Raw genomic sequence first — 56855 nt, 5'->3', positions numbered from 1 at the left:
CCGCGATCGAGGCGCTGCGCGACGACGGGGATCGGCAGCTGGGGCACCTCCTGCTCTGGGCGAGCGGTGCGGACGCGCGCGCAGCCAATCGCGATCGCGCGACCGGGATCGAGCAGCTGCTGCGGCGGTCCATCTGTGACCAGCTCAAGATCGAGCTTGCAACGACGCCGAAGTCGATGCTGCAGCAGATCGCGGGCGGCGAACGCGATGGCGGCGCGGCGCAGGGCTGAGGCGATTGTGCCGCTGTCCACGGGGGATTGCATCGTTATGCGCTGCTCCGGGAACCAGGCGCGGTGTTCGCAAACAAGCTTGCCCGCCCATCGCGCCCGTGCTATTCATTGACCGAACGGTCGTTCGGATTATTATTGGCGGCCGGTGAAGGCATCCGCGCAAGCGGCCGGCGAGGGAAACGGAGCGATGAACATGATGACCGGCGTCTCGCCGTGGGAGCGTTTGATCCGGCCCGACCGGGTGCATGGATCGCTCTATACCGATCCTGAGATCTTCGAGGCCGAGCTCAAGAACATCTGGTACCGGACCTGGATCTATGTCGGGCACGAGAGCGAGGTCCCGAACACCAACGACTACGTCGTCAAGTCGATCGGTCCGCAATCCGTGATCATGACGCGCGACGAGCAGGGCAAGGTCAATCTGCTGCTCAACCGCTGCTCGCATCGCGGCAATCAGGTCTGCTCCTTTGAGCGCGGCAATGCGCGCTCGTTCACCTGTCCGTTCCACTCCTGGACCTTCGCCAATGACGGCCGGCTGGTCGGCTATGCCTTCCCCGATGGTTACGAAGGACAGGACAAGTCGCAGCTCGCGCTCGGGCGGGTGACGCGCGTCGAGTCCTACCGCGGCTTCGTGTTCGGCTCGTTCGCGGCCGATGGCCCGACGCTGAAGGAACATCTCGGCGGCGCCGCCGAGACCATCGATCGCCTGGTGCGCACCTCGCCGGAGGGCGAGGTCGAGATCACGGCGGGTTTCCTCAAGCATCGCGTCAAGGCGAACTGGAAGTTCATACTGGAGAACGAGTGCGACGGCTATCACCCGGCCTTCGTGCACACCTCGATCTTCGGCGTCGCCGACAGCATGATCGGCAAGCTCTATGGCGGTGCCTCGACCGCGCTGACGCGCGATTACGGCAACGGCCATACCGAGATCGACTTGCGGCCCGAGTTCCGCAAGCGCGATGCGCCGATGAGCTGGTTCGGCACCAGCGAGGAGCGCCTGCCGGACTATACGGCGCGGATGAAGGCCGCTTATGGCGACACCGCGGCGCGCGAAATCATGATCGACGGCACGCCGCATGTCATGATCTTCCCGAACCTGTTCATCGCCGAGATCCAGATGTTCGTGATCCAGCCGCTCGGCGTCGACGACAGCGTGCAGCACGTCACCGCGCTGCAATTCAAGGGCGCGCCCGATCTGAACCGCCGGCTGCGCCAGCAGACCATGGGCTCGGTCGGCCCAGCCGGCTTCCTGCTCGCGGATGATTCCGAGATGTACGAGCGCTGCCATCGCGGCGTGCTGGCGCGCAATCCGGAATGGATATTCCTCGGCCGCGGCGAGAAGCGCGAGCGGCAGGATGAGCTCGGCTTCACGGTCGGCCACGTCACCGACGAGGTGCCGTCGCGCGGCATCTGGACCCATTATCGCAAGCTGATGGAGCCTAACTGATGCTGTTGCGCGAGAGCAGCGCCACGTTGATGAGCGCCATCACCGCCTTTCTCTATCGCGAGGCGCGGTTGCAGGACGAGCATCAATACGAGGCCTGGGAAAAGCTCTGGACCGACGACGGCGTCTATTGGGTGCCGGCCAACGGCGCCGACATCGATCCTGAGCGGCAGATGTCGATCATCTACGACAACCGATCGCGTATCGCGCTGCGCGTCCGGCAGCTGATGACCGGCAAGCACTTCACCCAGACGCCGCAATCGAACCTGCGCCGGCTGATCTCCAACATCGAATTGATGGATGAGCAACCCGACAATGGTGACATTGCGGTCGCCAGCAACAGCCTGATCTTCGAGTCGAGCCTGCGCGACGACACGCTGTGGGCGGCGCGCAATGAATACCGGCTGCGGTATGTCGATGGCGAATTGCGGATGGCCACCAAGAAGGTCATCCTCGTCAACAACGACAAGGCGATCTACACGCTGTCATTCCTAGTTTAGGGAAGGTCTCGCCATGATCGACAAGGGTCCCGTTCTGCTCGACATCGCTGACGGCATCGCGCGGCTGCGGCTCAACCGGCCCGACGCGGCCAACGGCATGAGCGCCGAGCTGCTGAGCGCGTTGTGCGACGCCATCATGGTCTGCCACGGCCATCCGGATCTGCGCGTCGTGCTGTTGAGCGGCGAGGGCGCGAATTTCTGCGCGGGCGGCGATGTCCGCGCCTTTGCCTCCAAGGGCGAGAAGCTGCCCGACTATATCCGCCAGGCCACCGCGTACCTTCAGAATGCGGTGACCGGATTGCTGCGGCTCGAGGCGCCGGTGATCGCTTCGGTGCAGGGCTTTGCGGCGGGCGGCGGCGGCTTCGGCCTGGTCTGCGCCTCCGACATCGTGATTGCGGCGGAATCGGCAAAATTCCTCGCCGGCGCGACACGGGTGGCGATGGCGCCGGATGCCGGCGTCTCGGTCACGCTGTCGCGGCTGGTCGGTTTGCGGCGGGCGATGTCGATCCTGTTGACCAACCCGGTGATCCCTGCTGCGGAAGCCCTGCAGATGGGCATCGTCACCAAGGTCGTGCCCGATGCCGAGCTCGCCGATGCATCGCTCGCGCTGGCGCGCGAGCTCGCGGCCGGTGCGCCGAAAGCACTGGCAGCGACCAAGCGGCTGGTCTGGGCCGGTACCGGCACCAGCATCGAGCAGTGCCTGTCGGAGGAGGCGCGCACCGTTGCCGAACTCTCGGGCATGGCCGATGCCCGCGAAGGGCTCGCCGCCGTGATCGAGCGGCGCAAGCCCGTCTTCACGGGGCGCTGAGACGTGGAGGGCAGCTTGCCATTCGGGCGTCTCGATGGCCGCCGCGCCTTCGTCTCCGGCGGGGCGCGCGGCATTGGTGCCGCGATCGTCCGCAGCTTTGCCGGCGCAGGCGCCAGGGTCGTGATCGCCGATCTCGACGTCGCCACAGCCACGGAGCTCGCGCGTCAGACCGGCGCCGGTGTCGCCGGGCTCGATGTCAGCGATGCCACCGCCGTGCAGGCGGTGATGGCGCAGGACGGCCCGTTCGACATCGTCGTCAACAATGCCGGCGTCGATCAGCACGCCTTCTTCACCGACACCACGGCGGAGGACTGGGCCCGGCTCATCGCGGTCAATCTCACCTCCGTGCTGGCCTGCACGCACGCCGCGCTGCCGGCGATGCAGGCGGCGCGTTTCGGCCGCATCATCAACGTGACGTCGGAGGCGGCACGGCTCGGCTCCAAGGGCGGCGCGGTCTATTCCGCGGCGAAGGGCGGCGTGATCTCGTTCACCAGAAGCATCGCGCGCGAGAATGCGCGCTTTCGCATCACCGCGAACGCGATCGCGCCGGGACCGATCCGCACGCCGATGCTGGAGCAGGCCGTGGCAAAAGGCGGCGACAAGATCCTGCAGGCGATGACCGGCGCAACGCTGCTCGGCCGGCTCGGCGAGCCGGAGGAGGTTGCGGCCGCCGCGCTGTTTCTGGCGTCCGATCAGGCCGCCTATATCACCGGCGAGACGCTTGGCGTCTCCGGCGGCATGGGTATCGGCGGTTGAGATGGCCAGCACAGGCGACGATAGCGCCATCACGCCGGTCGATCGTGCAATCAAGCGCCTGCGTGCGATCTATCGCGGCTGGACCCGCGATACATCGGTGGCGCAGATGCGCAGCGATTGGGATGCGGCCTTTGCCGGCTGCTCGGTGCCGGTGAGGTGCGAGCCGGTTTCCGCCGACGGCATCGACGGCGAATGGCTGGTGCCATCAGACGCGCCGCGCGACAAGGCGATCCTCTACTTTCACGGCGGCGGCTTCCGGATCGGCTCGGTTGCCTCGCATCGAGATCTGGCCGCGCGGATCGCGGATGCATCCGGCTGCCGTTTGCTCTCGATCAATTATCGCCTGGCGCCGGAGCACCGGTTTCCGGCGGCGCTCGATGATGCGCTGATTGCCTATCAGTATCTCTGCGATCAGGGACTGCGTCCTGCCGACATTGCCTTCGCCGGGGACTCGGCCGGCGGCAATCTCGTGCTCGCTGCAATGCTGGCAGCGAGAGACCGCGGCCTGCCGCTCCCCGCCGCCGGCGCGCTGATGTCGCCCTGGACCGATCTCACCGCTGCCGGCGCGAGCTACGAAAGCAGGGCCGAGGTCGATCCGATCCACCAGCGCGCGATGATCCTGGCGCTCGCCAAGAACTATCTCGGCAAGGACGGCGATCCCCGTAATCCACTGGCCTCGCCGCTTCATGCCGATCTCAACGGTCTGCCGCCCCTTCTGGTTCAGGTGGGAGACCGCGAAACCGTGCGCGACGATTCAGTGGACCTTGCCGCGCGCGCCAAGGCCGCCGGCGCCGACGTCGAGCTGCAGGTCTGGGACGGCATGATCCACGTGTTCCAGATGTTCCCAGAGATTCCGCAGGCGCGAGAGGCGATCGCATCGCTCGCAGTTTTCCTGCGCAACCATCTTCACATCGGCCACGAGAGGGCGCCACAATGAACGTCATGACCTCCGACCCGCGCCAGCTTTCTGAGACCGAATTCCATTTCCCGGAGCCGCCCAATCTACCCGAGGAACTGCGCATGCTGCGTGAGCAGGTGCGCCGCTTCGTCGTGAAGGAAGTGATGCCACATGCCGAGGCGTGGGAGCGCGACGGCAAGATCCCGCGCGAGATCTATCGCCGCATGGGTGCGCTCGGCTTCCTCGGCATGCGCCATGCGGCCGATTATGGCGGCACCGACATGGGGCCGCTGGCCTCGATGGTGTTCGCCGAGGAACTCGGACGCTCGAGCTTCGGCGGCTTCACCTCGTCGATCCTGGTGCACACCGACATGTCGGCGGTGCACATCAGCCTGCGCGGCACGCCGGAGCAGAAGCAAAAATATTTGCCGGCGATCATCCGCGGCGAGACGGTCTGCTCGATCGCGGTGACCGAGCCCGATGCCGGCTCCGATGTCGCGGGCCTGAAGACGCGGGCGCGGCGCGACGGCGATCATTGGGTGATCAACGGCGCCAAGATGTTCATCACCAACGCGGTCTATGGCGACATCCTGATCGTTGCCGCCCGCACCGATCCGCATGCCAAGGGCAGCCGCGGCATCTCGCTGTTCATCGTCGAGCGCAACACGCCGGGCATCACGGCAACCAAGCTCGACAAGCATGGCTGGCTCTGCTCGGACACGGCCGAGATTTCGTTCCAGGACGTGCGCGTCCCGGCGGAAAATCTGCTCGGCGAGGAGAACAAGGGTTTCTATGGCATCATGGAGACCTTCCAGAACGAGCGCATCTGCATCGGCGGCATCTGCGCCGGCGAGTCCGCCAAGGCGATCGAGCTGACGACGAATTATGTGAAGACGCGACAGGCGTTCGGCGGGCCGCTCTGGAACCAGCAGGGCGTGCGGCTGAAGCTCGCCCAGCTCGCGGCAAAGGCGGCCGCGGCGCGCGCGCTGGCCTATCAGGCCGCCGAGCTTGCGGCGGCCGGGCAGGAGTGTCTGCGTGAAGTGTCGATGGTGAAGGCGCTGTCGCCGGAGGTGTTGCACGAGGTCGTGCATGGCTGCCTGCAGCTGCATGGCGGCTCAGGCTTCATGCGCGGCACCCCGATCGAGCGCATGGTGCGCGACGCGCGGGTGCTGACGATCGGCGGCGGCGCCACCGAGGTGATGCTGGAAGAGGTTGCCAAGCGGATGTAAGGAGGGCGGCCGTTAAGTCGCCGCCGCCTTACCCTGGCCGACCGTCTGTGCCGCGATCCCTGGCTTCAGCCGCCAGTCCTCGCCGAAATCCGCGAGCGGATGGAAGAACAGCGGTTCGGCGGTCTCGAGCTGCCGCAGCCGCTCGGCGTAGTCGTCGAGATAGCGATGCCGCGCCGCCTCGTCGACGAAGTTCACTGAATAGGACACGAAGGGCGGCAGGACCTTGCAGCCGGCATAGGCCAGCGTGCCGTTCTGGATCGGCCACAGCACCACGTCGAGGGCGCCAACCAGCCCGTCGGGCGCGCACATGCCAGGGTAGGCGGCGGTCGAGGTCACGACCATGGCGCGGCGGCCGGAAAGGCCGCCCGTGTCGTAGCGGCGGCCGGCGCCATAGATGGCACCGTTGACGAACACGCGATCGATCCAGCCCTTCATGATGGCCGGGACCGAGAACCACCACAGCGGAAACTGCAGGATCAGGAGGTCGCACCACAGCAGCTTCTCGATCTCGGCCGTGATGTCGCCGCTGAGCGTCCCCTGTTGCAGATTGTATTTCTGCTCGCGGTCATATTGCAGCCGGTCGGGAAACCGCCGCTCGCCAAAGTCTTCCGCGGTCGCCACCGGATTGAAGCGCATGGCGTAGAGGTCGGAGATCCTGACCGTATGTCCGAGCGCGGTCAGCTCGGCCACCGACCGCGCCAGCAGCGCCGCGTTGAACGACTGCGCCTCCTGATGGGCAAAGACGATCAGGACCTTCATCGGTCTAGTCCACCGGCTTGAAGCTGAGCGTCGCCGTATCGGCCTGCATGATCTGCAGCTTCTGGTTCGAGAAGCGGACGCCGGGGCCGAAGCTGATCGGCGCCATCACGCCGGTCTCGACATTCCTGGTCTTCTCCAGCTCCGCGATGGTGCAGGCCCAGGTCGGCTGCTTGCCGCAGCGCTCGATCGCCGCGATCAGGACCTTCGCGGCGGCGTATCCGGTCATGGTGTAGCGGTTGATGCCCTTGAATTCTGCCTCCGACACCAGCGGCTTGGCTTTCTCCAGGAACGCCTTGCCGGCAGCGCCGGCGAAAGGCTCGACATAGTCGACCGCATAGATGCCGTCACCGGCCGGGCCCATCAGCTTCAGCACCGGTTCGATGCGGCCGGGCCAGAAGATGCCGGTCACCGGCTTGATGCCGAGCTTCTCGAGTTCCTTCATCATCGCGATGTTCTCGGCGATAATGCCGCCGGCCAGGAACACCTCGGCGCCGGAATCCTTCAGCTGCAGCATGTCGGACGAGAAGTCCTGCTGGCCCTTCTTGTAGTTGCCGCTGTAGACAACGTTCAGCTTCTTGGCCTTGACCACGGTATCGAAGCCGTCGCGGACCGTGATGCCGTAATCGTCGTCCTGGGTGATCAGGCCCCATTTCTTGCCGGGGTTCTTGTCGGCCAGGAAATTGACGAGGTGGATGATGCCTTCCTCGTAGGATTGGCCGACCACGAATACGTTCTTGCGCGGCGGCTCCCAGAGGAATTTCACCGGCGCGACGTCGATCACGGTCGGGATGCCCGATTTCTCCAGCACCGGCATGACGGCGATCGACTGGCCCGAGCCGGAGATGCCGATCATGGCGAACACCTTGTCGACGTCGATCACCTTCTTGACGCCCTGGATGGTGCGCGCGGTGACGTAGCCGTCGTCCTCCAGCACGTATTTGATCTTGCGGCCGTTGATGCCGCCGGCGGCGTTGGCTTCGGCGATCGCGATCTTGTGGCCGATTGACGCTGCGACGCCGAGCAGCGCCGGCGGCCCGGTCAGGGGTTCGACGTCGCCGATCAGGATCTCGGTGTCGGTGATGCCGGGGTCGGCGGCGGCAACGGGACCGATGCCAAGGCAGGCCGTGGAAAGCAGCAGCGAAGCCGCCGCCAGATGTCTGATCATTGTCTCCTCCTCATGGTGTGCTTTTTTTGGTTAGTAGCGCAGCGGCCAATGCACCCAGGCCCGCTTGATATCGTGCCAGGCGCCGACCAGCCCCCTCGGCTGGAAGCGCAGGAACAGGATGATGACGAGGCCGTAGAGCATGCTCTTCAGCTCCTGCGCGCCGGTCGTGAACGTCGCGTCCATCTGCGCGCTGAACAGGCTGAAGACGATCCGGGTCGCTTCCGGCAGCAGCACGATCAGGATGGTGCCGAGCACGGCGCCGAGCGCCGAACCGAGCCCACCGACGATCAGGATCGCCAGCGCCTCGATCGAGAGCAGGAACGGAAAGCCCTCGACGCTGACGAAGGAGAGATAGATGCCGTAGAGTGCGCCGGCGAGCCCGGTGATGAAGGCCGATGTGACGAAGGCGAACAGCTTGTAGGCATGCAGGTTGATCCCCATCACGCGTGCCGCGGTGTCGTTGTCGCGGATCGCGACGAAAGCACGGCCGACCCGGCTGCGGCGGATGTTGAGGGTGGCGAATAGCGTCAAGGCTGCGATGGCGAGGCAGAGATAGGTGAAGGCGGCGTCGCTGTCGAAGCTGATGCCGAAGATCTCGGGCCGCTGCACCTGGATGCCGCGCGCGCCGTTGGTAAGCCAGCGCATCTCCAGAATCACGGTGTTGATGATAAAGGAGAAGGCGAGTGTGGTGATGGCGAGATAGAGCCCCTTCAGCCGCAGCGACGGCGCGCCGACGATCAGGCTTGCCAGCGCCGGCACCACGCCGGCCCCGAGGAAGCCGACCAGCGGCGGCATGTGGTACTTCGAGACCAACACCGCGTAGGCATAGGCGCCGGTGACGAGGAAGCCGACATGGCCGAGCGAGATCAGGCCGGTGTAGCCGGTCAGGATGTTGAGCCCGAGCGCGCCGGTCACCGTGATCAGGATGATCATCAGGAACGACAGCGCGTAGGAATTCAGCAGATAAGGTGCTGCAATCAGCGCCAGCAGCAGCACGGCCGACCATAGCCACACCGGCGGTGAATCGATCAGCGCAACCAGTTCGCCATAGCTCTGTTTGTAATCACCAGTGCGCATCACACCCTCTCGATGTCGCGTTCGCCGAAGATGCCGAACGGGCGGATCATCAGCACGACGATGATCATGGCAAAGCCCGCGACCTCCTTCATGCCGGAGCCGACATAGCCGCCGGCGAGGTTTTCCGTGATGCCGATCAGGAGGCCGCCGAGGCCAGAGCCGAGCACGGCGTCAAGCCCGCCCAGGATCGTGGCCGGAAACGCCTTCAGGCCAAGCTGGAACATCGCCGGCGACAGATCATAGGACAGCGCGAAGAACACCCCGCCGATGCCGGCGATCACGGATGAGGCGGCCCAGGCCAGCGCGTGAACCCTGGTGGCGCTGATGCCCATCAAGAGCGCGGTGCGGTCGTCGGCCGCGACCGCGCGCATCGCGACGCCGACCTTGCTGTATCGAAAGAACGCCCAGATCGCGGCGAGCAGCGAAAGCAGCGTACCGATGACGGCGATTTGCCCGGTGCGCACGCCGATGCCGCCGAGATGGACGATGCCGCGGCCCATGCCGACATCGAGGCCGTGCGGATAGGCGTCCCAGATGAAGTTGATGGCCGAGCGCAGGATCACCGCGAGCCCGATCGTGACCATCACGGTCGCGAACACGGGCTCGCCCAGCATCGGCCGCATCACGAGGCGCTCGATGATGAGGCCGAGCAGGATTGCGGCCAAGATCGCGCCCGCCGCGACGACGAACAGATTGCCGCTGACCGTGGTCGAGATCGTCCAGGCGATATAGGCGGTGATCATGGTCATCTCGCCCTGCGCGAAATTGACCAGCCCGGTGGATTTGTAGATCACGGCAAAGCCCATCGCGATCAGGCCGTAGATCGCGCCGATCGCGAGCCCCGAGATCAGGAGCTGGATGAGATACTGCATTCAGCCCTCCGACTGGTAGATGATGGCGAGCTCGCGCGCGAACTTCTTCTCGATCATGGCGCGGCGCACCTTCTGCGTGGCGGTGAGCTCGCCATCGTCATGGTCGAGCTCTTTCTCGAGGATCGCGAAACGGCGGATGTTCTCGACCCGGGCGAAGCGCTTATTGGTCTCGCCAACGATCCGCTCGACCAGCTCGTGCACTTCCGGCAGCTGCGACAGCGACTTGTAGTTGGTGTAGGCCAGCGCCCGGTCGCGCGCCCAGCGGCCGACATTGTCGTAATCGACCTGGACGATGGCGCCGAGGTATTTTTTGGCTTCACCGACCACGATCGCTTCCTTGATGAATTCGGAATCCTTCAGCGCGTTTTCGATCTCCGAGGGTGCGATGTTCTTGCCGCCGGCGGTGATGATGATCGCCTTCTTGCGGTCGACCACGGCGATCTCGCCGTTGTCGAGGACGTCGACAATGTCGCCGGTGCGCAGCCAGCCGTCTTGTTCCAGCGAAGCGGTGGAGGCCTTCTCGTCGAGGAAGTAGCCCTTGAAGACGCCGGGGTTGCGCAGCAGGATCTCGCCGTCGGTATCGAGTTTCCACTCCGTCTGCGGCAACGGCACGCCGCAGCCGCCGATCCGGTGTTGGCTTTCGGTCTGGATGAAGGCGACGCCGCCGCTCTCGGTGAGGCCGTAGCCCTGCGATACCGGCCGGCCGATGATGTCGAAGAAGCGCAATGTCTCCGGCGAGATTGACGCGCCGGCGCACAGCCTGTGCCGGCTGTAAGCGAAGCCGAGATGGCGCTGCAGATTGCGGAATATCAGGAGGTAAAGCAGTCCATAGGCGGCGTGATCGAGCCAATTGGCCTTGCCGGCTTGGCGGCGGTCGGACAGCGCGCGGCCCCAGGCGAGACAGGCCTTGGTTAAGCCCTGCCGCAGCCGGCCGCTCTCGCCGAGCCGGAACAGGAAACCCTGCTGAAGCTTTTCGTAGATGCGCGGCACGCCGACGAAGAAGGTCGGCGCGATCTCGCGGATGTTGATCGCGACGGTGTCGATCGACTCCGCAAAGGAGACCGTGCCGCCGAGCACGAGATGCGTCACCGTGCCGTAGCAGCGCTCGGCGACGTGGCAGAGCGGCAGATAGCTCACCGCTTCGAACGGCTTGTCGGCGATCCCGACGGTCTTGGCGTAGGCATAGGCGGCGTAGACGAGATTGCGATGGGTCAGCATCGCGCCCTTCGGCGGACCCGTCGTGCCCGAGGTGTAGACGAGGATGCAGACATCGTCGGGCGCGCCCTGGCTGATCAGGCGATCGAGGCTGGCGTTGGCCTCCGGGTTCGCGTCGGCATAGGCCTTGCCGCGTTCGCACAGTGCTGCGAACGACATCAGCTCGGACTGGCGATAATGCCGCAGGCCCTTCATGTCGACGCAGACGATGGCCTCCAGATCCGGCAGGCCGCCATTGTTGGCCATCGCGTCGAGCACCTTGTCGGTCTGCTCCTGATCGCCGGTGATCACGACCCGGGCGCCGGAATGCTTGACGATATATTGCAACTCGACCCAGGGATTTGTCGGATAGATGCCGACCGCGACCGCGCCGATCATTTGGGCGCCGAGATCGGCGTAAAACCATTCCGGCGCGTTCTCGCCGGCGATGGCGACGCGGTCGCCGGGCTTGATGCCGAGCGACAGCAGGCCGAGCGCGACCGCACGCGCTGTCTCGTAATAGTGCCGCCAGGAATAGGGATTCCAGATGCCGTATTCCTTCTCGCGCAGCGCCAGCGCATCGCCGTGCACGGCGGCGCGCTGCCGCAGCAATTGCGGGATGGTGATGGTGGCATCCGCAAGCGCCGCCTGCAGCGCATCGGCGCCTGCCGCAGGCTCGCTGCGCGCGACGCCGGCTTGCAGCGGCGGATGAGCGGTGCGCAGGCTGTCCATCGTCGACATCACGCGCCTGCCTTTGCCATCGTTTCAGTGCGCTGGCCGCCGAGATAGGCCTCCGCGACGGCCGGATCGCGCCTGACCTCGTCGGGCGTGCCTTCGGCGATCTTGCGGCCGAAATTCAGCACATGGATGCGATCGGAGATGTCCATCACGATGCGCATCTCGTGCTCGATCATCACGACGGTGATGCCGAGCTCGTCGCGGATGTCGAGCACGAAGCGTGCGATGTCCTCGGTCTCCTCCTGGTTCATGCCGGATACCATCTCGTCGAGCAGCAGCAGTTTCGGCTCGCAGGCGAGCGCGCGGGCGAGCTCGACGCGCTTCTGCTGGCCGTAGGACAGCGTGCCGACCACGGCATCCCTGATATGCTCGATCTCGAGGAATTCGATGATGTGCTCGACGCGCTGCCGGGCCGCGATCTCTTCCTTGCGGGTGCGGCCGAAGAACACCACGGCGTCGAGCACGGTCGAGCGCAGATGGGCATGGCGGCCTGTCAGGATGTTTTCGACCACGGTGCCGTGCTTGAACAGCGCCAGATTCTGAAATGTGCGGCCGATCCCGACGGCGGCGAACTTCCACGGCGAAATGGTCGAAAGGTCGATGCCGTCGAAGGTGATCCGGCCGCCGCTCGGTCGCAGCACGCCCGAGATCATGTTGAACAGCGTGGTCTTGCCGGCACCGTTCGGGCCGATCACGCTGCAGATCTCGCCCGCCGCGACTTCAAGGCTGACATCGGTGACCGCCTGCAGGCCGCCGAAGCTCTTGGAGAGGTTGTCGATCGCAAGCAGCGCGGTCACGACAGCCACCGCTTGCGGCGCTTGTAATGCTTGACGTCGCGCAGGCTCTTGCGGCCGGTGGAGGAGACGCCGAGGTAGAATTCCTGGACGTCCTCGTTGGCGGTGAGCCTTTCTGCCGTACCGTCGAGCACGACGCGGCCGGTCTCCAGGATGTAGCCGTAGTCGGCGATGTCGAGCGCGCGCTGCGCGTTCTGCTCCACCAGCAGCACGGTCATCTTCAGCTCGTCGCGCAGCCGGACGATCACCTCATAGATGCGGTCGATGATCAGCGGCGCGAGGCCGAGCGACGGCTCGTCGAGCGCCAGCAGCACGGGATCGGTCATCAGCGCGCGGCCGATCGCGAGCATCTGCTGCTCGCCGCCGGACATGTAGCCGGCGATCTGGTCGCGCCGCTCATAGAGCCGCGGAAACAGCGCAAATACCTTGTCGCGGCGCTCGCGCGCCTCGGGGCCGGTCCTGGTGTAGCCGCCCATCTGCAAATTCTCATCGATGGACAGGGCCGCGAAGACGCGGCGGCCCTCCGGCACCTGCACGATGCCGCGGCGCACCAGTTCATCCGGCGCGAGGTGATGCACCTCGTGATTGCGGAAGCGGATGCTGCCATTCTCGATCACGCCTTCCTCGGTGTAGAGGATGCCGGACATCGCCTTCAGCAGCGTCGACTTGCCGGCACCGTTGGAGCCGAGCAGAGCGACGATGTTGCCTTCGGGCACCGCGATCGAGACATCGCGTATCGCCTCGATGGCGTTGTCGTAGACGATGCGGATGTTGCGGAATTCGAGCAGGCACTCGCGCGCCGGCCCAGTGAGCAGCGCTGCCGATGGCGCCGGGTGCGGGACGGTCGTCGGCATCGCGTTCAGACCCGGCCAACCGACCGGCGCGGCCGCGCGGCGAAGATCGCATCGGTGACGATCTTGGCGGTCTCGGCACAAGCCTGCGTGCCGCCATTGCCGTATTGCTTCACCGCGTCGCCGACGCACCACAGGCCCTCGATGCCGGTCTCGCGCGGCAGGTCGTAACCGGCGCAGCTGCGTTGCGCCGGCCAGTCGTCGCGCATCACCCGGATCGAGAGGATTTTCGCCTGGTCGAAATTGGCGAACTGCTCGCGAAGGTCCTCGAGCGCGAGCGCGACCTCGGCATCGGAGTCGAAATCGCCGAGCGCCGGCATCGGCACCGCGTAGGCGACGTAAAGATGCCAGCCCGGCGGAGCGAGTTCCGGGCAGGTGGCGGAGAGGTTCGCCATGTTGCAGAGCCGGCGCGTCTTGCCGAAGGTGACGATGCCGGGATGGTTGATCAGCGGCTCGCGGCTGGCGACATTGATGACGATATTGGCGGCCGGGCGAAGGTCGTTCTTCACCTTGGCGATGTAATCCGCTGGAAAGGCCTCGCTGCCGGCAAGCGCGACAGTGGCCTTCGGTCCCGCGTTGCTGATGACGAGATCGGTGTCGATCCGCACCCGCTCGCCATTCCTGAGAACGGTAACGCCTTCGACGCGGCCGTTGGCGGTGTGGATCGTGGTCGCCGGCGTCCCGAGCCAGATGTCGCCATTGCGCTTGATCGCGCCGCCGAGGCTGTTCCAGACGCCGATCGTGCCTTGCGGGCAGAAGCCGAACTTCTTGAAGGCACCCTTGCTTGTGAAATAGGTGAGGAAGGCGCGGGCCGGCAGCTCGGCGGCGTTGCAGGCGAAGATCGCCGCGCAGAGATTGCGAAACAGCGCGTGCACCGTCGCGTTGCTGGTGTAGCCCTTCAGCCAGTCCTCGGTCGATTGCCGCCCGTCGGGCAGGTTGCCGGAGCGGGCGTCGGCGAATTTCTCCAGGATGCGGGAGGCCTGCTTGGTCAGTTGTCCGAGCAGCAGCGACCAGCCGCCGCGGCCGACATCGATCACCTTGCCGTCGATGAAGAACGAGCTCGCAGGCTCCGGCGCGCGGATATCGAGCGGCGCACCGACGGTGTGGAAGGTCTCCTCGAACACGCCGCCGAACTCGATCGCGATTGCGCCGATATTGACCTTGAAGCCGTCGATCTCCTCGGTCGAGGCGCGCCCCCCGAGCCGGTCCTTGTCGTCGACGACGAGGGTATGCAGCCCGCCATGGGCGAGACGCGCCGCGGCGCACAGCCCGCCGGCGCCGGCTCCGATCACGACAGCATCGACCTTATGAGCATCCACGCGCAGCCTCCCTCGATGCCGCCGGGTTGGCCCCGGCATGCGCAATCCGCTTGCTTGATGATGGTCACGATAATATAATCCGACCGGTCGTTCAAATTATTTTTTGACGCAGGTCAATGATCCCGCTGCGTCAGGGTTGATGAGTTCTGGTGGACGGTGCCCGCAAAGGGAGAGACGGAAGCCGCCCGATTCCGGCGGCGTCAGCGGTGGACGAGAGAGACGGGTATGGCGCGGACGCGCTCAGAAAACTACGACGAGATCCAGCGGGGCATTCTCACCACCGCCTGCGGCCTGTTCGCGCGTCAGGGCTACATGCGCGCCTCGATCGCGGACCTCGCGGACGCCTGCAAGCTGTCGCGCGGCGCGCTGTATCACTATTTCGACTCCAAGGAAGCGATCCTGTTCGCGATCCTCGATGCGCATATCCGCGAGATGATCGCCGATGTCGAGGCCGCGATGGCCGGCAAGGCGGCGACGCTGGAGCAGTTCCGTGCCGCGATCCAGGCCATCGTCGCACTGAATGCGCGCTCGAGCGACGAGCAGCGCGTCATCCTCAACGACCTCTCGTTCCTCGGTGAGACCGAGCAGGATGCGATCAAGGCGCTGGAGCGCCAGCTCGTCGACACGGTCTCGGAGCTTCTGGTCAAGCTCGACAAGGAAGGCAAGATCGTCAAGCGGACCAAGAAGATCTACAGCATGATGCTGTTCGGCATCCTGAACTTCAGCCACACCTGGTACGACCCGAAGGGTGGCGTCGACCCCGGCGCGTTCGCCGACATGGTGGTGGACCTGTTCCTGTACGGTTTCACCATGCCGGTGCCGGCCAAGGACGCCGCACGGCCGCTGCGTCAGCGCGCGTGAGCTGGCGCGATCACCACTGAGAGCGAACGGCTGCCGAAGCGGATCCTCTATCACGTCGCCATGGAGCTGGCGCTGACCGGGCAGTTCAAGAGCGAAGCCTACGAGAAGGTCGGCGGGTTGCTCACCGCGGCTTGAGGCTTCCGCCACCCGCCGGCCCTGCCGATCACCTCATCTGCACATCCTTGTGAAGGGCGTGACGCCCTGTTGCGCGTAACGCGCGCGGGGCGCGCTGCGTAATCCTGCCACGAACGCCGTAACCGCGGCTGATGGTGGCATCGCAGCGAGGGAAGAAACATCCGCATGAATCTGTCGTTCAACATCGCTGAACAAGGCGAGGGGTCCTATCGTCTGCTCGCGATCCTGCGCTGGGTCATGGTGGTGATCTGCGTGTCGTTCGGCATGCAGAAGTTCACGCTGCAATCGGCGCAAGGCATCGTGCAATTCATCAGCAACAGCCCGTTCGTCTCGTGGCTGTCGGTGTTCGGCCTTCGCGGCGAGGCCTATGTGCTTGGCGTCACCGAGTTCGACATCGCCGTACTGCTTGGCGCCGGGGCATTCAGCCCGATCCTGTCCGCAATCGGCGCATTGATGGGCGTGATCACCTTCGCGGTGACCTGGTCGTTCTTCTTCACGACACCCGGGGTGGCGAAATGGAGCCTGTCGACCGACCCGATGGCCTGGAACCTGGCCGGCGAGTTCCTGTTCAAGGACATCGTGCTCCTCTGCGTCTGCCTCGTGCTGCTGCTGGCGTCGTTGCCGCGGTCGATCATCCGGTCGCGAAGCGGATAGGCGCGCGCTGTGCGTTCAATAGTTAAGCCATGCTTAACCACGGCATCGCGCGCACCCTGTATCGGGAACGGGACAATCCGTCGCACGCAGCCGTGTCTTGCAAATCGAATCCCATGGGCATATGCAACCCTTGATTGACGAATTGTTGCTAGCAAGAAACCGTCCCCGGGTTGGGAGCGGAATGTGACGAAGTCAGACATATCGGCGGCGAGTCCGGCAAGCGTCGGTATTGCCTCTCCGTCGCAGCACATTTTCCGCATTTTCAAACGTCCCGCATTTTTTTGTTCCATTGCAGTTCCCGCGCCGTGGCTGGAGTGGGAGGGCGGTCGCGATCGCGGATTCCGGCAGTGACCGTCGGAACAGCGATCGGGCCGCCCGTTCCCCAGCTGGAACGAGTCACGGTGCGAGACGCGCGATCGTGAATTCGGACACGTGGGTTCCATCGCTAGGATCGCGATGTCGCCATCTCTCGATGGCTGAGCAGGTCCACCCGCGGGTCATACCGCTCCCGAATTCGTTCTACATGAGACAATGGCTCTTCGTCCGGATCGCGGCTGTCCTGCTTGCCGTTGTCGCTAACGTGCTGACGGCGGCGCGGGCTGATTCCGACATGGATGCGCAGATCAGGGACATCGTCACGACCGAACTGTCGCCGACCGCGACCGTGGCCGATCCGGGCGGCCTGGCCGCGGCGGTCTATGCCGGCGGTCGGGTCGCCTTCTTCAACTACGGCTTCGCCGACGCTGCAGCAAGGCGGCCGGTCACCTCGGACACGCTGTTCAATCTCGCCTCGCTGCGCAAGCTGTTCGAGGCGACACTGGTTGCCCTCGGCACCGAGCGCGGCGAATTGCGGCTGGACGATCCCGTCGGCAAGTATCTGCCGGAGTTGCACGGCGACTATATCAGCCGCGTCACGGTCGGCGAGCTGGTCAACCATACATCGGGGCTGCTGCTGCCGACCGATCATCCGCCCTGGCCGAACGAGACCTTCAGCCGCGATCAGTTCATCGCGATGCTCAATGCCTGGACGCCACAGAAAGGAGAGCAGCCGGGCAAGCAGCGCATCTACAGCCACGCCGGCTATGTCCTGCTGCAGCTGGTGCTGGAGCAGCGCTATCGCATGCCGATCGCGACGTTGATCGAGAGCCGTATCCTCAGGCCGCTCGGCATGACCTCGACCTTCGTTCCGGATCGTGGCGAGGACAATCGCGCGGCGATGGCGCCGGAGATCATGCAGCGCATGGTCCAGGGCTACTCCCACGACGGCACGGCGATCGGTCCACCCGGCAATCAGCAGAGCTACTACGATTTTCCCGGCACCGGCCAGATGTTCTCGTCGGCGCGCGATCTCGGCATGCTGCTGCGCGCCTGTCTCGACGGCGCGGTGATCGATCCCGAATTGCGCGCGGCATTGCAGATGACCATGCGCGAGAGTTTCCGTGTCGATGCGACGTTCGGGCAGGCGATGGCGTGGGAGCATGTGCGGCTGGACGGTGTCACCGTCATCGACAAGCCCGGCGGCCTCAACAATGCCTCGGCCTATATCGGCCTGGTGCCGGCGCGCAGGTTCGGTATCGTGCTGCTCGCCAATCGTGGCGACTATCCGCACGAGATCGCGCGCTACAGGATCCTGCCGGCACTCGCGCGACTCTGATCAAACCGAGATACCCTAGCGATACTGCGTGCCAATCCGATGACACGGCCCGTGCCACCGGGCAGGGGATGCATGCAAAAATCGTCATGGCGCGGAACCGCGATCGGCTATATAAACCGGTAGCTTCTTCTCCTGCTCGAAGAGGCTGATATGACTGATTTACAAAATTCTAATTTGCACGCTCCTGATCTGCATACTTGGCTTTCGCAGCAACCCCACGGCCTGCGGACCTACCGGACCCTCCAGGAAAAACTCGAGATATTGAGCCAGCATCAGCCTGAGCAGCGGGCGATCTGTCGGCTGCTGAGCGGTCTCGTCGGCGACTACATCGAGGCCTTCGACGAGGAGCCGCTGCCCGTCGCGGTCGCCGACCGCTCCTATGGCCGCCTGCTCGCTCTCGTCGCAAGCCTCGATCTCAAGGGTAGTTCCGACCGCCGTCTCGCCGACATCAACCGCGTCGCGTCCTGCGATTTGCTGAATTGATCGCGTTTCATGTTCGCGCGGCGGCGAGCTCGCGATAGAGCGCGGCGTAGTGGCCGGCGCGATTGTGCCAGGAGACATCGGTGGCCATGCCGGCCTGCTGCAGCCGGCGCCAGGTCACCTTGTCGTTGAACAGCAGGTTCGCTGTGCGCAAGCCATGGGCGAGCGCTTCCGAGGTCGCGGGTGCGAACTTGATGCCGGTCGCAGCACTGCCGGTGACCGCGGCTTCGTCGAAGCCCTGCACGGTGTCGGCAAGGCCGCCGACATTGGCAACGATCGGGACCGCGCCGTAGCGCAGCGCGCAGAGCTGGGTGAGGCCGCACGGCTCGAACCGCGACGGCACCGCGAGCGCATCGGAGCCTGCCTGGATCAGATGCGCCAGCGCCTCGTCATAGCCGATCACGACCGCGATCCGCCCGGGGTTGTCGCGCGCCAGCGCGGCGTAGCGATCCTGCAGATCGCGATCGCCGCTGCCGAGCAGCGCGAGCTGAATGCCTTCGCCGAGCAATGTCGGAATGTTCTCGAGCAGCAGGTCGAGCCCCTTCTGCCACGACAGCCGGCTGATGACGCCGAGAAGCATCGCATCCGGCGCCGGATCGAGACCGAACCGCCGTTGCAGCGCTGTCTTGTTGGCTGCGCGCTCCGCGATTTGCCCGGCGCTGAAGCGCGCGGCGATGTCGGGATCGGTGGCCGGATTCCACACATCGATGTCGATGCCGTTGAGGATGCCGCTCAGCACGTCGGAGCGTTCGCGCAACAGGCCGCCGAGCCCCATGCCGCCTTCGTCGCTCTGGATCTCCTGCGCATAGGTCGGCGACACCGTGGTGATGCGGTCGGCGAATTGCAGGCCGGCTTTCAAGAGACTGATGGTGCCGTAATATTCGACGCCGTGAAGGGAATAGGCCTCACCCGGAAGACCAAACGCAGCCAGCATGTCCGGCGAGAATTGCCCCTGATAGGCAAGGTTGTGCACGGTCATCACCGTGCCCGGCCGCGGCTGCCCTCCGTAGTGCAGGTAGGCCGGCGCGAGGCCGGCCTGCCAGTCATGCGCATGCACGATGTCGGGGACGAAGCCCTCGATCGCACCCCGGCCGATTTCGGCCGCCATCCGCGACAGCGCCGCAAAGCGGATGCCGTTGTCGGGCCAGTCGCGTCCGTCGGGACCGACATAGGGATTGCCGGGGCGCGCATAGAGATGCGGCGCGTCGAGCGCAACAAGATCGAGGCCGTCATGGGTGCCGCCGAGCACGCGGATCGGGCCGCCGTAAACTTCGTCCCAGTTCAGCAGCGTCTCCGCGGAGGCCAGCGCCTTGAGCACATCGGGATAGCCGGGCACCAGCGTCCGCGTCGTGACGCCGTGCTGCTTCAGCGCCGCCGGCAGCGCGCCGACCACGTCGGCGAGGCCGCCGGTCTTGACGATCGGGTAGATTTCCGAGGCGACCGCGAGGACGCGGATGGGCGTCATGTCGGGAGCCTGTCGATCATCGGTTGCGTGATCAGGGTGATCCCGTTCTCGGTGGTGCGGAATCGCTTGCCGTCGAACTCGGGATCCTCGCCGACCACCAGCCCTTCCGGAATCCGCACGCCGCGATCGATCACGACGTTTCTGAGCCGCGCGCCGCGGCCGACATTCACATAGGGCATGATCACCGCGTTCTCGACATTGGCGTAGGAATTGACGTGGACGCCGGTGAACAGCAGCGACCGTCGCAGCGCCGCGCCCGAGATGATGCAGGCGCCCGAGACCAGCGAGGTCACCGCCTGGCCGCGCCGTCCGTCCTCGTCGTGGACGAACTTGGCGGGCGGGGTGATCTCGGCATAGGTCCAGATCGGCCATGCGCGGTCGTAGAGATCGAGCTCCGGCACGACATCGGTGAGATCGATATTGGCGGCCCAATAGGCGTCGACGGTGCCGACATCGCGCCAGTAGGAGCGGGGATCGTCGCCGGAGCGGACACAGGAATCGTTGAACTGATGCGCCACGGCCCGGCCGTGCTTGACGATATAGGGAATGATGTCCTTGCCGAAATCGTGGTTGGAATTCGGGTCGGCGGCATCGCGGCGCAATTCGTCGAACAGGAATTGCGAGTCGAACACGTAGATGCCCATGCTGGCGAGCGACTTGTCGGGCTTGCCGGGCATCGGCGGCGGATCGGCCGGCTTCTCCAGGAACGACTGGATCAGGCCGTTGTCGTCGACATGCATGATACCGAAGCCGCTGGATTCGGTGCGCGGCATTTCGAGGCAGCCGACCGTGACGTCGGCGCCGCTCTCGACATGCTGCTTCAGCATCACCTCGTAGTCCATCTTGTAGATGTGGTCGCCGGCGAGCACCAGGATGTACTTGGTGCCGTGCGCCTCGAGGATGTCGATGTTCTGATACACCGCGTCCGCCGTGCCGAGATACCAGTTGGTCTCGGACACGCGCTGGCTTGCCGGCAGGATGTCAAAACTCTCGTTTCGTTCCGGGCGGAAGAAGTTCCAGCCGCCTTGCAGATGTCGGATCAGGCTGTGCGCCTTGTACTGGGTCGCCACCGCGATGCGGCGGATGCCGGAATTCACGGCGTTGGAGAGCGCGAAATCGATGATGCGGGACTTGCCGCCAAAATACACCGCCGGCTTGGCGCGCCTGTCGGTGAGCTCCTGAAGCCTGCTGCCGCGTCCGCCGGCCAGCACATAGGCGAGGGCGTGACGCGACAGTGGTTCATTTCCGACACTTCTCATGGTCATCCTCCCAGAACTTCAGGCGTGGCCCCGCTACCTTCTCTTGTCCGGAAGGCCTGATCGGGCGCCAACGGGGCCGATCGGAACGTAGCAAGCGCGCCTCGGTTGGGCAAAGCGGGATGGCGGATTTTCGTTCCCCGAATCCCGGCCTCTGAAGATCGGGGTTGCGGGCTGGTTAAGGCTATTGACGGCGCGCGATTTCGGCCTAGAGCAGGCCTGCGCATTTCCCGCCCAAGGCCGGCATCTCATGACAGTTTCTTCCGTCACGCCCCAGAACATCCGTGCAACGCTGCTGCTGCGCCAGGAAATAGCGCTGCTCGACGTCAGGCATGAGGCGGAGTTCGCCACGGGCCATCCGCTGTTTGCCGCCAACATGGCCGCCGGCCGAATCGCGCTCGAAGCCGAGCTGCGACTGCCGCGCAAGGACGTGCCGATCGTTCTCTATGACAATGGCGAGGGACTGGTCGCTGTCGCGGCTGGCCAGTTGCAGGCGCTGGGCTACAGCAACGTTGCGGCGCTGGCCGGCGGCCTGCAGGGCTGGAAGGCGGCCGGCTACGAGGTGTTCGAGGACGTCAATTCCTACGCCAAGGCCTTCGGCGAGCTGGTCGAGTCGCGCAGGCACACGCCCTCGCTGAGTGCCGACGAGGTCGCCGCGCTGATAGCCGACAAGGCCAACATCGCGATCCTCGATGTCCGCCGTTTCGACGAATATGCCACCATGAACATCCCGGGCTCGGTCAGCGTGCCCGGCGCGGAGCTGGTGCTGCGCGCAGGGAGCGCGGCGCCCGATCCCGACACCACCATCATCGTCAACTGCGCCGGCCGCACCCGCTCGATCATCGGCACGCAGTCGCTGATCAATGCCGGACTGCCGAACAAGGTGTGGGCGCTGCGCAACGGCACGATCGGCTGGACGCTGGCGAAACACGAGCTCGAACACGGCGCCGGCAAGCGCGGCGACGTCGGGCCGTTCGCCGGCGCCGCCGACAATGCGCGCGACGTCGCCTATCGCGCCGGCGTCCGCCGCATCGGCGCGCGTGAGCTTGCCGCGCTGGAAAAGGACGCACACCGCACGCTGTATCGCTTCGACGTCCGCGACGCCAAGGAATACGCCGCCGGTCATCTGGCCGGCTTCCGCCACTATGCGGGCGGCCAGCTGGTGCAGGAAATCGACATGGCTGCGCCGGTGCGCGGCGCCCGCATCGTGCTGACCGACGACAAGAGCATCCGCGCCGACATGACGGCGTCCTGGCTCGCACAGATGGGCTGGGAGGTTTACGTGCTCGAAGGCGGCTATGACGGTCCGCTGGAATTGGGGCCGCCGCGCGTCGCGCCGCGGCCCGATCCCGCGCACCGCTACCGCCGTCCCTATGAAGGCACCGGCGTCGCGGAAAAGGCGATGCAGGCCTATCTCGATTGGGAGTACGGCCTGGTGGACCAGCTGCGCCGCGACGGCACGCACGGGTTTTATGTGATCTAGCGGATGACATGGTGACGGCGGTGCGACCGCATCGGTGCCGAGTTGCTGGGGCAGGCCGCCAAAATATCGAAAACAACCCCATGCAAAGTAGCCGGTGGCTGCCGGCGGACACGGCAACTTGACTCGTCGGGCAACTCAGCGGTATTGTTCTATTATTCAGAAATCGTGCAAGCCGTCGTCGTCCCTGCGAAAGCAGGACCCATGCGCCGCAGCGGGCGTTGTTGAAGGGACTCGTCGTTCCAGCATCGCCCAACAATCGGCATCTGTGGTTATGGGTCCCTGCCTTCGCAGGGACGACGATGAGGATGGTGCTCGATTCAAGGCGTCACACCACGCAGTGTCATCACCCGCGCAGGCGCAGGCGGGTGATCCGGCATTCCAGAGACCGCAGTGCTTGAGCCGAGCGGCCGCGGCGTACAGGGTCGCCCGGCCCCGTCCCCGCCAAGGCTTCGACGCGGCGACGTATCCTCGGCGCGCCGAAGTCTGCTTGCGAAACGCAATGACGCAGCCGGCGACGGAACTCAGTCCGGACTGAACGCGTCGTACACCAGCTTCCTGAACGCCGGCGTGATGCGCTGGCGTTCGTTCTGGGTCTGCTCGAGCATGATGTAGATCATGTCGAGCTTCGGATCGACGCCGAAATAGGTGCCGCTTCCGCTGTCCCACTTCAATTCGCCGATCGAGCCGGGCGGCGGTGGCTTGGCAATGCCGGGATCGGTGCGCACCGCGATGCCGTAGCCGTAGCCGAAGCCGTCGCCGGGAAAGTACCAGTAGTCGCGGCCGACGCCGGAGCCCGGCCCGATATGGTCCGTCGTCATGGTCTTGAAGGCGGCCGGGCTCAGATAGCGCTTGCCGCCGAGCTCGCCGCCGTTGAGCAGCATCTGCGCGAAGCGCGCATAGTCGAGAATGGTCGACACCAGGCCGCCGCCGCCGGACTCCCACTCCGGATGCGCGCGCCGGTCGTTCTCCCCGTCGATCAGGATCGTGTCCGAGGGCAGCGGCTCTGCCAGCCGCATCCGTTCGGTTTCCGCATCGAGCACGTATCTGGTGTCGTTCATCTTCAACGGATCGAAGATGCGCTCCTTTTCAAATTGATAGAGCGACTTGCCCGAGACGATCTCGATCACCCGGCCGAGCACGTCGGTGGAATGACCGTAGCGCCACAACGTACCGGGCTGCCGTGACAGCGGCAGCCTGGCGAGCCTTGCTGTGAACTCCTTGTTGTCGAATTTTCCGTCGAACAGATGGCCTGCGCGATAGATTTTCTGGATCCAGTCGGCGCCGATGTATTCGTAGGTGATGCCCGAGGTGTGCCGCATCAGGTCCTCGATCGTGACCGGGCGGATCGGCGGCACCAGTTCCACCTTGGCCGGATCGTTGCCGCCGTCGGGTTCGATCGCGATCTTCACGTCTGCGAACGCCGGAATGTATTTCGACAGCGGATCCTGCGGCGACAGCTTCCCCTCGTCGACCAGCATCATCGCGGCGGTGTTGGTGATCGGCTTGGTCATCGAATGCAGCGCGAACATCGTGTCCGGCCGCATTGGCGACTTGGTCGTGACGTCGCGATAGCCGAAGGTCTTCAGATAGACCGGCTTGCCGTGCTGCTGGATCAGGATGATCGCGCCTGGAATTTTTCCTGTCGCAATCTCGTTGTCGAAGAACGCGGTGATGCGTTCGAGCTTTTCCGGCGACGGTGCAGGGGCCTCGGTGGCGCGCGCCGCACTTGATGTGACAAATGCAAGACACACGATCGCGGTCACTACCTCACGGAGCGTCCGCACGGCAGTGTGGAATGCTCGATCGTATCCGCATGACATTGAAAGCCGCCCCTGCCTGATGCCCTGAACGCCGCAGTTCTAGCGCAGGCGCCCCCGCACCATAATCATTTTGAGGCGAGTTTATTCCCCAACGATGGTTGAAATTTACACAATCTGCGTGGCGCCGACCGGCGTGCGCACGGCATTCGACAGCACCTGCAGCGCCTGGCTCAGTTCGGCGCGATTGCGCGCGGCGCCGAGCGAGACGCGCAAGCCGCGCGGCGCGGCATCGCCTGCCGCAAAGGCGTCTTCGCCGACCACGGCGAGGCCATTGCGCATCAGATGCGACAGCAGGTCGGTGCCGTCGAAATGTTTTGGCAGCGGCATCCACAGATGGTGGCTCGCCGGCCGCGCCGCATAGGTGACGCCTTTGAGGAAGCGGGCCGCAAGCTGCTGGCGCGCGGCGGCTTCGTTGCGGATGGCGCGGATGATGTCGGCGGCGACACCGGAGCGCAGCCATTGCGTGACCAGCGCGACCATCAGCGATGGTGGCATCTGCATGGTGGCCTGCATGCCGGCGCGCATCCGCTGCTCGGCGGCCGCATCGGGCGCCAGCAGATAGGCGACGCGCAAGGCCGGCGCGATACATTTGGCGATGCTCGCGGCAAGGTAGGTGCGTTCGGGAATCAGCGTGGCGATCGGTGCCATCTGCGGCTCGAGCGGGCCGTAGACGTCGTCCTCGATCAGGACGCAGCCGCGCTTCCTGATGATGTCGGCGATCGCCTTGCGTCTGATCGCGCTCATCGTCGCCGTGGTCGGGTTCTGCTGCGTCGGCACCAGATAGACCACCTTCGGCTTGTGCTTGCGGCAGGCGTCGTCGAGCGCGTCGGGCCTGGCGCCCTCGGCGTCCATCGCAACGCCGATGAGGCGGACATCGAGCCGCGCGGCCGCGGCCTTGATGCCGGGAAACGTCAACGCCTCCGTCACTACGACATCGCCCGGCGAAGTCAGCGCCAGCAGCGCATTGAAGATGATCGCCTGCGATCCCGGATAGATCACGATCCGCTCGGCCGATGCCTGCGGCACGCGCGGCTGCAGCCAGGCAGCGCCGGCGTCGCGCTCGTCAGCGGTGCCGCCGGGGCGCGCATAGCCGAGATAGGCGGAGAACCCGGCTTCGGAGCGGATGGTGGCAAGTCCCTGCGCGATCCGCAGGTCGAGATTGGCCTCGACCGGCTGCGGCGGCAAATTCATCGACAGGTCGATGTTGACCGGCGCGGGCAGATCGGACGCCGCACGCGCCGTGGTCTCCGAGACGAAGGTGCCCTGGCCGACCCGGGCGTCGAGCAGCCCGCGCCGGCGCGCCTCGCCATAGGCGCGCGTCACGGTGGTGAGATCGATGTCGAGCGCCGACGCCAGCGCGCGATGGGTCGGCAGCCTCTGGCCGCGCACCAGCCGGCCGCTCGCGATGTCTGCGGCGAGCGCATCGACGATGCGCAGGAACATCGGGCCGTGCCATTCGGAAACTGTAGGGATCCAATCCATGCAATCCGACGCTTTGTCTTTGATTGTATGCTCTCGAACGCATATTGTATGGATCATCAGATCAGGTCAAGGACAACAGCCAAAGGACGACGGCAATGACCGAGACGGTTTCCCTGCAAAAGGCGATGTGGCGCGGCTTCACGATGAAGTGCCCGAACTGCGGGCGTGGCCATCTGTTCGGTCGCTTCCTCAAGGTGGCGGATCATTGCGAGGTCTGCGGCGAGGACTTCACCCCGCAGCGCGCGGACGATTTCCCGGCCTATCTCGTGATCGTCGTGATCGGCCACGTCGTGGTGCCGGCGCTGCTCTGGATGGAAATGACCTACGCACCGCCGGCCTGGCTGCAACTGGCGATCTGGCTACCGGTCACGCTGTTCAGCGCGCTCGGACTGCTGCAGCCGACCAAGGGCGCGATCGTCGGCCTGCAGTGGCAGCTTGGTATGGAAGGGTTTGCGGCGACGCGGCGTGTCGCCGCGCCGGTGCGCGCGCGGACCAACGCCGGCTCTGTAGGGCGGATTAGCGGAGCGTGATCCGCCGTTCTGCTTGCGATGAGCAGGGTGGGTTACGCCGTCGGCTAACCCCCTACGAAATCAAATCGGATGATGATGCGGCCGGAACATGCGGCCCTTCTCCGTCACCAGCACCACGGCGAGCGCGGCGAGCGTGCAGAGGAAGAAGCCGGTCGCGAATGGCAGCAGCGTGCCGTCGTAATCCTGGCCGATCGTGGTGCCGACGCCGATCCCGAGGAGGGTGGTGATGGTGCCGTAGAGCGAGGATGCGGTGCCGGCGATCTTGCCCTGCGGCTCCATCGCAAGCGCAGTGAAGTTTGCCATCATCAGCCCGAATGCGAACATCATCAGGCCGGCCAGCACCATGAACAGCGGCAGCGACAGCGTGTCGGTCTTCACGGCGAGGAACAGCGCGCCGGCGACCACGGCAAATCCGGTCAGCGCGGCGTGCGAGATCACCCGCATGCCGATGCGGCCGACGATGCGCGAATTGAGGAAGCCGGCGATCGCGACGCCGACCGCGCACGCCGCGAAGGCGACCGGGAAGTAGTGCCCGAGCTTGAAGATCTCGGTGAAGATCTGCTGCGACGAGAACACGAAGGCAAACAGCGAGCCCTGCACGCCGCCGGCGGCGAGTGCGTAGCCGAGCGTCTGGCGGTTGGTGACGGTCTGGCGGAACGCGGACAGCACCTCCGGGATCGCCAGCGACTTGCGCAATTCGAGCGGCAGCGTCTCCGGCATCCGCATCGCGCTCCAGGCCAGCGCGATCACGCCGTAGATCATCAGCAGCACGAAGATGCCGCGCCAATGCGTCAGCAACATCACCGCCTGGCCGAATGACGGCGCGATCACGGGCACCGCGATGAACACCATCATCGCCAGCGACATCACGCTCGCCATGCGCCGTCCGGCGTAGCAGTCGCGCACGATCGAGGTCGCGATCACGCGGGTCGCCGCGGTGCCTAGCCCTTGCAGCGCGCGCGCCAGCAGCAGCGTCTCGAACGAGGGCGCCATGATCGCGAGCAGGCCGGCGATGGTGTAGACGGTCATGCCGCCGAGCAGCACCGGGCGGCGGCCGAAGCGGTCAGACAGCGGGCCCATCACGAACTGGCCGACGCCGAAACCCACCAGGAAGATCGACAGCACCATCTGCGGACGGTTGGCGTCGGCGATCTGGAACGCGGACCGGATGTTCGGCAGCGCCGGCAGCATCATGTCCATCGCCAGCGGGTTGAGCGCCATGATGGAAGCGATGACGACGACGAATTCCGGAAAGCCCATCGGGCGGTGGCCTGAGGACACCCAGGCATCGGCATTGATGTCAGACACTTAGAACCCCTTGGAGATGCCCAGCATAGCGGTCGTGCTGCATTGCACAATCGGCGTTTTGGGATGGGAGACCGTCGGCGGCGGGTGAGGTAGCCGGGTCATGGAACCGGCTCCGGAAGCATCAACTGGGCATTATCGTTGCTGCTGCAACTATTTAACTCGTGCCGCGCGAAAAGCTTTGCTATCCCGGTACCAGCATCCGTGCGGGTCAGGCGCATCGCAGCCGATCATGCCCGGGCGGACAAGAACGGGTTTGGGGAGGCCAAATGTCCATCGAAATCTCCGCGCGCTCGCGCGGCGCTACGCTGTCGGATGAGGAGCGCAAGGTCCTCACCGCAACGCTCGTCGGCACCACCATCGAGTGGTACGACTTCTTCGTCTACGCCCAGGCGGCGGGCCTGGTGTTCGGCGCGCTGTTCTTCGCGCCGATGAACGCGAACAATCCGCTGCTGGCGCAGATCGTTTCGTTTGCGACGCTCGGCCTCTCATTCCTGTTCCGCCCGTTAGGGGCCATCGTCTGCGGCCATCTCGGCGACCGCTTCGGGCGCAAGAACATGCTCGTCGCCACGCTGCTGCTGATGGGCGCTGCGACCGCGCTGGTCGGCCTGCTGCCGACCTACGCGCAGATCGGCGCCTGGGCGCCGGCGCTCCTTATTCTGCTCCGCATCCTGCAGGGCTTTTCGGCCGGCGGCGAGTGGGGCGGCGCGGCGCTGATGTCGGTGGAATCGGCGCCTCGCGACAAGCGCAGCTTCTTCGGCTCGTTCCCGCAGATCGGCACGCCGCTCGGCATGATCCTGGCAACCGGCGTGTTGTGGGCGCTGACAGCTTCGCTCGGCAAGCAGGCGATGATCGAATGGGGCTGGCGGATTCCGTTCCTGCTCTCGATCCTCCTGATCGTCGTCGGCATCGTGATCCGCCGCACCGTCGAGGAATCGCCGGTGTTCCTGGCGATGCAGCGCCGGCACAAGGAATCCTCCGCGCCGCTGCGCGAGCTGATGCGCAATCACAGCAAGGAGATCCTGCGCACCGCGTTGATCTTCATGGCCAACAATGCGGCCGGCTACATCCTGATCGCGTTCATCATCAGCTACGGCACCAACACGCTGAAGATGCCGTCGGAGCAGCTGCTGCTGATAGGGACGCTGGCGGCGGTGAGCTGGTTCATCTTCACGCTGCTCGGCGGCATCCTCGGCGATAAAATCGGCCGCGTGCGCTGCTTCCAGATCGGCTACGGCCTGATGGTGCTGTGGGCGGTGCCGATGTGGTTCCTGATCGACAGCAAGAATCTGTTGCTGTTCTTCGTCAGCGCCGTCGGTCTCACCATCGCGCTCGGCCTGTCCTATGGCCCGCAGGCGGCACTCTATGCCGAGCTGTTTCCGGCCAAGGTGCGCTATTCCGGCGTCTCGATCGGCTACGCGCTTGGCGCCATCTTGGGCGGCGCCTTTGCACCGATGATCGCGCAGTGGATCATCGGCACCTACGGCCAGTCCTGGCGCGTCGGCGTCTATATCGCGGTGCTGTCGCTGATCTCGCTGATCACGGTGTCGACCATCAAGGATCCGCAGGGCGTCGATCTCAACGTGAATGACGCGGGCCGGTAGGATCGGTAGGGCGGCGAATTCGCATCTCCGTCATTGCGAGGAGCGAAGCGACGAAGCAATCCATGGCGCCGCATATGCTGCGCGATGGATTGCCTCGCTTCGCTCGCAATGACGGGGCTCACGCCCCGAGCATCGCCTTCAGCTTCTTGACCGCGCTGTCGGGCGTCGTCAGCACCTCGCACCCGGTGACTTCGGCGACGCGCTCGGCCGCCGGCGCCATGCTGTATTGCGCGAGCGCGATCAGATCGCAGTCGCGCAAATCCCTGGCCGCCTCGGCCACGATGCGGTCGTGCTCGGCGCGGTCGCCGCGATCGAGCGCCGCCAGCGCGCCCTCGGCGAGTTTCGGCACCAGCGTGACCGACGCTGGAAATTCCGGCGGCATCGACAGCAGCGTCGGCGGGAAGGTCGAGAGCAGTCCGATGCGCTTCCCCTTCGCGACCGCCTGCTCGATCATCGCCTCGTTCGGCTTCAGCACTGGCATCGGCGCGTGCGCGCGCGCCACCGCTTCGATGCAGGGCCCGAACGCCGAGCAGGTGAAGAGAATGCCGTTGGCGCCGGAGCTCGCTGCGTGGCGGCCCATCGTGAGGAACCGCTCGGTCATCCGCTCGCTGAGCTTGCCGTCGCGCGCAAGGTCCGCCGACAGGCTGTCGTCGAGCAGGTTCATCAGCCGCGCCTCCGGCCAATGGCGTGCGAATGAAGCCTCGATCGGGACGATCGAATGCTTCAGTGCGTGAATGAGGGTGATACGCATCGATGTTTCTTGTTCTCCCTCTCCCTGCTCTTCGCGGGGAGAGGGTTGGGGTGAGGGGCTCTTCCCCGCAATCGGGGCGAGGCAACAAGCGCTACTTGAACGGGATCGCGTACATCAACCCGCCCTTGCTCCAGGTGCCGTTGAGGCCGCGCTCGAGCTTCAAGGGGCTCGCCTTGCCGACATTGCGCTCGAAGATCTCGCCGTAATTGCCGCCGGCCTTGATCGCGGCGACTAGCCATTTGTTGTCGAGGCCGAGCCGGCTGCCGAGATCGCCGGACGCGCCGAGCAGGCGCTGGATCGCCGGGACCTGCGACTTCGTCATCTCGTCGACATTGGCCTGCGTGATGCCGAGCTCTTCGGCCTCGACCAGGCCGTAATGCAGCCAGGTGATGATGTCGCTCCAGACCTCGTCGCCGTTGCGGGTGAACGGGCCGAGCGGCTCCTTGCTGATGGTCTGCGGCAGCACGACGTAATCTTCCGCCTTTGGCGCGGCGGTGGCGACCGCGCCCGCGAGCGCCGAGGCGTCCTGCGTCATGGCATCGCAGCGGCCGCCGAAGAAGGTCTGGTACATGGTGTCGGGGCGGTCGAACACCAGCGGCTTCCAGTCGATGCCGTTGGCGCGGCCGTAATCGCCGAGCGTCACCTCATGCGTGGTGCCCTGCGCGACGCAGACGGTGGCGCCCTTGAGGTCCTTCAGTTCCTTCACGCCGAGGTCCTTCTTCACCACAAAACCCTGGCCGTCGTAGAAGTTGACCGGGCCCTGGCGCAGGCCGAGCGTGGTGCCGCGCAGATAGGTCTGCGTCGAGTTGCGGTAGAGCACGTCGATCTCGCCGGACTGCAGCGCGGTGAAGCGGTTCTGCGCGGTCAACGCGACGTAGCGCACCTTATTGGCATCGCCGAGGATGCCTGCGGCAAGCGCGCGGCAATAGTCGACATCGAGGCCCTTGAAGTTGCCTTGCGAGTCCGGTGCCGAGAAGCCGGCAAAGCCGGTCGAGACGCCGCACACCAGCGTGCCGCGCTGCTTGACGGTGTCGAGCGTCGCCGCGCTTGCGCCCGTGATGCCTGCGACGAGCAGGCTCGCCGCGATCAATATTTTCCTCATCCTGTCCTCCTCCTAATGACCAACATCTTTCAACGCGCTGTCTACCGCAGCGCCGAGCCTTTCGACGATCATGTCGATGTCGCCGGAAGTCGCAATATAGGGCGGGGCGAGCAGCACATGGTCGCCGCGCTGGCCGTCGGCGGTGCCGCCCGACGGATAGCAGCCGAGGCCGCCGGCGAAGGCCGTGGACTTGATCCGCTGATGCAGCTTCAGCTTGGGATCGAACGGCTGCCGCGTGCCGCGGTCGGCGACCAGCTCGATCGCCCAGAACAGGCCGCGGCCCCTGATGTCGCCGACATGGCGGTGATTGCCGAAGCGTTCGGTGAGCCGCTGCTCGAGTTGGCGGCCGCGCGCCTTGACTTGGTCGAGCAGCTTCTCCTCACTGATCACCTTCTGCACTTCGAGCGCGGCGGCGCAGGCGAGCGGATGCGCGAGATAAGTGTGGCCGTGCTGGAACGCGCCGGAGCCGTTGCGCACGGCGTCGACGATGGCACCGCTCGCGAGCATCGCACCGATCGGCTGATAGCCGCCGCCGAGGCCCTTGGCGACCGCCTGGATGTCGGGCGCGATGCCTTCCTGCTCCCACGCATGCAGCGTGCCGGTGCGGCCCATGCCGCACATCACCTCGTCGAGGATCAGGAGCGCGCCGTGACGGCTGCAGATCTCGCGCACCGCCTTGAAGTAACCCTCCGGCGCCGGCACGCAGCCGGAGGTAGCGCCGACCACGGGCTCGGCGATGAAGGCGGCGACGTTCTCGGGGCCGAGCCGCTGGAATTCCGCCTCGAGCTCAGCGGCCAGCCGCGCCACAAACGCGGCCTCCGATTCATCGTCGCGCTTCTCGTGATAAGCAAAAGCGGGGGTGACATGGCTGAACGCGGGCGACAGCAGCGGCGCATAGGGCTCGCGTCGCCAGGCATTGCCGCCGGCCGACAGCGCGCCCAGCGTGTTGCCGTGATAGCTCTGGCGGCGGGCGATGAAGCGGGCGCGCTTCGGCTCGCCGCGCTCGATGAAATATTGCCGCGCCAGCTTGATCGAGGCCTCGATCGCCTCCGATCCGCCGCTGACGAAATAGATGTAGCCGAGCCCGCCGGGCTCGTGGCCGACCAGCCGCTCAGCGAGCTCTTCCGCCGGCTCCGACGAGAAGAAGCTGGTGTGCGCATAGGCAAGCTTGGATGCCTGCTTTGCGATCGCAGCAAGTATACGCGGGTGCTGGTGGCCGAGGCAGGACACCGCGGCGCCGCCGGAGGAATCGAGAATGCGGTGGCCGTCCTCCGCGATCAACCAGACGCCGTCGCCGCCGATCGCTTTCGGCGGGGTTTCGCGCAGGCTGCGATGCATCACGCGGCTCTTGTTGGCCGCCAAGGGGACTGCCATGATACTCATCCTTTCTCGACAAAATACTGCGACATCGCGGCAAGCCGCCCCTCGGTCTCCTCCAGCTTGCGCTTCGCACCCGCGCCGCCCAGCGTGAAGGCGACAGCGGCCAGCGACTGCGCCACCGCAATTGCGCCGGTGAGGCTCGGGAAGAAGCCGGGCGAGGAGGCGGCCTCGAACAGCAAGCGATGATCTGCGCCCTCGGCCATCGGAGCGCTGATCGTGTCGGCGATCGCGATCAGCGTGGCGCGCGCCTGATGCGCCGCACGCGCGGTCTCGACGCTGACCAATGTGTAGGGCGCAAAGCCGATCACGACCACGGCGTTGCCGGAGCGGAAGGCGCCGTGGTCGAGATCGAACGGGCCGGAGCCGCCGACCAGCTGCACGGCATCGGGGCGGAACAGGCGGAGCTGGTAAGTCAAAAGTTCCGCAACGCTGCGGCAGCTGCGAAAGCCCGTGATCCAGATTCTATCAGCGGCGTGCAGCGCACGCGCGGCGTCTGCGATCGCGCTCGCGGAAATCCGTGCAAGCCCCGCGGCTTCCGCCTCGAGCTTGTCGTGCACCAGTTTGACATCGGCATTCGGCCCGGCGCGGCGGCCCTTGGCGCGGCCGGAGAAAGGCGAGCCCTGTGCCGGGCGTCGCGCCTCGGTGAGTGCGGCGCGCAATTCGTCCCAGCCGGAATAGCCGAGCGCCTTGGCAAGACGGGTGAAGGATGCAGGATCGGCGCCGGCGACCGAGGCGAGCTCGCGCATCGAGCGGGTGGTGGCGTCGTAATCATTGGCTGCGACAAAACGCCCGACTTCCTGCAAACGCATCGGCAGCGACGGCAATGCGCTGCACAATTCGTTCAGGGGCGATGGTTTCGGCTGAGCCTGGGCCATGAAACATATGTTGCACGAATATCAATTTGGTGCAACATATGAAGTGCGCAGCCCCGAATACGCTCTTGCGCATGGCAGAAGATCGCTTCTCACTGGGATCCTTGTGCTGTGACGACATCGACGCCGCAACGCCTTCCCGCCCGGGCTCCACGTCGGTCCTGGCGGCTTTCGCTCAGCGATCCCCGCGTCGCCGGCCTGTTCTGGCAGGTCCTGGTGGTCGCCATCGCGGTCGCCATCGTCGCCTGGCTGTGGTCGAACGCGGTGCATAATCTCTCGGTGCGGCGCATCTCGACCGGCTTTGCCTTCCTCGGCCGCGAAGCCGGCATGCCGATCGCAGATTCCTGGATCGATTACTCGCCGAAGAACACTTACCTGCGCGCCTTCATCGTCGGCATCGTCAACACGCTGCGCGTCGCTGTCATCGGCATCGTGCTGGCGACCGTGATCGGCACGCTGGTCGGCATCGCGCGGCTGTCGTCGAACTGGCTGCTGGCGCGGCTCGCCGCTGTCTATGTCGAGGTGCTGCGCGACCTGCCGCTGCTGCTGCAGTTGTTGTTCTGGTACGTGCTGATGCAAGGGCTGCCGGCGGCGCGTCAGGCGTGGAAGCCGGTCGAGGGCGTGTTCCTCTCCAACCGCGGGCTGATCTTGCCGTCGGTCCCGTTGCAGGAGGCCAATTGGTGGACGATCCTGGCGCTGGTCGCGGGTCTCGTTGTGCTCCATCTCGTCAGGCGCCGCCTGATCGCGCAGCAGATGCTCGACGGCAAAGCGCGGCCGGCCTGGCCCTACGCGCTCGGCCTCGTGGTCGCGCTGCCGGCGCTGGTGTCGTGGCTCTCGGGCGCGAGCTGGAGCGTCACGCTGCCGGAGCTGCGCGGCTTCAACTTCGTCGGCGGGCTCACCCTAGCGCCGGAATATTTTGCGCTGCTGATCGCGCTCGTCACCTACACTTCGGCGTTCATCGCCGAGATCGTGCGCAGCGGCATCCAGGCGGTGCCGCGCGGCCAGTCCGAGGCCGCCAAGGCGCTCGGACTGAAGCGCGGCTTCGTCTTGCAGCACATCGTGCTGCCGCAGGCGCTGCGCGTCATCATCCCGCCGATGACCAGCCAGTATCTCAACCTGACGAAGAATTCCTCGCTTGCGGTCGCGGTCGGCTACCAGGACATCGTCTCGATCGCCAACACCACACTGAACCAGACCGGGCAGGCGATCGAGTCGATCGCGCTGATCATGATGGTGTTCCTCACCATCAGTCTCGGCATCAGCCTGTTCATGAACTGGTACAATGCGCGGATCGCGCTGGTGGAGCGCTGAGATGAGCTCGGTCGCAGACCTTCCGCAGGATCCGTTGCCGATCGGGCCACGGCCCGCGCCGCGCGCGCTCGGCGGACATCTCACCGCGTGGCTGCGCGCCAACCTGTTCGCCTCGATCCCGTCCAGCATCATGACGCTGTTGCTGCTGTTCGTGCTCGGCAAGGCCTGCATTGCCCTCTGGCAGTGGGGCATTGCCAACGCGGTCTGGATCGTTTCCGGCAACGACACCAGCGCCTGCCGCGCGCTGCGCGGCGCCGGCGCTTGCTGGGCGGTCGTGCCCGAGAAGTACCGCTTCATCCTGTTCGGCACTTATCCGTTCGACGAGCAGTGGCGGCCGGCGCTCGCGGTCCTGATCTTCATCGCGCTGTTCGCGGTCTCGAGCCGCCGCAGCTTCTGGCGCAAGGAGCTGTTCCTGCTATGGGCCGCAGCCTTGATCGCGATCGGATGCCTGATGTGGGGCGGCTTCCTTGGGCTGTCCTTTGTCACGCAGGATCGCTGGGGCGGGCTGCCGGTGACCTTGATCCTCGCGACCTTCGGATTGGCATTCGGCTTCCCGCTCGGCATCCTGGTCGCGCTCGGCCGACGCTCGAAGCTGCCGGCAATCCGCTCGCTCTGCGTGCTCTATGTCGAACTGATCCGCGGCGTGCCGCTGATCAGCCTGCTGTTCATGGCGAGCGTGATGTTCCCGCTGTTCATGCCCGACGGCGTCAACATCGACAAGCTGCTGCGCGCGCAGATCGCCTTCATCCTCTATGCCGGCGCCTACCTCGCGGAAGTCGTGCGCGGCGGCCTGCAGGCGGTGCCGCGCGGACAATATGAGGCCGCCGATGCGCTCGGGCTGTCGTACTGGGAGAAGAACGCGCTGATCGTGCTGCCGCAGGCGATCCGCCACGTCATCCCGCCGCTGGTCAACACCTTCATCGCCTTCTTCAAGGACACCAGCCTGGTCCTGATCATCGGCATCTTCGATCTCTTGACGACGGCGAAGACCGCGATCGTCGATCCGGCCTGGCAGTCGTTCAGCGTCGAGGTCTATCTGTTCGTCGGCGTGATCTATTTCGTGTTCTGCTTTGCGATGTCGCGCTACAGCCGCGGCCTCGAGGCACAGCGCGGGACCAACTGAGCGATCGTCTCTCGCCAATTCCTGAATGTTGGGTCGGCCGTCATGCCCGGGATGAGCCCCGGGTGCGACGACCTTTTTGGGGCGATCGCCCCTTGCCAAGCCGTCTCGATCCTATTTATGATCATAAAATGGATAAATCGGCTCTCCCCTCCCTGGACCCGTCGCGGCGCGCCTCGATCAAGCGCAAGCGCTCGGACGCGGTCGCCGATCTTATCCGCAGCCACATCTTCCAGGCCGGCTTGCAGCCGAACGACCGGCTGCCGCAGGAGGTCGAGCTGATCGAGATGTTCGGCTGCAGCCGCTCGACCATCCGCGAGGCGCTCAAATCATTGGAAGTGCAGGGGCTGGTGCAGAACACCACCGGTCCCGGCGGCGGCGCGCGGGTGGCGCCGGTGTCGATCAACCGGATCGTCGGCCTGCTCAGCAACTACTTCTATTTCCAGTCGATCAGCACCGCGCAGATCTACCAGATCCGCCGCCTGATCGAGCCGGAGCTCGCCTTCAGCGTGGTCGGCCACCTCACAGCGGCGCATTTCGCCGCGCTCGACAAGGCGATCGCGGTTCAGGAGCACCATCCGGGCGGCATCGCGGACTGGGAGCACCACCGCCACGCCGAGATCGATTTCCACGACATCCTGATCGAGGCCTGTCCCAATCCGCTGCTCGGCCTGGTCGCCCGCTTCGTCAACGAGGCGATCCGGCACTTGATCGGCAAGCTCGGCGTGCAGGAATTCGCATCCAGCTTCACCTGCGAGAATATCGAGTTTCACAAGCGCCTGATGACCGCATTCCGCTCCGGCAACGCCGCGCGCGCCCGGCGCGTGATGCTCGACCATGTGCTGAGCGCTGAAGCCGTGGTGGTCCCCGCGGAAGACCGCCGCATGGATCTGCCCGTCTTTCACCAGCCGTTGCGGCTCGACTGAACCGCATCGGCTGACTGCTGCATCACGCGTTGGAGGAAACAACAATGGTCACGCGGCGCGAGAATGAGTTGTGGAACTGGTCGGCCGTCGATCTGGCGCGCGCGATCGCGACGCGTGTGATATCGAGCCGGGAAGCCGTGCAATCCAGCCTCTACCGGATCGCGCAGGTCAATCCGGCGTTGAACGCCATCGTTGAGGTGCTCGCCGATGAAGCGCTGGCCGCGGCGGATGCGGCGGATGAAGCGGTGAAATCCGGCGCGGAGCTCGGCGTGCTGCACGGCGTGCCGGTCACGATCAAGGTCAATGTCGATCAGCGTGGCCACGCCACCACCAACGGCGTCGTCGCCTTCCGCGACGTCATCGCGACCGACGACAGCCCGGTGGTCGCGAATTTCCGCAAGGCAGGCGCCGTGATTGTCGGGCGCACCAACACGCCGGCGTTCTCGCACCGCTGGTTCACCAACAACGATCTGCACGGCGCGACCTACAATCCCTGGAGCCGGCGGCTGACGCCGGGCGGCTCCAGCGGCGGCGCCGCATCGGCCGTCGCTTCCGGCATGGGCGCGATCGCGCATGGCAATGATTTCGGCGGCTCGATTCGCTATCCCGCCTACGCCTGCGGCGTCGCCGGCCTGCGTCCGACGCCGGGACGAATTCCCTCGTTCAATCCGTCGGCGACTTCAGATCGTCCGATCACGGCGCAGATGATGTCGGTGCAGGGGCCGCTGGCGCGCTCGGTCGCCGATCTGCGCGCCGGCCTCGCCGCTATGGCACAGCCGGACGCGCGCGACGGCACCTGGCTGCCGGTGCCTCTGGAAGGCGCGCCCCTCAAGCGTCCGGTCGGCGTTGCGATCGCGGCGACGCCGTTCGGCGACGAGGCGCCGGAGGTCAGCGCGGCGGTGCGCGCCGCCGGACGCTGGCTCGCCGAGGCCGGCTTTGCCGTGGAGGAGACCGTGCCGCCGCGGCTCGCGGAGGCTGCCGATCTCTGGCATCGCCTCGTCATCAATGAGGAGCGGCGCGTGCTGGCGCCGATGATCCGCAAGTTCGGCGACGTGAGGGCCCGCTACAATCTGGACTGCCATATTGCGTATGCGCCTGAGCTCGACGGGGATCAGGTGCTGGCCTGCTTCGAGCAGCGGCTGGCGATCGTGCGGGCCTGGCAGCTGTTCCAGGAGCGTTGCCCGGTCATCATTCTGCCGGTCTCGGCGCAACTGCCGTTCCGCTTCGATCAGGATCAGGAAGACGCAACGGTGGTGCGCGCGCTGCTCGATGCGCAGCGGCCGCTGCTCGCCGTCCCCGCGCTCGGCTTTCCATCGGTCGTGGTGCCGACGGGGACCGCCGGCGGCGTGCCGGTCGGTGTGCAGGTGATCGCCGGCCGTTTCCGCGAGGACGTCTGTCTCGCCGTCGCCGAGGTGATCGAGGCGCGTGCGTCGACGCTGACGCCGATCGATCCGCGCGACTGAACCAACAACAAAGCACTCAACACAACCGGGAGAACAACACGTGACGAATGCACCGATCTGGCAATGGTCCGCCGTCGAGACGGCCGCGGCGATCAGGAACAACGAAGTGACATCGGAGCAGGTGGTTCGCGCCCATCTCGACCGCATGCACGCGGCCAATCCGGCGCTCAACGCCGTCGTCATCGATCTCGGTGACGCTGCGCTGAAGGCCGCCAAGGCGGCCGACGAAGCGCTGACGGCAAGCAAAGGGAAGGGCGGCACCGTCGGACCGCTGCACGGCGTGCCGGTCACGATCAAGATCAACATCGACGTCGAGGGCCAGGCCAATTCGAACGGCGTGGTCGCCTTCAAGGACAATATCGCGCCGGGCGACTCGCCGGTGACGGCCAATCTCAAGAAGGCCGGCGCAATCATCATCGGCCTGACCAACACGCCGGAATTCTCGCTCCGCGGCTTCACCGACAATCCACTGCACGGCCTGACGCGCAATCCCTGGAATGCCGACGTGACCTGCGGCGGATCTTCGGGCGGCGCCGGCGCATCGATCGCGGCCGGCATCGGCACCATCGCGCATGGCAACGACATCGGCGGCTCGTTGCGCTGGCCGGCGCATTGCAACGGCATCGCCACCATCAAGCCGACCCAGGGCCGAATTCCGGCGTTCAATCCCAGCGCCACGGCAGAACGGCCGCTGATGGCGCAGTTTATGTCGTCGCAAGGACCGCTGGCGCGCCACGTCGCCGACGTGCGCCTCGGCCTCGAGGTGATGGCGCAGCGCGACCCGCGCGATCCCTGGTACGTGCCGGCGCCGTTGACGGGGCCGAAGCCGGCCGCGCCGGTCAAGGTCGCGCTCGCAAGGATCCCTGAAGACATGGCGACCGATCGCGGCGTGATCGCGCTTCAGCGCAAGGCGGCTGATCATCTGGCCGATGCAGGCTACGCGGTCAGCGAAGTCGAGGTGCCCGACCTCAACAAGGTCTGGCAGCTCTGGTGCGACCTGATCATGACCGAGACCCGCGTGTTGCAGCAGGACCAGATGCTGGCGACGACGAGTGCCGACTTCCAGAAGACGTTCCGCGGCTTCATGGCGCTGGCCAACCCGCTCGACCAGGCCGGCTACATGAAGGCGATCGCCGAGCGCTCGCGCCACATCAGGAACTGGATGACGTTCCTCGAGCAGTATCCGCTGGTGCTGATGCCGACCTCGGTGCGTCAGACGCCGGAGGTCAATGCCGATCTCGGCGGCGACCAGCGCGTCAAGGAGTTGTTCTGGAACGACCTGCGCTTCATTTCGTCGATGAACGTGCTGGGGCTGCCGGCGGCCGTGGTGCCGGTCGGCCTGCATGAGGGATTGCCGGTCGGCGTCCAGATCGTCGGCTCGCGCTATCGCGAGGACATGTGTCTCGATGCGGCCGAGGCGATCGAGCGCAAGGTCGGCATCCTGGCAAGACAATTGTGGGAGCGGCGCTGAGGCGATTTCGAAACCACCCAGCACTGTAAGGAACGCCGCGGCGAGATCTCGTCGCGGCGTTCGCATGATCGGCGACGCGCGTGTCGGCGGGCTTGTTCCTCCTCCCGGAATTCTTGCGCGGAATCGCAGAGCGCCATGCCGGCCACGGGGTTGTCGGCGATCCCTGATTGCTTCAGGAGATCGTCCCAACCATCCGAACCCTTGGGAACGAAATGTCCATCACCAAAAGCTCGCATGTCCTGGTCGCAATTGCCGCCGCTTGTCTCTCATTTGCGGTCGGCGCTGCCCGAGCGGAGGATGGTGTCCTGCGGGTCGGCATCATCACCGACATGAGCGGGCAATATTCCGACGGCAATGGCCCGGGATCGGTGATCGCGGCGCAAATGGCCGCGGAGGAAGTCGGCGGCACGGTCGCCGGACGCAAGATCGAGATCATCTCCGCCGATCACCAGAACAAGCCTGACGTCGCCACCGGCATCGTGCGCAACTGGATCGACAACAAGGGTGTCGACGTGATCGCCGAAGGGGTCAACTCCGCGGTGGCGCTCGCGATCCAGACCGTGACTCGCGAACGCAAGAAGCTGTTTCTGATCTCGGGCTCCGGCTCATCCGACCTCACCGGCAAGCAATGCTCGCCGACCAGCGTGCAGTGGACCTACGACACCTATGCCTCCTCGAACGCGACGGCGAAGGCCGTGGTAGCGCGCGGCGGCACGCCCTGGTTCTTCCTCACCGCGGATTACGCGTTCGGCCAGGCGCTGGAGCGCGACGCCAGCAAGGCCGTGACATCGGCCGGCGGCAAGGTGCTCGGCGCGGTCCGTCATCCGTTCGACACCGCCGATTTCTCGTCCTTCCTGTTGCAGGCGCAGTCCTCCGGCGCCAAGATCCTGGCGCTCGCCAATGCCGGCTCCGACTTCCGCAACGCGGTGTCCCAGGCCGACGAGTTCAACATCCGCGCCAGCATGCAGCTCGTCGCGCTGCAGGTGACGCTCACCGACGTGCCGGCGCTTGGCCTCGCGCATGCGCACGATCTGCTGTTCACCGATTCCTTCTATTGGGATCGCACGCCCGAGACCCGCGCCTTCGCCCAGGAATTCTTCAAGCGCCATGGCGCGATGCCGACGGCCTACCAGGCCGGCGTCAACTCGGCGCTGCGGCATTATTTCAAGGCGGTCGCGGCGACCAACTCGGTGGATTCGGAGACCGTGATCGCGCAGATGCGCAAGACCCCGGTGAATGATTTCTTTGCCCAGAACGGCGTGGTGCGCGAGGACGGCCGCATGGTGCACGACATGTATCTGATGCGTATCAAGAAGCCGGAAGAGTCCAAGAGCAAGTGGGATCTCTACGAATATCTCGCGACGGTGCCAGGCGACCAGGCCTTCCGTCCGCTCGATGAAGGCGGCTGCCCCTACGTCGCCAAGGCGCATTAGGGAGCGAGCGATTGCGGCCGGCGTTCTGGTGCGCCGGTTGTGGAAGCGGGGGTGAGGTGAGCACAATTCGCGGGCTCCCTCTCCCCTCGCGGGAGAGGGTGGGGAGAGGGGTGGCCCCGGGCGAGATCCCGAGTTCCCGGTTACACCTGTGGTCCTACCTCCGGTGCTTTCTACCTTACGCACGGGGTCCATGGGTGCGATCGGCACCCGTGCGCGATAGAACCCACAGAGCAAAGATGGGCGATCCGGCCTTTAACGTCGAGGTTCACGGAACCATCGGTTTCGGTATGGACGGTGACACTAGAGATCAGGCTCCGCAGGATTGTGATCTCCTCAGGGCTGGCCTTCGCAAGCTCTACGCCGAGCTTATCGAGCACACCATGGTAACGGTCGATCGCGCGGGGATGTAGTGCAATCACATTGTTGGTCGGTATCGAAGCCAGCTTGGCCGCAACCTGTTTCTGCTCAACCTCAAGCGCTGTCAGTTTGGCGACAAGGGCAGAGACGGCTCCGCCGCCGCCCGCGACTACTTCCACCATGTTCGTAATCTGGCGCTCGATATCGGCAAGCCTCCGTTCAAGAGCTGGCCTCGCACTGGTGGCCGCCGCCGTCAGCTTCCGCCTCTCGGCGTTGTACTCCGTAACGAACGCCTCGATCAGGATAGGGTTCGCAAGATGCTCCCGAAGGCCAGACGAAACCCGCCCCAGAATGTCATCGAGATAAACGGCTTTCGCATTCTGGCACGAGCCGTTCTCACGGTGGCTACTGCACATTAGCCGAGTGCGTCCGCCGTGCTTCCCGATGGATTGCAGACCAGCGCCGCAGCAAGCGCATTTGATCAGTCCGCTCAACACATGACGCGGCATGCGCGCTGCCCTAGCTCCCGCCAAAGCACCAGAACCAGAGCGAGGGCCATCGCAGCTCCGTCTTACCCGGATGGACTGCACTCGCTCGTGCAGCTCATCGCTCACGATCCGAAGGTGAGGCACGCTGACGGTCTTCCACTCAGAGCGAGGGTTAACGATGGTGCCGCGCCGCCCGGTCTCAGGATTACGATCCGTCGTCTTCGTGGTCCTGTTCCATGTCATCAGGCCGCGATAGATCGAGTTGCCAAGAACACCGTTCTCCCGGCTCTTTCGTCCGAGCAATTCAGAAGCACTCCATAGCTTGCCGCGCGGCGCTGGCACACCGCGATTGTTCAGGTCGCGCGCGATCTCGAATGCACTCTTGCCTGCGGCGAACTGCGCGTAAATCTCCCGGACGACTACCGCTTTGTCTTCGTCAATACGCAGGACGCCCGGCTCACCGGGAACGCCAGCGTAACCGTATGGGTGTTGTCCGCCCGGAGACCGGCCATCTGCGAGCACTCCGACCATCCCGCGATGCGTATGACCGGCAAGGGTCGAGACGTACATCTCGTTTAGGAGTGCTCGTACCGAGCCGCCGATGCGGTCAACGTAGCCGGTGCCTGTCAACAACCTGATGCCGCAGTAGCCGAGCGTCTCGCGAGTAGCATGGAAGTCAGCTTGACTGCGCGTGAGCCGGTCTGTGTCTTCGCAAATCAGCACATCGAAGCGCCGAGCCTTTGCGGCATTCATGAGTTTGACGAAGCCGGGGCGATCACCTTTGGTGCCGCTGATAGCCCGGTCCTCGAACAGCTCAATGACGGTCAGGCCCTCGCGCTCTGCGATACTACGGCAGAGCGAGATTTGATCTTCAATCGATCGGTCGCGTTGCCGGTCACTGGAAAATCGGGAATAAATCGCGGCTCTCATGGTCTCCTCACATGGGGTTTGATTGTCCCTAGGACTTGGAGTCTGACAGCTCGTTCAGCAAGTCGTCGGTAACCGACTGTTCCGACTCGTGTTTTGACGCTGCTGACACATGATCCTCCCGCGCCAGCCGCCGCGCCAGCTCCCGCACATAGGAAAGCAGCGCCTCGACCGGTTCCCCGGCAGACGGCCCCGGATCACGACAGAAATGCAGGACGGTACGCTCGCAGCTCTCCGGCGAGATGTTGAAAAAATGGCGCGATGACATTCCGCCGAATTAACGCCGCGCTCCGACCAATCAAGCCGACGACATCCGACAAATCGTAACGATGACCGTTTTCGCGGGGATACGTCACCGCGACTAGGATCATCAGGCAGTGTGAAAGGCTCGCTTGCATGCGTCACGAAGCGTTACTCATACCTCGTACCATGATCGCATCGGCGCGGTTGTTTGGCACCCGCACACAGGCACGATGCAAGGTCGTCACCGGGGGAATGATTTGTCCAGCGCTGTTGCCGCGCTGCTGATGAGGGCCAAGGCAGGCCGAAACATATCAAACGAAGTGATTGGGATGTTGAAACAACACGGAAGCGTCGCCGACGAGCAAGAGCTTGCCGACGACAGCGTGAAGTCAACGAAGGGAATTTGGCGCAAGCGCCTCTTTGTTGAGCGCCATCAAACACCGGAAGGCGCGTTGACGTGGCGCGGTTCGCGGCAGAGGACAAAGAAGCTCTGCGAATGGCGCGCCGCCACGATACGGAACTACACAGAGTGCAGCCGGTTGCTCCGCATCGCATGGACGCTCGAAGGTCTTGCGATCGGCCGTGGCTACGCCTTCGCTTCCGACACAGTGCTCGCCAAGATGGCCGACGTTGAGGTTAGAAATCTCCAGCGGGCTCTAAAGACACTGGAAGACGATGGCGTGATCATCCGCGCATCCATTTCCGTCCATACGGATAAGGGCTGGAAGGCCGAGCGTCGCATCTGGCTCTCGTCGAAAATCATCAAATCGATACCGGTTACGATGACCGGTACCCATACCGGTCACGGTGACTGCAAAGATACCGGTTACGATGACCGGACAGAAGCTAAAGAAGACACGATGCACACGAGAGGTGCTCGCAAAAGCGGTCTTTCATACACCCAGATTGCCGCGAGGAAGAACGCGGAGATCAATTCCCGGAAGAAGGATTGAGGAGCGTGAGCAACATCATCCATATCTCAGACTTTCGCAACCGTCGCGCGGTTGCAGCTTTACAAACTTGCCCGGCGGACTACGTCTCTGCTGTGAAATGGGCGGGCGGGGACTTCGATCGCCTTGTCCACGTGTGCAAGGATCGTGGCTATCGTCCCGGATGGATCACCGAGCAATTCGGCGGCGGAGCGAAGCGCCTCTCGCCTTCCCAAGCCGAGAGCATAGCGCGACTTCGGCCGATTGCTGGACCGCCTCACCTTAATCACCGCTTACGGTGGATTTTGTACAAGCTGGCCGATGGCGTAACTGACGACGCACTGGTCGAGGCCGCGCAAACCGCAGCTCCATACGCCAGTTGCAAGGACGTTTCCTATTGCGTCGCGAACGATCTCCGCAAGATTGAAATCCTTCTCGACGACGGCGACATCTCGCTTCCGCTGTCGAAAGCCATGTGATGCTGCGCCAGCAAAACCCATGAGAGATCACAAATGACCGAACTTACCGTCGCTGTTGGCGACCGGCTCATAATCGAAGCCACCGACCGTAGATGCGTCGTCAACGTCACCGGCTCCGCCCGCATCACGGCCAAGACCGATCAGCACCTTTGCGCATCATGCGGCTGCTCAATCGCGCCGAGCCGGACGACTTGCTCTGGTCGCTGCCGCACGAGGCTGCACAGGTCGCGTCGTGACAAGTCAGCCCCGTCACATGTGACGAAGCGGCAAGACGAACTTGACACTGATCGCCGCACCCGCTGCCATCCCCCATCGCAAATGGAACGCTTGGCGAGGCCGCTCAGAGCTTGGCCCGTTCGGCTGGGCACCGATACCGGGCAGACAATTTAGCGCATCCGCGACTCGCGCTGACTCGGGAACACGCCCTCCGACGAGTGATGCTCGGTACCCGCTGCGCCAGCACACCAGAGAGCCGCGAGAGAGAGCGCCTCCTCTCTCCCCAGAATTAACGCAACGCTACACCATTCGTGAAGCCAACCATGACGCAGAGGAAGCGAGCACCACCAGCCACGACTGGCCCGGTAAACGGCAGCCTATCGCCGCTGTAATAACGCAAAAGGTTCTTCGACGGGGGAGGGCCGGAGTGGGTCACGCGCCAGCTCGGCATGTCCCAACGTATGGGAACTCATAAGGGCCAACAGTTCCATGATGACAAGTTCCATGCCTCTTAATTCGCAATCATACTTCAATGCAAGGAACGCTTTACGATGAGCTCATCTGACGTTCTCGACGACCGCATGATGCGGACCCTGCTCAAGCCTGAGATGGCCATTCTCAATCGCGCCGTGACCGAAGCGCTCGATCCTGCAGTCGCCAAGCTCCCGCCGTGCTCCGCGCGGGATCGCGTCATCAGGGCTGTGAAGGCGATTAAGCGGGATATCCGCCGGCTCCCGCGCAGCATCGCGAGACATCGTATCGATATCGATGATGCCGACGCTTTCAAGTCAGCGCTGGCGACAGAAGTTGGACGCCTCGTCGCCACGTTCGTCGAGATCGTGGAGCTGTGCAGGCATGAGGGCAAGCGGTTTGAGAACTGACCGATGAGTAGAACAGCAGCCGAGAGCAACCTCGTTCATGAGCTGAGGCGCTGCCAATCCGAGCTTGACCATCTGAAGGACGAAAACACGATCCTGACTGCTGAGAATGAGCGCCTGAAGGCTGATCTAGAGGCGGCGCGGAGCGCTCTAGCACATGGCGGCCTTGATGCAGTCGGAGCGAGCATCGATCGTCTGGCTGGTCGCGGAACGACGTGGATGCCGTTCGCCGCGATGGCGAGGCGGGTACCGAGCGAGATCGCGGCGCGGTCAACGATGCTTCGCTGGTGCGAGAACTTCCTCGAAGGCAGGACCGGACTTGGCCTGATCATCGTCACGTCCCGGCAGGCTGGGATCAATGCCCGGATTGAAGTTGACGTTGAGTCGTTCTGGGACGGCGTAGAGATACAAGCTTACCGCCGCCGCATTCCATTCACCCGCCCGCCGACGTGAAGGCTTGTCAAGGCGTTTGACAAGTTTTGACAAGTTGGCTTCGCTGGACTTGTCGGAGGCTTGACTTTTGGCCTATAAAAATTCTGGACGCGCGCCCAAGCACGCCGACAACTGTATGCGTAGCGCGAAATTAACCCGGCCATCCTCGCGGATGGCCGGGTTTCTTCTTTTCCGGGGATGCCATCAAGGCAGTCCCTGACACCCCCACAAACGTCTCAAAGAGGACTACCATGAACGTCATCAACCCGTTTAGGCGGGCGAAACCTGATGCCCGCATGATCGAACTCGACGGGCTCAAGAACAAGCGCAACGACCTCGCCGACCAGCTCAGCGCCGCTACCGCGAGGCTGGAGCATATGCTCGCCAACGCATCCGCGACTGACGATGCGTTGAAGCTCTCCGATGAGCTGGCCGTCGCGCAGGCCCGCGTCAAGGGCATCACCACGGTCTTGAGCGCGACTGAAACTCGTATCGCCGAGATTGAGTCGGAGATCGACGCTGCCGACCGTATGGCGAAGGCGAACACCGCCGTCACAGAGATCGAAAAGAACCACAACGAATTCGTTGCCAAGCTCGAAAAACTTGTCGCTGCTATGCGCGACCTTTCGCCTTCCGCCGATCGTGTCGGCGTTCACGCCATGGTCGCGAGGGAGATCGCGGTCATCCTGCACCGGTTGACTGAGGAGTTGCCGCACTCAGCGCAGAGCATCGCCGATGAAATCCGCTTCAAGTGCTCGATGCTGATCGAAGAAGCGTCGAAACCGAAGCCGAAACCCGCCACGACAGCAATGGTGACGAAGTATCGCCCGTTGCAGACTTCGGCGGACATCACACTGCATCCGGCAATTGAGCGGGTGCTCTAACCGAGATCATTCAACATGAAACTTCCCACGAAAGGGCAGCGCCTCGCGCAGACGACGCTTAGCGCTCCCAAAAGTTACGATAGCAAGGCGCGCACGGTCGAGGCCGTGATCAGCGTAGGCGCTCCCGTCAAACGCTTCTTCGGTACCGAGAAGTTGGAAATCAGTGCCAAGGCAGTCGATCTTTCGCGACTCGCGTCCGGCATTCCTCTGCTCGACAGCCATCAACAGACTGGCATCGACAACCATCTTGGACGCGTCGTCAGTACCCGCATTGATGGCGGAAAGCTCGTCGGTGTTGTCGCATTCGACGATACCGATCGCGGTCGTCAGGCAGAAGGCATGGTTGCTCGCGGCGAGATCAAGGGAATTAGCGCCGGTTATGTCGTCGATCAGTGGCGGATCACCGACGAAGACGGTCGCGTAATCGATCCTGATGTTGAGCGCCTTCGGAGCGATCAGGATTACACGTTCACGGCGACGAGATGGATGCTCTATGAAGCGTCGCTCGTCAGCGTTCCTGCCGATGCAAGCGCAATGATCCGATCTGCCGAAGATATCACAGACGATGAGGCTGCGGACTTCAGCACCATCACCGATGCCGAAGTCGCCGCGATGCCTCCGCATGTCCGCGCTGCATTCGAGAGAATGCAGGCTCGTCAGCGCATGCAAATCCGGCAGCAAATGATCAATGCACGCGCAGATGCGCTCGATGCACTCGATCGAGACAACGACGTTGCCGATCAAAACTTTATCGCTCGCATGATCGAGCGCGATGACGACGCGCGTAACGCGCTCTTGGAGAAACGAAATATGACTGTAAAAATCCTTCGCGATGAGCGTGACGGCGTCGCCGATGCGATGACCTTGGCACTCGTCGAAGGCATCTTGAGTGGCCGTTCCGCTTCGCAGGCTATCGCCTCATCGATCGTCGAACTTGCCGCGCATGCGGTTGGCTGGCGCGGCAATCGCTTCCTTAGCGCACCAGTGTCCGCGCAAATCCTTGAGCGTGCCTTCAGCAGCACGTCCGACTTCCCGTCGATCTTCTCGAACGCGCTCAACAAGGCGCTGCTCGCCCGCTACCAGCTCCACGCCCCGACCTACCGCGAGATCGCGGCGGAGCGCTCGTTCGTCGATTTCCGTCCGCACCCGCAGGTTCGCGCTGGCGACTTCCCGCAGTTGCAGCCGGTGCTTGAAAACGGCGAGCTGCAGTACGGCAGCACCACGGACAACAACGAGCCGATCTCGGTCAAGCCCTACGGCGTCATCTTCACCATCTCGCGTCAGATGCTGGTGAACGACGACCTCGGCGCGATCGACCAGATTTTGGGCTCCGCTGGCGACATGGTGCTCGTGTTCGAGAACGTCACGTTCTACAATATGTTCAACTCGAACCCGGTCCTCAATCAGGACGCGACTGCAGTGTTCGCCACTGCGCACGGCAACCTTGCCGCCGCTGGTGCTGATCCGTCCGTTGCGACGATTGGCGCTGGTCGTCAGGCTCTCCGTCAGATGAAAACCATCTCCGGCAACCTGATCAACGTTCCGCCGTCGATCATCCTGACCGGCCCGGCACAAGAAACCAACGCCGACCAGATGGTGACCACGATCACCCCGACGCTGACCACCTCGGTAAACCCGTTCTCGGGTCGGCTGCGGAGCGTGTCGGACGCAAACATTACCGACAAGTCTTGGTACCTGCTCTCTGATCCAGCGCGCGTCCCGAACTTCATCTACGGGTTCTTGGCTGGCTCCGCTGGTCCCCGCGTTCGCGCCTTCGAGCCGTTCGGCGTTCAGGGCGTGAAGGTCTCGCTCGAACACGACTTCGGCTGCGGCGCGATCGACTTCCGTGGCGCTTGGAAGTCGCCGACGTTCTAGTTAACCGGCGCAATTCGCCCGACGATTTTCTCTTGTCTGGGTCGTCGGTGCGCCGGTTACTCCCAGCGTAGGTCTTAGGCGAAGCTACCTTTCGCTGGGTACTCGCGAGGGCGCGCTTGTTTCGCTTTCTTCAAATTCACGAAGCGTATCGCGCTCTCGCAATCTTTTTCCTGTTCACACATCTCCCGATTATGTCGGGGTTCCTGCTTCCCCCGACAAATCGGTCGAGGCGCGGGAAGTCCACGGTCCTAGGTCAATCATTCCGCTGGACTTCCCGCCTGCTCGTTCAGTCCTTTAATTCGACATCAATGCGCATTCCCCCAATCGCGCGATCCAACGCTGTCGATGGCGACAGGCGTCGTAAAATACACACGGAGTAAACCTTCAAAATGCAAAATCAAGTTCAGAAGGGCGACGCAATAAACGTCGTCGCCCCTGCCGGTGGCGTTGTTTCCGGCAACGGCTACCTCTTCGGAAGCATGTTCGGTGTCGCTGGTGTCACGGCTGCGGCTGGTGTTTCGTTCGCGCTGTGGCTCGTCGGCGAATACACCCTCGCCAAGAACTCCGCTGAGGCGTGGACTGTCGGCGAACTCATCTACTGGGACAACACCGCCTTCCACTGCACATCGTCGAGCAACACCGGTGCTAACAAGCTCATCGGCGTCGCGACTGCAGTTGCGGCCAACCCCTCCTCGACTGGTGACGTTCGCCTCAACGGCGTCTTCATCAGCTAACTGTCACCTTCAAGCTCGGCATTTGATGCCGTGTAACACACCTTTTTGAGGATTAAGCAGTGTCAGAACAAGACGTGATGCGCCTCGTCGCAGAGGTGGTCGATAAGTCTAGCGGTGTCCTGAAGAAAATTCAGGCCAGTTTTAAGTCGCTTGGCGAAGACGCTGGCAAGGCGCACGACGTAGGGAGCAAGGCAGCACGAGAGCACGCTAAGCGCATCGCGGAGCTTCACGAGCGCATCGAGAAGACCAAGGATTACATCAGCGACGCGCTAGTGCCGACGTTAGCAACCCTCGGCATCACCTCTTTCGGTGTCGGCGAGGCGGTCGGTACACTCGCCGATAAGATCAAAGCCGCGTCCGAAAAGTATCAGGCGTTGAACGACACTATCAAGCGCGGGCACGTCTCGTCCCAGTTCGTGCAAGGGATGAGTGATGCATTCTCACGCCTTGGCATGGATGTCTCGAAGGCAAACGACTTCGTTGCTGAGACCGGCGAAACTCTCGACAAGCTCCGGCGCGGCAACGCTGCCGAGATGCAGCGCCTCACCGATACGTTCGGCAACACCCTGCCGTGGCTGGAGAAGGTAGTCTCCGGCGCGCGGAACTATCAGGAAGCCGCCGAGCGCATCATGAAGGCGCTCACCGATACCCGCATCCCGATCGACCAGCGCCGCAAGCTGGCGGAAGCCTTCCACATCGATCCCCGCATCGCATCGAAGAACGGCGAGGAGGTTGGCGAAGCGCTCTCGAAGAGCATGGCTGAGGCGGTCAAGCATGGCCTCAACATCGAAACGTTAAGCAAACTTGATGACGCCTACACCGAGTTGGGCATCCGTCAGCAACAATTCTGGAACGATCTGATCAACGTCTTCGGTCCCGGTGCCGTCACCGTACTCAATCAAGTGCGTGATGCCATCACCCCGATCGAAAAGCAGATTAATAGCGAGCTGCGCGATGCACAGGCGATCTATCGTGTGTGGGTGAAGATACTCGACTTCGACGACAAGTTCAGCGGAGCTGTCAGGCACGGCCTTGGACTTGATGGACAGAAGCCTGAAGGACTGAAGCCGGGACAGACCTCACCGAACGCCTTCGGTAACTGGTCTCCAGCGCAACGGCTCGCGGCTGGTATGAGCCCTATCTCATTCACAACCGGTGGTGACCGCAATAACCCGCTCTATCGTGGTGTCCGCGACGGCGTTCTCGACGCCTTCCGGCAGCTTATGGGGGAGAAGTCTGGCGGCTCTGCTGGCGGCTTCGTCAACGCCTCCTACGCCACTGGCGGCAGCTACGGCGTAGGCTTCAATAGCGGCCTCGCTGGGCGCTTCGGCGGATATGGTGGCGGACATGGCACCTCAGGGGGCTCCTCTGGCGGTTCTGATGCCGTCCCGGATAATGCCGGAGCTGGAACCAGCGGTTACGTCAACCCCGCATCAGGCCCGTTTGACCGGCACCGCTTCATCAAGGAGCTGCAGAGCAACACAGCCCTCCGCGACAAGATCATGCGGATCGCTGCCAATGAGCAGGGCCGCAATGCGGCTGGAACTCAGGCGGTCATCGAGAGCATGATGAACCGCGCCAATGTGCGCGGGACATCGCTCGCGGCGCAGGCCAGATGGCACGAGAGCGAAGGCGGCTACTACCAGCAAGGTACGATGGGTCGCGGCGCTCTGGAAAACCCGAAGTATCGGGCGATCCTCGAACGGTCATTGGCCGCAGCGCTGCACGGTGCCAACACGATCGACTACGCCACGGACAACTCGTCCGGGGGCTTGGCAGACCGCGAGCGCGCCACCGGCAAGTTCGTTTTCCATCGCAAGATCAACGGAGAGAGCTTCTTCTCACCGGGAAACGCTGAGATCGGCCTCGCTCGCCGATACAACGATCTGCGTCAGCGACTACTCGACCAAGACGCTGAACGATCGGCGCACGGCGCTCGCCTCTCGGATCACATCCGCAACCACATCAGGAGCGGCTCCGGAGGTGGCCATCTGGGTCACGCCAGCGTAAGCGTCGATTTCCACAACATGCCGAGAGGCACCCGCACATCGGCGAAGGTTAGCGGAATGTTCAAGGAGGCGAAGCTCAATCGCGGTCGCCCGATGGCGATGGCCTCACAGGATGGCTAACCGACTACTGAATTGCCTCTCGGCACTCATGGCGACTACCGGAATTGCACGCCATGTGTGCCGGGCGGATTATAGTCCAAAGACTAGTCCTGCGATGCGGCCGACTGCGGTAGTCCTCGACCCCAACAAAAAAATAGGAGGAACCAGTGATCATCATTCCCGGAGTCTTAGTTCTGTTAGTGATAGCTGTCGCGATCTCTCGCAGCCGCAGTCGCGAGCGGCTCTTGCGCGATCAACATAATCAGCTCCTCGCTACTCTTCGCGGAGACCAGCCGAAGCCCATTGAACGGCAGCTCGGCGCAGTTGAGGAATTCAGCAAAGTGCTGCGTCCGGTCGTACTCGTCATTATCGCGCTCGTGATCGCCTTCGCTGCTGCAGGCGGAGGCCACTGATCAAACTCATGACAATCAACACAGAAACGCGATGGCGGTCAGCAATGGCCGCCATTTTCATTTTGCAGGACCAACTATGAAGGCGACTGCCGAAGTCATCGAAGCTGTTGCAGCATGGAATGCCGCAAAAGCACTCTCCGCATGGGAAAGTGGCAAACTCACCGAATACGTCAGACTGATCCGTCAGGCTGATCGGCTTCGCGGTAATCAGCACCGGCATTACAGGCCAGCATCCCTCGCCGATCTTGCTGAGAAGTATAGAAGATGACCCCTCGAATATTCTTTCTCGTTATTGCCTATGGTCCATCGGGGCGAGCTTCCGGTTGAGACCGTTGTTCGTTCCAATGCTGCTGCCACGAGCCAAGCTGACTAACGAACTTTGCCATTTCCTCTTCAATCCACGCGAGTACCCTTTCGGCGTCCGCCAACACGAATTTTCCTTCGCCGTCTGGGCGCATTTTTCCGAGATGAAATACTTGTGGTTCGAGACGTGCAAACTTGCCGGCTAGATCATCCTTTCTCGATCGAAAGTCCCTAGCAAAATCGGAAGCTTTCAATTTTTCGGAATTTGTCAGGAAAGCCGCCAAATTACACGCTGCAACGGCAAACGCAGAATGATATGCGTTCCAGTCGAGGTAAAACGTGCCCCGCCGCTGCATTTGCTTAAGGCAATAACGCGCCATCTTTAGCTCATACGGCAAATGTTCGGCGAGCCACGCCTTCTGCTCGGCTGAAATCTGCTTTTCTTCTGTTTGCTTATTCAATGATCGTCTCCATCAACGCTCTCCCGACCACCATGTCGAGATGCCGGGCTCATAGCCGAAATCTTCGTCGTCCGTAACGCCACGAGATGGGTGCGCTTGTAGGGATGGCCCCGGACGGCCGAGCAGTCTTTGCAGCGCATGCGGCGCTCAAGCTCGTGGATGGGCGTCGTCTTGGGTCGGCGGATGATATCAAGGGCCACGGTCTGATGCGTCTCGCAACCGAGGCACTTCACCTCAAGATACCGGTAGCCAGCATTGAGAGCGTCACCCAGCGCAGGTGACGGCTGGGCAGGCCCCTGAAAGGCGAGCATACGGGCGTTCCATGCCTCGCAGGCCAATCGGTCGGCCGCCTTTCGCGACTCGGTGGCCCGCTCCGCTGCCGCCCGGACCGACGCGCCGTGGACGGACTCTCGTGATTTGCTCCCCATGCTGACAATCAAAGCGCGACGGCAGGCGCTCGGCAAAATATCAATACGTTGGTGCTCGGCAGTCCTGCGATATACCTGTGGTCGGGGTGTGGACAGGTCAATATTCTTGAGAGATTGTCCATTTCCCATCTCAGTCAGGAAAGCTGTTCTCTCTTGCTGAAAGCTTCTGCAGTAGCTCTGATTGCGACCTCTGTCGTTCTTCGCGCTCCTGCCTCGACGCAATTAGTACCTTCTGAAGGACACTATAGTAGTCGAACACGGGTTCAGCTTGACCCAGCTTGTAAATTTTTCGCAGCAATGCTGCGATCTCGTAAGCTTCGACTCCGCGAGCTGACGCCTGTTCATCGAGCGTAACCCCAAGGTCGTCCATGGTATACTCGGCGCAAGACTCAATGGCGTTCTGGCTTGCGCCAACTCGATTGGGAAACTCCAAACATCTGGCGAGCAGCTTCTTGTCTAAAGCTCGCCAAGCCTCGGTATCATCCGGTAGGTCGGGCATTCCGGGCAAATCGGTCCGCCAAGCTGGATAAGGCTCGTCCGGGGGCTCTACTGCATTCAAATTGTCAAAGTAAAAATCGCAACACTTGGAAGCGTAGCCCTCGAATAGAACCGCGAGACGCAAGGCGAGATAGGCGGCCTTTTCGTTCTTCTGTGTTTGATCCCGGTAAAGAGCCACGCCTCCTTGAACTGTCGCCGTCCCAAGCCCGGCTCCGATGGCAGCCTTCCATATCGACAACCAGTCCCAAGTAGCTGGGTTAAAAATCTCCAGAATATCAATCATTTTACGTCACGAGATCAGTCCGCGCTCAGTCGCCATGCGACGGGCACCGACTTCGAGGTAAAGCCGCGCTGCCTTGATAGCTTTTTCTCGGTTAGGCCCTTCCATGAGGCGCTGGAAGCGCGCTCTGCGCCACTCTTCAACGCGGCGTAATCGACTTAGCGTTGACGACTGTTCAACCGTGATAGCTCGTTTGCCGTTGCCCGGCATGTACTGCACTCTCCCTGCATCCCGTGGTTGCGATACTACGACCATCGCGCGCTGTGATCAACAACGGCTGGAGCGAACTTTCGTAGTGCTTGTTGGAGGTTTCACAAAAGGGAAGTCGCAGGTAGGAAACGGCTTCCCTTTCTGACGTTGCCGGATGGGCTTATTGCGCGGCCTTCGGAGGCGGTGCTTTGGGGAAAGCCGACAGCATCCGGATTTTCAATTTTCCGCCCTCACGAACGTCCACCGAGGTCCAACGACCGCCATTCTCGATAGGCGCACCGCTCTGGTTCTTCCCCGTGATCCGCCATTCACCCATCGCGAGCGCTCCGTCAGCTCCCAGTGGCCAAACCTGATCAAGTGTTATTTCCTCGTGATCAAATCCCGCCTTGAACGCACCTTTGTAGAACTCCGCAATATCGGTGCGTGGTCCTACTGGGTTAATGTGCATTCCCCCCTTTGCGAAGAGCGCGGCAATCCCGTCAGCATCCTGCCGGTTGAAGCTTTCGGCATATGCAGAGCCGATCTTTTGCACCTCCTGTTTGAGGCTTTGGTCTGCATCGGCGGCTACCGCTGACGTTGAGAATGCGACGAGTAGTGAGCACAACAAGACGTAAGAAACTCGCATCGTGTCCTCCAGTACAAATAATTTCGTTTTTTCGGAAAATGCCGCTCTCACCGCGAAAGCAGATCAAATGAATAGCATGGCGGCCCGCCGCCCGCTCCTCCAACTCGAAATAAACGCGAAACTAGGGGTTACTACGTAGGCCCAGCTTGACGGGCTGTAGACCCGTCGTTCCGAAGGCCGGGATAGGTTCCGGCCATGGCAGCACCAAGGAGCCCGGCTGGCTGAGTCGCCCATGCGTTAAATCCTAGCACCCCGCCAAACGAAACGCCTCTCAGCGACTCTCTAAACGGCTCCTAAGAGGGTGCCACACATAAGAAAAGGCCGGTCACGAGGACCGGCCCGGTTATGGCGACTTCAAGCCGCCAATCGTATCAGGAACTCGCCATCTATATTTGTGGGCTCTGTCAATACCGGGCACCCGGCTTTCCCTGCGCCCTCTGTTCTCAGAGCGGCGAAACGAAGCGCAGTGTCGTCCCTGCGAAAGCAGGGACCCATAACCACGAATGGTCATTGTTGATCGATGTTGGAACGACGAGTCCCTTCAACAATATCCGCTGCGGAGTATGGGTCCCTGCTTTCGCAGGGACGACAGCTGTGATGAAATCGAGCGCGACGTCATCGCAATCGCCGCATCACCGTGTTCACATCACGAGGCAACATGACCAACACCATCGAGGCTCCCGACGGCGGCTACCGCTTCATGCCCGGCGTCAGTCAGTATTCCTGCGGCGTCGGTGCGCTGCCCGGCTATGCCATCGAGCGGGTCAGGTTCTCCGAATCGGTGCCGTTGAGCGCGGGTTTTGAACGGATTGCCGATATCCTGAGGAGCGCGGGCCGTCCGTTGACGGCTTTCGCTGCCTGCGAACTGCGCTCGCCGGCGCCGTTCACCGAGGACGGGTTCAAGGCGTTCAACGAAATCTACATCAAGACGCTGATCGCCTGGGGCGTGATGCGCGACGGCGTCAATCCGGTGGCGCGCAGCAACGTTTGTCCAAAGCTCGATCCGCCCGCCGAGCCGAGCTTCCACGCCTTCTGCTACACGGTGCAGGCGGCGAAGGACGCGCCGACGAGCTTCGTCGTCGCCGGCAGCGGCGAGTCGGTCGAGGGCAAGGCCAATTATCGCGATCATACTGTCGCGCCCGGCGACACCAGCCCGGCCGGCATTCTGGCGAAGGCCAAATTCGTGCTTGGCGAGATGGAGCGCCGGATGAGCGCGTTCGGCGGCTCCTGGCGCGACACCACCGCGGTGCAGCTCTATACAGTGCACGATGCCTATCCGGTGCTCGAAAGCGAGCTCGGCCGCCGTGGCGTGCTTCGCAATGGCCTGACCTGGCATTTCGACCGGCCGCCGGTGGTTGGATTAGACTATGAAATGGACTGCCGGCGCGTGCAACTCGAACGCGTGGCGTGATGTATCGGTCGCGTGACGCATCAAAAGCGCGTGTGGGCGCATGTGTAAGCGCGTGCGCTTTCTTGACACGGGTCGCGTCAACCGTTTCCCTTCGCCATCGAAATCAGCGGCTGGGTGAACGCGGGTGCAGAACCAATCTGTGATCAGGCGGCGGGATTTGCTGGCGCTGATCGGGACCATCGCCGGCAGCTCGGCGATGTATCAGGCGATGACGAGCCTCGGTTTCGCATCCGAGTCCGCCTACAAGGGGCCGGTCAAGCTCGCGGGCGACGTGAAGGGCGCTTCGGTGCTGATTCTCGGCGCGGGGCTTGCCGGCATGACGGCGGCGCTGGAACTGCGCAAGGCCGGCTACAAGGTTCAGATCCTCGAATTCAATAGCCGCGCCGGCGGCCGCAACTGGTCGATCCGCGGCGGTGACAGTTTTACCGAGCTCGGCGGCTTCAAGCAGACCTGCCAGTTCGAGCAGGGGCTCTATCTCAATCCC

General features: G+C 63.7%; 54 protein-coding genes and 1 pseudogene (2 of these 55 only partly in view). 32 read left to right on the top strand and 23 right to left on the bottom strand.

The features are described from left to right. The 7 genes from ACVW1C_RS09445 to ACVW1C_RS09415 all read left to right on the top strand — a co-directional run. Nucleotides 1-230, top strand: the 3' end of a protein-coding gene (locus ACVW1C_RS09445) for a hypothetical protein (RefSeq protein WP_456758192.1). The gene continues 280 nt to the left of window position 1, outside the view; the window shows 230 of its 510 coding nt (coding positions 281-510); its start codon lies off the left edge, out of view; the stop codon is at nt 228-230. Nucleotides 231-417: 187 nt separating this feature from the next. After that, nucleotides 418-1677, top strand: coding sequence for an aromatic ring-hydroxylating oxygenase subunit alpha (locus ACVW1C_RS09440; protein ID WP_456758191.1), 1260 nt, complete (start codon nt 418-420; stop codon nt 1675-1677). Continuing rightward, nucleotides 1677-2174, top strand: coding sequence for an aromatic-ring-hydroxylating dioxygenase subunit beta (locus ACVW1C_RS09435; RefSeq protein ID WP_456758190.1), 498 nt, complete (start codon nt 1677-1679; stop codon nt 2172-2174). The genes ACVW1C_RS09440 and ACVW1C_RS09435 overlap by 1 nt, the downstream gene beginning before the upstream one ends. A 13-nt stretch (nt 2175-2187) precedes the next feature. After that, entirely contained in the window at nt 2188-2982 is a 795-nt protein-coding gene (locus ACVW1C_RS09430; RefSeq protein WP_456758189.1) for an enoyl-CoA hydratase/isomerase family protein, read from the top strand. 15 nt (nt 2983-2997) lie between these two features. Beyond that, nucleotides 2998-3738, top strand: a complete 741-nt coding sequence (locus ACVW1C_RS09425; protein ID WP_456758188.1) for an SDR family NAD(P)-dependent oxidoreductase — start codon at nt 2998-3000, stop codon at nt 3736-3738. 1 nt (nt 3739) lies between these two features. Then, the gene (locus tag ACVW1C_RS09420) at nt 3740-4675 is read left to right on the top strand and encodes an alpha/beta hydrolase (RefSeq protein WP_456758187.1); all 936 of its coding nucleotides are present in this window, start codon (nt 3740-3742) and stop codon (nt 4673-4675) included. Then, entirely contained in the window at nt 4672-5865 is a 1194-nt protein-coding gene (locus ACVW1C_RS09415) for an acyl-CoA dehydrogenase family protein (protein WP_456758186.1), read from the top strand. Before ACVW1C_RS09420 ends, ACVW1C_RS09415 begins: the two co-directional genes overlap by 4 nt. Nucleotides 5866-5877: 12 nt before the next feature. Here ACVW1C_RS09415 and ACVW1C_RS09410 read toward each other — a convergent pair whose 3' ends face one another. The 8 genes from ACVW1C_RS09410 to ACVW1C_RS09375 are packed head-to-tail and all read right to left on the bottom strand — an operon-like array spanning nt 5878 to nt 14634. Continuing rightward, entirely contained in the window at nt 5878-6624 is a 747-nt protein-coding gene (locus tag ACVW1C_RS09410) for an NAD(P)H-dependent oxidoreductase (protein ID WP_456758185.1), read from the bottom strand. Between the two features lie 4 nt (nt 6625-6628). Further along, nucleotides 6629-7789 carry an ABC transporter substrate-binding protein gene (locus ACVW1C_RS09405; RefSeq protein WP_456758184.1) on the bottom strand — a complete coding sequence of 387 codons (1161 nt, stop codon included), beginning with the start codon at nt 7787-7789 and terminating at the stop codon, nt 6629-6631. A 30-nt stretch (nt 7790-7819) separates the two neighbouring features. Then, the gene (locus tag ACVW1C_RS09400) at nt 7820-8866 is read right to left on the bottom strand and encodes a branched-chain amino acid ABC transporter permease (protein ID WP_456758183.1); all 1047 of its coding nucleotides are present in this window, start codon (nt 8864-8866) and stop codon (nt 7820-7822) included. Next, nucleotides 8866-9738, bottom strand: coding sequence for a branched-chain amino acid ABC transporter permease (locus ACVW1C_RS09395; RefSeq protein WP_456758182.1), 873 nt, complete (start codon nt 9736-9738; stop codon nt 8866-8868). The genes ACVW1C_RS09400 and ACVW1C_RS09395 overlap by 1 nt, the downstream gene beginning before the upstream one ends. After that, the gene (locus ACVW1C_RS09390) at nt 9739-11673 is read right to left on the bottom strand and encodes an AMP-dependent synthetase/ligase (protein WP_456758181.1); all 1935 of its coding nucleotides are present in this window, start codon (nt 11671-11673) and stop codon (nt 9739-9741) included. It lies immediately after the preceding gene. Then, a complete protein-coding gene (locus ACVW1C_RS09385) occupies nt 11673-12467 on the bottom strand; it encodes an ABC transporter ATP-binding protein (RefSeq protein ID WP_456758180.1) in 795 nt (264 codons plus the stop codon). The genes ACVW1C_RS09390 and ACVW1C_RS09385 overlap by 1 nt, the downstream gene beginning before the upstream one ends. Beyond that, nucleotides 12464-13318, bottom strand: a complete 855-nt coding sequence (locus ACVW1C_RS09380) for an ABC transporter ATP-binding protein (protein WP_456758179.1) — start codon at nt 13316-13318, stop codon at nt 12464-12466. The genes ACVW1C_RS09385 and ACVW1C_RS09380 overlap by 4 nt, the downstream gene beginning before the upstream one ends. Nucleotides 13319-13323: 5 nt before the next feature. Further along, nucleotides 13324-14634, bottom strand: coding sequence for a phytoene desaturase family protein (locus tag ACVW1C_RS09375; protein ID WP_456758178.1), 1311 nt, complete (start codon nt 14632-14634; stop codon nt 13324-13326). A 225-nt stretch (nt 14635-14859) separates the two neighbouring features. On the opposite strand from ACVW1C_RS09375, the gene ACVW1C_RS09370 reads away from it, so the two are divergent. The 4 genes from ACVW1C_RS09370 (at nt 14860) to ACVW1C_RS09355 (ending at nt 18421) form a co-directional block, all read left to right on the top strand. After that, nucleotides 14860-15495, top strand: a complete 636-nt coding sequence (locus ACVW1C_RS09370) for a TetR family transcriptional regulator (RefSeq protein ID WP_456758177.1) — start codon at nt 14860-14862, stop codon at nt 15493-15495. A gap of 300 nt (nt 15496-15795) precedes the next feature. Next, nucleotides 15796-16284 (top strand): DUF417 family protein, encoded by a 489-nt coding sequence (locus tag ACVW1C_RS09365; RefSeq protein ID WP_456758176.1) that lies wholly within the window; start codon nt 15796-15798, stop codon nt 16282-16284. 523 nt (nt 16285-16807) lie between these two features. Next, on the top strand, nt 16808-17938 hold the full coding sequence (locus tag ACVW1C_RS09360; protein ID WP_456758175.1) for a serine hydrolase: 1131 nt from the start codon (nt 16808-16810) through the stop codon (nt 17936-17938). 150 nt (nt 17939-18088) lie between these two features. After that, on the top strand, nt 18089-18421 hold the full coding sequence (locus tag ACVW1C_RS09355; RefSeq protein ID WP_456758174.1) for a hypothetical protein: 333 nt from the start codon (nt 18089-18091) through the stop codon (nt 18419-18421). Nucleotides 18422-18428: 7 nt separating this feature from the next. Here ACVW1C_RS09355 and glgA read toward each other — a convergent pair whose 3' ends face one another. Together glgA and glgC are read right to left on the bottom strand one after the other, a co-directional pair. Then, the gene (glgA, locus tag ACVW1C_RS09350) at nt 18429-19883 is read right to left on the bottom strand and encodes a glycogen synthase GlgA (protein ID WP_456758173.1); all 1455 of its coding nucleotides are present in this window, start codon (nt 19881-19883) and stop codon (nt 18429-18431) included. After that, nucleotides 19880-21142 carry a glucose-1-phosphate adenylyltransferase gene (gene glgC / locus ACVW1C_RS09345; protein ID WP_456758172.1) on the bottom strand — a complete coding sequence of 421 codons (1263 nt, stop codon included), beginning with the start codon at nt 21140-21142 and terminating at the stop codon, nt 19880-19882. The genes glgA and glgC overlap by 4 nt, the downstream gene beginning before the upstream one ends. Before the next feature lie 247 nt (nt 21143-21389). On the opposite strand from glgC, the gene ACVW1C_RS09340 reads away from it, so the two are divergent. Then, nucleotides 21390-22622, top strand: a complete 1233-nt coding sequence (locus ACVW1C_RS09340) for a rhodanese-like domain-containing protein (protein WP_456758171.1) — start codon at nt 21390-21392, stop codon at nt 22620-22622. A gap of 521 nt (nt 22623-23143) precedes the next feature. Here ACVW1C_RS09340 and ACVW1C_RS09335 read toward each other — a convergent pair. Further along, nucleotides 23144-24442 (bottom strand): serine hydrolase domain-containing protein, encoded by a 1299-nt coding sequence (locus ACVW1C_RS09335; protein WP_456758170.1) that lies wholly within the window; start codon nt 24440-24442, stop codon nt 23144-23146. A 105-nt stretch (nt 24443-24547) separates the two neighbouring features. Further along, entirely contained in the window at nt 24548-25924 is a 1377-nt protein-coding gene (locus ACVW1C_RS09330; protein WP_456758169.1) for an aminotransferase-like domain-containing protein, read from the bottom strand. 95 nt (nt 25925-26019) lie between these two features. Between ACVW1C_RS09330 and ACVW1C_RS09325 the strand changes: the two genes are divergently transcribed. Continuing rightward, nucleotides 26020-26454, top strand: a complete 435-nt coding sequence (locus tag ACVW1C_RS09325; RefSeq protein WP_456758168.1) for a DUF983 domain-containing protein — start codon at nt 26020-26022, stop codon at nt 26452-26454. Between the two features lie 60 nt (nt 26455-26514). On the opposite strand, the gene ACVW1C_RS09320 is transcribed toward ACVW1C_RS09325, so the two are convergent. Next, nucleotides 26515-27714: a multidrug effflux MFS transporter gene (locus ACVW1C_RS09320; protein ID WP_233287523.1), complete on the bottom strand. Its 1200-nt coding sequence runs from the start codon at nt 27712-27714 to the stop codon at nt 26515-26517. A 314-nt stretch (nt 27715-28028) separates the two neighbouring features. Between ACVW1C_RS09320 and ACVW1C_RS09315 the strand changes: the two genes are divergently transcribed. Further along, complete coding sequence (locus ACVW1C_RS09315; protein WP_456758167.1) at nt 28029-29363, top strand: MFS transporter; 1335 nt, start codon at nt 28029-28031, stop codon at nt 29361-29363. A 118-nt stretch (nt 29364-29481) separates the two neighbouring features. On the opposite strand, the gene ACVW1C_RS09310 is transcribed toward ACVW1C_RS09315, so the two are convergent. The 4 genes from ACVW1C_RS09310 to ACVW1C_RS09295 all read right to left on the bottom strand — a co-directional run bounded on the left by ACVW1C_RS09310 (nt 29482) and on the right by ACVW1C_RS09295 (nt 33471). Then, entirely contained in the window at nt 29482-30114 is a 633-nt protein-coding gene (locus tag ACVW1C_RS09310) for an aspartate/glutamate racemase family protein (protein WP_456758166.1), read from the bottom strand. Nucleotides 30115-30205: 91 nt separating this feature from the next. Further along, complete coding sequence (locus ACVW1C_RS09305) at nt 30206-31216, bottom strand: amino acid ABC transporter substrate-binding protein (protein ID WP_456758165.1); 1011 nt, start codon at nt 31214-31216, stop codon at nt 30206-30208. A 12-nt stretch (nt 31217-31228) separates the two neighbouring features. Then, on the bottom strand, nt 31229-32578 hold the full coding sequence (locus ACVW1C_RS09300) for an aspartate aminotransferase family protein (RefSeq protein ID WP_456763031.1): 1350 nt from the start codon (nt 32576-32578) through the stop codon (nt 31229-31231). A 17-nt stretch (nt 32579-32595) separates the two neighbouring features. Further along, the gene (locus ACVW1C_RS09295) at nt 32596-33471 is read right to left on the bottom strand and encodes a MurR/RpiR family transcriptional regulator (protein WP_456758164.1); all 876 of its coding nucleotides are present in this window, start codon (nt 33469-33471) and stop codon (nt 32596-32598) included. A gap of 195 nt (nt 33472-33666) precedes the next feature. Here ACVW1C_RS09295 and ACVW1C_RS09290 point away from each other — a divergent pair, with 195 nt between their 5' ends. The 6 genes from ACVW1C_RS09290 (at nt 33667) to ACVW1C_RS09265 (ending at nt 41192) form a co-directional block, all read left to right on the top strand. Further along, entirely contained in the window at nt 33667-34779 is a 1113-nt protein-coding gene (locus ACVW1C_RS09290) for an amino acid ABC transporter permease (RefSeq protein ID WP_456763030.1), read from the top strand. A 1-nt stretch (nt 34780) separates the two neighbouring features. Then, nucleotides 34781-35902, top strand: coding sequence for an ABC transporter permease subunit (locus ACVW1C_RS09285; RefSeq protein ID WP_456758163.1), 1122 nt, complete (start codon nt 34781-34783; stop codon nt 35900-35902). A 128-nt stretch (nt 35903-36030) separates the two neighbouring features. Continuing rightward, nucleotides 36031-36825 carry a FadR/GntR family transcriptional regulator gene (locus ACVW1C_RS09280; RefSeq protein ID WP_456657103.1) on the top strand — a complete coding sequence of 265 codons (795 nt, stop codon included), beginning with the start codon at nt 36031-36033 and terminating at the stop codon, nt 36823-36825. A 44-nt stretch (nt 36826-36869) separates the two neighbouring features. Next, nucleotides 36870-38288 (top strand): amidase family protein, encoded by a 1419-nt coding sequence (locus tag ACVW1C_RS09275; protein WP_456758162.1) that lies wholly within the window; start codon nt 36870-36872, stop codon nt 38286-38288. Nucleotides 38289-38328: 40 nt separating this feature from the next. Then, nucleotides 38329-39759, top strand: coding sequence for an amidase family protein (locus ACVW1C_RS09270; RefSeq protein ID WP_456758161.1), 1431 nt, complete (start codon nt 38329-38331; stop codon nt 39757-39759). Nucleotides 39760-39971: 212 nt separating this feature from the next. Then, a complete protein-coding gene (locus ACVW1C_RS09265; RefSeq protein ID WP_456758160.1) occupies nt 39972-41192 on the top strand; it encodes an ABC transporter substrate-binding protein in 1221 nt (406 codons plus the stop codon). Between the two features lie 170 nt (nt 41193-41362). Here ACVW1C_RS09265 and ACVW1C_RS09260 read toward each other — a convergent pair whose 3' ends face one another. Both ACVW1C_RS09260 and ACVW1C_RS09255 read right to left on the bottom strand, forming a co-directional pair. Then, complete coding sequence (locus tag ACVW1C_RS09260; protein WP_456758159.1) at nt 41363-42967, bottom strand: recombinase family protein; 1605 nt, start codon at nt 42965-42967, stop codon at nt 41363-41365. Nucleotides 42968-42995: 28 nt separating this feature from the next. Further along, nucleotides 42996-43232, bottom strand: a complete 237-nt coding sequence (locus ACVW1C_RS09255) for a hypothetical protein (RefSeq protein WP_456758158.1) — start codon at nt 43230-43232, stop codon at nt 42996-42998. Between the two features lie 232 nt (nt 43233-43464). On the opposite strand from ACVW1C_RS09255, the gene ACVW1C_RS09250 reads away from it, so the two are divergent. The 10 genes from ACVW1C_RS09250 (at nt 43465) to ACVW1C_RS09205 (ending at nt 52423) form a co-directional block, all read left to right on the top strand. Beyond that, complete coding sequence (locus ACVW1C_RS09250; protein WP_456758157.1) at nt 43465-44160, top strand: hypothetical protein; 696 nt, start codon at nt 43465-43467, stop codon at nt 44158-44160. 5 nt (nt 44161-44165) lie between these two features. After that, on the top strand, nt 44166-44615 hold the full coding sequence (locus ACVW1C_RS09245) for a hypothetical protein (RefSeq protein WP_456758156.1): 450 nt from the start codon (nt 44166-44168) through the stop codon (nt 44613-44615). A gap of 800 nt (nt 44616-45415) precedes the next feature. Then, nucleotides 45416-45712 (top strand): hypothetical protein, encoded by a 297-nt coding sequence (locus ACVW1C_RS09240; protein ID WP_456758155.1) that lies wholly within the window; start codon nt 45416-45418, stop codon nt 45710-45712. 3 nt (nt 45713-45715) lie between these two features. After that, nucleotides 45716-46162: a hypothetical protein gene (locus ACVW1C_RS09235; protein WP_456758154.1), complete on the top strand. Its 447-nt coding sequence runs from the start codon at nt 45716-45718 to the stop codon at nt 46160-46162. Nucleotides 46163-46392: 230 nt separating this feature from the next. Then, complete coding sequence (locus ACVW1C_RS09230) at nt 46393-47025, top strand: hypothetical protein (RefSeq protein ID WP_456758153.1); 633 nt, start codon at nt 46393-46395, stop codon at nt 47023-47025. Nucleotides 47026-47040: 15 nt separating this feature from the next. Then, nucleotides 47041-48900, top strand: a complete 1860-nt coding sequence (locus ACVW1C_RS09225) for a phage major capsid protein (protein WP_456758152.1) — start codon at nt 47041-47043, stop codon at nt 48898-48900. 389 nt (nt 48901-49289) lie between these two features. Continuing rightward, nucleotides 49290-49634: a DUF2190 family protein gene (locus ACVW1C_RS09220; protein ID WP_456758151.1), complete on the top strand. Its 345-nt coding sequence runs from the start codon at nt 49290-49292 to the stop codon at nt 49632-49634. 59 nt (nt 49635-49693) lie between these two features. After that, nucleotides 49694-51763 (top strand): hypothetical protein, encoded by a 2070-nt coding sequence (locus tag ACVW1C_RS09215; RefSeq protein WP_456758150.1) that lies wholly within the window; start codon nt 49694-49696, stop codon nt 51761-51763. Between the two features lie 146 nt (nt 51764-51909). Beyond that, a complete protein-coding gene (locus ACVW1C_RS09210; RefSeq protein ID WP_456758149.1) occupies nt 51910-52155 on the top strand; it encodes a hypothetical protein in 246 nt (81 codons plus the stop codon). Between the two features lie 31 nt (nt 52156-52186). Continuing rightward, a complete protein-coding gene (locus tag ACVW1C_RS09205) occupies nt 52187-52423 on the top strand; it encodes a hypothetical protein (protein ID WP_456758148.1) in 237 nt (78 codons plus the stop codon). Nucleotides 52424-52451: 28 nt separating this feature from the next. Here the strand turns inward: ACVW1C_RS09205 and ACVW1C_RS09200 are convergent, their stop codons facing one another. The 4 genes and pseudogenes from ACVW1C_RS09200 to ACVW1C_RS09185 all read right to left on the bottom strand — a co-directional run bounded on the left by ACVW1C_RS09200 (nt 52452) and on the right by ACVW1C_RS09185 (nt 54960). After that, on the bottom strand, nt 52452-52919 hold the full coding sequence (locus tag ACVW1C_RS09200; protein ID WP_456758147.1) for a hypothetical protein: 468 nt from the start codon (nt 52917-52919) through the stop codon (nt 52452-52454). Nucleotides 52920-52931: 12 nt separating this feature from the next. Beyond that, nucleotides 52932-53347, bottom strand: a pseudogene (locus tag ACVW1C_RS09195) (hypothetical protein). A gap of 130 nt (nt 53348-53477) precedes the next feature. Then, nucleotides 53478-54128 (bottom strand): hypothetical protein, encoded by a 651-nt coding sequence (locus ACVW1C_RS09190; RefSeq protein ID WP_456758146.1) that lies wholly within the window; start codon nt 54126-54128, stop codon nt 53478-53480. Nucleotides 54129-54495: 367 nt separating this feature from the next. Next, complete coding sequence (locus ACVW1C_RS09185; protein ID WP_456758145.1) at nt 54496-54960, bottom strand: YybH family protein; 465 nt, start codon at nt 54958-54960, stop codon at nt 54496-54498. Nucleotides 54961-55618: 658 nt separating this feature from the next. On the opposite strand from ACVW1C_RS09185, the gene cnbZ reads away from it, so the two are divergent. Beyond that, on the top strand, nt 55619-56371 hold the full coding sequence (gene cnbZ, locus ACVW1C_RS09180; protein ID WP_456758144.1) for a 2-amino-5-chloromuconate deaminase CnbZ: 753 nt from the start codon (nt 55619-55621) through the stop codon (nt 56369-56371). Between the two features lie 124 nt (nt 56372-56495). Continuing rightward, nucleotides 56496-56855, top strand: the start of a protein-coding gene (locus ACVW1C_RS09175; RefSeq protein WP_456758143.1) for an FAD-dependent oxidoreductase. 1233 nt of this gene lie beyond the right edge of the window; only the first 360 of its 1593 coding nucleotides appear in the window; the start codon lies at nt 56496-56498; its stop codon lies beyond the right edge, outside the window.

This window comes from Bradyrhizobium sp. USDA 4011 (assembly GCF_054063415.1).
This window is presented reverse-complemented; position numbering and strand designations above follow the sequence as displayed.

Bases quoted from the DNA above. Each gene is read 5' to 3' on its own strand.
- ACVW1C_RS09440 (WP_456758191.1), top strand. From the start codon at position 418: ATGAACATGATGACCGGCGTCTCGCCGTGGGAGCGTTTGATCCGGCCC.
- ACVW1C_RS09435 (WP_456758190.1), top strand. From the start codon at position 1,677: ATGCTGTTGCGCGAGAGCAGCGCCACGTTGATGAGCGCCATCACCGCC.
- ACVW1C_RS09430 (WP_456758189.1), top strand. From the start codon at position 2,188: ATGATCGACAAGGGTCCCGTTCTGCTCGACATCGCTGACGGCATCGCG.
- ACVW1C_RS09420 (WP_456758187.1), top strand. From the start codon at position 3,740: ATGGCCAGCACAGGCGACGATAGCGCCATCACGCCGGTCGATCGTGCA.
- ACVW1C_RS09415 (WP_456758186.1), top strand. From the start codon at position 4,672: ATGAACGTCATGACCTCCGACCCGCGCCAGCTTTCTGAGACCGAATTC.
- ACVW1C_RS09410 (WP_456758185.1), bottom strand. From the start codon at position 6,624: ATGAAGGTCCTGATCGTCTTTGCCCATCAGGAGGCGCAGTCGTTCAAC.
- ACVW1C_RS09405 (WP_456758184.1), bottom strand. From the start codon at position 7,789: ATGATCAGACATCTGGCGGCGGCTTCGCTGCTGCTTTCCACGGCCTGC.
- ACVW1C_RS09400 (WP_456758183.1), bottom strand. From the start codon at position 8,866: ATGCGCACTGGTGATTACAAACAGAGCTATGGCGAACTGGTTGCGCTG.
- ACVW1C_RS09395 (WP_456758182.1), bottom strand. From the start codon at position 9,738: ATGCAGTATCTCATCCAGCTCCTGATCTCGGGGCTCGCGATCGGCGCG.
- ACVW1C_RS09390 (WP_456758181.1), bottom strand. From the start codon at position 11,673: ATGTCGACGATGGACAGCCTGCGCACCGCTCATCCGCCGCTGCAAGCC.
- ACVW1C_RS09380 (WP_456758179.1), bottom strand. From the start codon at position 13,318: ATGCCGACGACCGTCCCGCACCCGGCGCCATCGGCAGCGCTGCTCACT.
- ACVW1C_RS09370 (WP_456758177.1), top strand. From the start codon at position 14,860: ATGGCGCGGACGCGCTCAGAAAACTACGACGAGATCCAGCGGGGCATT.
- ACVW1C_RS09365 (WP_456758176.1), top strand. From the start codon at position 15,796: ATGAATCTGTCGTTCAACATCGCTGAACAAGGCGAGGGGTCCTATCGT.
- ACVW1C_RS09360 (WP_456758175.1), top strand. From the start codon at position 16,808: ATGAGACAATGGCTCTTCGTCCGGATCGCGGCTGTCCTGCTTGCCGTT.
- ACVW1C_RS09355 (WP_456758174.1), top strand. From the start codon at position 18,089: ATGACTGATTTACAAAATTCTAATTTGCACGCTCCTGATCTGCATACT.
- glgA (WP_456758173.1), bottom strand. From the start codon at position 19,883: ATGACGCCCATCCGCGTCCTCGCGGTCGCCTCGGAAATCTACCCGATC.
- glgC (WP_456758172.1), bottom strand. From the start codon at position 21,142: ATGAGAAGTGTCGGAAATGAACCACTGTCGCGTCACGCCCTCGCCTAT.
- ACVW1C_RS09340 (WP_456758171.1), top strand. From the start codon at position 21,390: ATGACAGTTTCTTCCGTCACGCCCCAGAACATCCGTGCAACGCTGCTG.
- ACVW1C_RS09335 (WP_456758170.1), bottom strand. From the start codon at position 24,442: ATGTCATGCGGATACGATCGAGCATTCCACACTGCCGTGCGGACGCTC.
- ACVW1C_RS09330 (WP_456758169.1), bottom strand. From the start codon at position 25,924: ATGGATTGGATCCCTACAGTTTCCGAATGGCACGGCCCGATGTTCCTG.
- ACVW1C_RS09325 (WP_456758168.1), top strand. From the start codon at position 26,020: ATGACCGAGACGGTTTCCCTGCAAAAGGCGATGTGGCGCGGCTTCACG.
- ACVW1C_RS09320 (WP_233287523.1), bottom strand. From the start codon at position 27,714: ATGGGCTTTCCGGAATTCGTCGTCGTCATCGCTTCCATCATGGCGCTC.
- ACVW1C_RS09315 (WP_456758167.1), top strand. From the start codon at position 28,029: ATGTCCATCGAAATCTCCGCGCGCTCGCGCGGCGCTACGCTGTCGGAT.
- ACVW1C_RS09310 (WP_456758166.1), bottom strand. From the start codon at position 30,114: ATGCGTATCACCCTCATTCACGCACTGAAGCATTCGATCGTCCCGATC.
- ACVW1C_RS09305 (WP_456758165.1), bottom strand. From the start codon at position 31,216: ATGAGGAAAATATTGATCGCGGCGAGCCTGCTCGTCGCAGGCATCACG.
- ACVW1C_RS09295 (WP_456758164.1), bottom strand. From the start codon at position 33,471: ATGGCCCAGGCTCAGCCGAAACCATCGCCCCTGAACGAATTGTGCAGC.
- ACVW1C_RS09285 (WP_456758163.1), top strand. From the start codon at position 34,781: ATGAGCTCGGTCGCAGACCTTCCGCAGGATCCGTTGCCGATCGGGCCA.
- ACVW1C_RS09280 (WP_456657103.1), top strand. From the start codon at position 36,031: ATGGATAAATCGGCTCTCCCCTCCCTGGACCCGTCGCGGCGCGCCTCG.
- ACVW1C_RS09275 (WP_456758162.1), top strand. From the start codon at position 36,870: ATGGTCACGCGGCGCGAGAATGAGTTGTGGAACTGGTCGGCCGTCGAT.
- ACVW1C_RS09265 (WP_456758160.1), top strand. From the start codon at position 39,972: ATGTCCATCACCAAAAGCTCGCATGTCCTGGTCGCAATTGCCGCCGCT.
- ACVW1C_RS09260 (WP_456758159.1), bottom strand. From the start codon at position 42,967: ATGAGAGCCGCGATTTATTCCCGATTTTCCAGTGACCGGCAACGCGAC.
- ACVW1C_RS09255 (WP_456758158.1), bottom strand. From the start codon at position 43,232: ATGTCATCGCGCCATTTTTTCAACATCTCGCCGGAGAGCTGCGAGCGT.
- ACVW1C_RS09240 (WP_456758155.1), top strand. From the start codon at position 45,416: ATGCGGACCCTGCTCAAGCCTGAGATGGCCATTCTCAATCGCGCCGTG.
- ACVW1C_RS09235 (WP_456758154.1), top strand. From the start codon at position 45,716: ATGAGTAGAACAGCAGCCGAGAGCAACCTCGTTCATGAGCTGAGGCGC.
- ACVW1C_RS09230 (WP_456758153.1), top strand. From the start codon at position 46,393: ATGAACGTCATCAACCCGTTTAGGCGGGCGAAACCTGATGCCCGCATG.
- ACVW1C_RS09225 (WP_456758152.1), top strand. From the start codon at position 47,041: ATGAAACTTCCCACGAAAGGGCAGCGCCTCGCGCAGACGACGCTTAGC.
- ACVW1C_RS09220 (WP_456758151.1), top strand. From the start codon at position 49,290: ATGCAAAATCAAGTTCAGAAGGGCGACGCAATAAACGTCGTCGCCCCT.
- ACVW1C_RS09205 (WP_456758148.1), top strand. From the start codon at position 52,187: ATGGCGGTCAGCAATGGCCGCCATTTTCATTTTGCAGGACCAACTATG.
- ACVW1C_RS09190 (WP_456758146.1), bottom strand. From the start codon at position 54,128: ATGATTGATATTCTGGAGATTTTTAACCCAGCTACTTGGGACTGGTTG.
- ACVW1C_RS09185 (WP_456758145.1), bottom strand. From the start codon at position 54,960: ATGCGAGTTTCTTACGTCTTGTTGTGCTCACTACTCGTCGCATTCTCA.
- cnbZ (WP_456758144.1), top strand. From the start codon at position 55,619: ATGACCAACACCATCGAGGCTCCCGACGGCGGCTACCGCTTCATGCCC.